This window comes from Streptomyces spinoverrucosus (assembly GCF_006539505.1).
GTDB classification, from domain to species: Bacteria; Actinomycetota; Actinomycetes; order Streptomycetales; family Streptomycetaceae; genus Streptomyces; species Streptomyces spinoverrucosus.
The window spans coordinates 1-54,707 of sequence record NZ_BJND01000005.1 but is presented as its reverse complement, the minus strand read 5'-3'; the positions used below and the strand labels follow the sequence as shown (position 1 = coordinate 54,707).

At 70.9% G+C, this 54,707-nt stretch carries 62 protein-coding genes and 2 pseudogenes (1 of these 64 running past the window's edge); 44 read left to right on the top strand and 20 right to left on the bottom strand.

Annotated features, from left to right (window positions below; translation table 11 throughout):
* From SSP24_RS43825 to SSP24_RS02965, 35 genes are all read left to right on the top strand, one after another.
* On the top strand, positions 1-832 hold the 3' portion of the coding sequence (locus tag SSP24_RS43825) for a hypothetical protein (RefSeq protein WP_229864782.1). 83 nt of this gene lie to the left of the window's left edge; only the last 832 of its 915 coding nucleotides appear in the window; its start codon lies beyond the left edge, outside the window; it ends in the stop codon at positions 830-832.
* A gap of 160 nt (positions 833-992) precedes the next feature.
* Positions 993-1,364, top strand: coding sequence for a hypothetical protein (locus tag SSP24_RS03130; protein WP_141307189.1), 372 nt, complete (start codon positions 993-995; stop codon positions 1,362-1,364).
* 161 nt (positions 1,365-1,525) lie between these two features.
* A complete protein-coding gene (locus tag SSP24_RS03125) occupies positions 1,526-1,912 on the top strand; it encodes a hypothetical protein (RefSeq protein WP_141307188.1) in 387 nt (128 codons plus the stop codon).
* Positions 1,913-2,086: 174 nt separating this feature from the next.
* A complete protein-coding gene (locus SSP24_RS03120) occupies positions 2,087-2,485 on the top strand; it encodes a hypothetical protein (RefSeq protein ID WP_141307187.1) in 399 nt (132 codons plus the stop codon).
* 165 nt (positions 2,486-2,650) lie between these two features.
* Positions 2,651-3,115, top strand: a complete 465-nt coding sequence (locus SSP24_RS03115; protein ID WP_141307186.1) for a hypothetical protein — start codon at positions 2,651-2,653, stop codon at positions 3,113-3,115.
* 200 nt (positions 3,116-3,315) lie between these two features.
* On the top strand, positions 3,316-3,561 hold the full coding sequence (locus tag SSP24_RS03110; RefSeq protein WP_141307185.1) for a MerR family transcriptional regulator: 246 nt from the start codon (positions 3,316-3,318) through the stop codon (positions 3,559-3,561).
* Between the two features lie 100 nt (positions 3,562-3,661).
* Entirely contained in the window at positions 3,662-4,066 is a 405-nt protein-coding gene (locus SSP24_RS03105; protein WP_141307184.1) for a hypothetical protein, read from the top strand.
* Positions 4,067-4,723: 657 nt separating this feature from the next.
* Entirely contained in the window at positions 4,724-5,206 is a 483-nt protein-coding gene (locus SSP24_RS03095) for a phage terminase small subunit P27 family (RefSeq protein ID WP_141307182.1), read from the top strand.
* A gap of 15 nt (positions 5,207-5,221) precedes the next feature.
* A complete protein-coding gene (locus SSP24_RS03090) occupies positions 5,222-7,033 on the top strand; it encodes a terminase large subunit (RefSeq protein ID WP_141307181.1) in 1,812 nt (603 codons plus the stop codon).
* A gap of 19 nt (positions 7,034-7,052) precedes the next feature.
* Positions 7,053-7,244, top strand: coding sequence for a hypothetical protein (locus SSP24_RS42645; protein ID WP_167529493.1), 192 nt, complete (start codon positions 7,053-7,055; stop codon positions 7,242-7,244).
* Entirely contained in the window at positions 7,244-9,304 is a 2,061-nt protein-coding gene (locus SSP24_RS03085; RefSeq protein ID WP_167529492.1) for a phage portal protein, read from the top strand. The genes SSP24_RS42645 and SSP24_RS03085 overlap by 1 nt, the downstream gene beginning before the upstream one ends.
* Positions 9,301-9,486, top strand: coding sequence for a hypothetical protein (locus SSP24_RS03080; RefSeq protein WP_141307179.1), 186 nt, complete (start codon positions 9,301-9,303; stop codon positions 9,484-9,486). Before SSP24_RS03085 ends, SSP24_RS03080 begins: the two co-directional genes overlap by 4 nt.
* Entirely contained in the window at positions 9,483-10,160 is a 678-nt protein-coding gene (locus SSP24_RS03075; protein WP_141307178.1) for an HK97 family phage prohead protease, read from the top strand. Before SSP24_RS03080 ends, SSP24_RS03075 begins: the two co-directional genes overlap by 4 nt.
* Before the next feature lie 54 nt (positions 10,161-10,214).
* A complete protein-coding gene (locus SSP24_RS03070; protein WP_141307177.1) occupies positions 10,215-11,468 on the top strand; it encodes a phage major capsid protein in 1,254 nt (417 codons plus the stop codon).
* Positions 11,469-11,524: 56 nt separating this feature from the next.
* Positions 11,525-11,902 carry a hypothetical protein gene (locus tag SSP24_RS03065; protein WP_141307176.1) on the top strand — a complete coding sequence of 126 codons (378 nt, stop codon included), beginning with the start codon at positions 11,525-11,527 and terminating at the stop codon, positions 11,900-11,902.
* On the top strand, positions 11,902-12,249 hold the full coding sequence (locus SSP24_RS03060) for an SAP domain-containing protein (protein ID WP_141307175.1): 348 nt from the start codon (positions 11,902-11,904) through the stop codon (positions 12,247-12,249). The genes SSP24_RS03065 and SSP24_RS03060 overlap by 1 nt, the downstream gene beginning before the upstream one ends.
* An 18-nt stretch (positions 12,250-12,267) precedes the next feature.
* Positions 12,268-12,867: a hypothetical protein gene (locus SSP24_RS03055; RefSeq protein ID WP_141307174.1), complete on the top strand. Its 600-nt coding sequence runs from the start codon at positions 12,268-12,270 to the stop codon at positions 12,865-12,867.
* On the top strand, positions 12,864-13,211 hold the full coding sequence (locus SSP24_RS03050; protein ID WP_141307173.1) for a phage head completion protein: 348 nt from the start codon (positions 12,864-12,866) through the stop codon (positions 13,209-13,211). Before SSP24_RS03055 ends, SSP24_RS03050 begins: the two co-directional genes overlap by 4 nt.
* On the top strand, positions 13,204-13,545 hold the full coding sequence (locus SSP24_RS03045) for a hypothetical protein (protein ID WP_141307172.1): 342 nt from the start codon (positions 13,204-13,206) through the stop codon (positions 13,543-13,545). The genes SSP24_RS03050 and SSP24_RS03045 overlap by 8 nt, the downstream gene beginning before the upstream one ends.
* Positions 13,545-13,742, top strand: a complete 198-nt coding sequence (locus SSP24_RS03040) for a hypothetical protein (protein WP_141307171.1) — start codon at positions 13,545-13,547, stop codon at positions 13,740-13,742. The genes SSP24_RS03045 and SSP24_RS03040 overlap by 1 nt, the downstream gene beginning before the upstream one ends.
* A 5-nt stretch (positions 13,743-13,747) precedes the next feature.
* Positions 13,748-14,125: an HK97-gp10 family putative phage morphogenesis protein gene (locus SSP24_RS03035; RefSeq protein ID WP_141307170.1), complete on the top strand. Its 378-nt coding sequence runs from the start codon at positions 13,748-13,750 to the stop codon at positions 14,123-14,125.
* The gene (locus tag SSP24_RS03030; protein ID WP_141307169.1) at positions 14,122-14,550 is read left to right on the top strand and encodes a DUF3168 domain-containing protein; all 429 of its coding nucleotides are present in this window, start codon (positions 14,122-14,124) and stop codon (positions 14,548-14,550) included. Before SSP24_RS03035 ends, SSP24_RS03030 begins: the two co-directional genes overlap by 4 nt.
* Positions 14,551-14,569: 19 nt before the next feature.
* Positions 14,570-15,001 (top strand): phage tail tube protein, encoded by a 432-nt coding sequence (locus SSP24_RS03025; protein WP_141307168.1) that lies wholly within the window; start codon positions 14,570-14,572, stop codon positions 14,999-15,001.
* A gap of 20 nt (positions 15,002-15,021) precedes the next feature.
* Positions 15,022-15,429: a hypothetical protein gene (locus SSP24_RS03020; protein ID WP_141307167.1), complete on the top strand. Its 408-nt coding sequence runs from the start codon at positions 15,022-15,024 to the stop codon at positions 15,427-15,429.
* A gap of 50 nt (positions 15,430-15,479) precedes the next feature.
* Complete coding sequence (locus tag SSP24_RS03015; RefSeq protein ID WP_141307166.1) at positions 15,480-15,809, top strand: hypothetical protein; 330 nt, start codon at positions 15,480-15,482, stop codon at positions 15,807-15,809.
* An 18-nt stretch (positions 15,810-15,827) separates the two neighbouring features.
* Positions 15,828-17,879 (top strand): phage tail tape measure protein, encoded by a 2,052-nt coding sequence (locus tag SSP24_RS03010; RefSeq protein ID WP_229864783.1) that lies wholly within the window; start codon positions 15,828-15,830, stop codon positions 17,877-17,879.
* A 16-nt stretch (positions 17,880-17,895) separates the two neighbouring features.
* Complete coding sequence (locus SSP24_RS03005) at positions 17,896-21,798, top strand: hypothetical protein (RefSeq protein WP_141307165.1); 3,903 nt, start codon at positions 17,896-17,898, stop codon at positions 21,796-21,798.
* Between the two features lie 9 nt (positions 21,799-21,807).
* Positions 21,808-22,335, top strand: a complete 528-nt coding sequence (locus tag SSP24_RS03000) for a hypothetical protein (RefSeq protein WP_141307164.1) — start codon at positions 21,808-21,810, stop codon at positions 22,333-22,335.
* A gap of 64 nt (positions 22,336-22,399) precedes the next feature.
* A complete protein-coding gene (locus SSP24_RS02995) occupies positions 22,400-23,308 on the top strand; it encodes an N-acetylmuramoyl-L-alanine amidase (RefSeq protein WP_141307163.1) in 909 nt (302 codons plus the stop codon).
* Positions 23,309-23,310: 2 nt separating this feature from the next.
* On the top strand, positions 23,311-23,667 hold the full coding sequence (locus tag SSP24_RS02990; RefSeq protein ID WP_141307162.1) for a hypothetical protein: 357 nt from the start codon (positions 23,311-23,313) through the stop codon (positions 23,665-23,667).
* Positions 23,664-23,918, top strand: a complete 255-nt coding sequence (locus SSP24_RS02985; RefSeq protein ID WP_141307161.1) for a hypothetical protein — start codon at positions 23,664-23,666, stop codon at positions 23,916-23,918. The genes SSP24_RS02990 and SSP24_RS02985 overlap by 4 nt, the downstream gene beginning before the upstream one ends.
* 115 nt (positions 23,919-24,033) lie before the next feature.
* Complete coding sequence (locus tag SSP24_RS02980) at positions 24,034-25,248, top strand: helix-turn-helix domain-containing protein (RefSeq protein ID WP_141307160.1); 1,215 nt, start codon at positions 24,034-24,036, stop codon at positions 25,246-25,248.
* A gap of 121 nt (positions 25,249-25,369) precedes the next feature.
* On the top strand, positions 25,370-26,026 hold the full coding sequence (locus tag SSP24_RS02975) for a hypothetical protein (RefSeq protein ID WP_174864577.1): 657 nt from the start codon (positions 25,370-25,372) through the stop codon (positions 26,024-26,026).
* A 108-nt stretch (positions 26,027-26,134) separates the two neighbouring features.
* Positions 26,135-26,635 (top strand): glycine-rich domain-containing protein, encoded by a 501-nt coding sequence (locus tag SSP24_RS02970; protein WP_141307159.1) that lies wholly within the window; start codon positions 26,135-26,137, stop codon positions 26,633-26,635.
* 77 nt (positions 26,636-26,712) lie between these two features.
* Complete coding sequence (locus SSP24_RS02965; RefSeq protein WP_141307158.1) at positions 26,713-27,366, top strand: class I SAM-dependent methyltransferase; 654 nt, start codon at positions 26,713-26,715, stop codon at positions 27,364-27,366.
* A 392-nt stretch (positions 27,367-27,758) separates the two neighbouring features.
* Here SSP24_RS02965 and SSP24_RS02960 read toward each other — a convergent pair.
* Both SSP24_RS02960 and rpmF read right to left on the bottom strand, forming a co-directional pair.
* Positions 27,759-28,088: pseudogene (locus tag SSP24_RS02960) on the bottom strand (GTP-binding protein); the annotation flags it as partial.
* 7 nt (positions 28,089-28,095) lie between these two features.
* Entirely contained in the window at positions 28,096-28,266 is a 171-nt protein-coding gene (rpmF, locus tag SSP24_RS02955; protein WP_141307157.1) for a 50S ribosomal protein L32, read from the bottom strand.
* A gap of 193 nt (positions 28,267-28,459) precedes the next feature.
* Between rpmF and SSP24_RS02950 the strand changes: the two genes are divergently transcribed.
* Entirely contained in the window at positions 28,460-28,756 is a 297-nt protein-coding gene (locus SSP24_RS02950; RefSeq protein ID WP_141307156.1) for a hypothetical protein, read from the top strand.
* Between the two features lie 115 nt (positions 28,757-28,871).
* Here SSP24_RS02950 and SSP24_RS02945 read toward each other — a convergent pair whose 3' ends face one another.
* From SSP24_RS02945 to SSP24_RS02930, 4 genes are read right to left on the bottom strand one after another with little or no spacing between them, the layout of a single operon-like run.
* A complete protein-coding gene (locus SSP24_RS02945) occupies positions 28,872-29,399 on the bottom strand; it encodes an NUDIX hydrolase family protein (protein ID WP_167529503.1) in 528 nt (175 codons plus the stop codon).
* Positions 29,400-29,423: 24 nt separating this feature from the next.
* On the bottom strand, positions 29,424-30,617 hold the full coding sequence (locus SSP24_RS02940; RefSeq protein WP_229864784.1) for an amidohydrolase family protein: 1,194 nt from the start codon (positions 30,615-30,617) through the stop codon (positions 29,424-29,426).
* 49 nt (positions 30,618-30,666) lie between these two features.
* Entirely contained in the window at positions 30,667-32,070 is a 1,404-nt protein-coding gene (locus tag SSP24_RS02935; RefSeq protein WP_141307154.1) for a type I glutamate--ammonia ligase, read from the bottom strand.
* Positions 32,071-32,112: 42 nt separating this feature from the next.
* Positions 32,113-32,925 (bottom strand): SAM-dependent methyltransferase, encoded by an 813-nt coding sequence (locus SSP24_RS02930; RefSeq protein ID WP_141307153.1) that lies wholly within the window; start codon positions 32,923-32,925, stop codon positions 32,113-32,115.
* Between the two features lie 212 nt (positions 32,926-33,137).
* Between SSP24_RS02930 and SSP24_RS02925 the strand changes: the two genes are divergently transcribed.
* Positions 33,138-34,016, top strand: coding sequence for a Cof-type HAD-IIB family hydrolase (locus SSP24_RS02925; RefSeq protein WP_141307152.1), 879 nt, complete (start codon positions 33,138-33,140; stop codon positions 34,014-34,016).
* A gap of 39 nt (positions 34,017-34,055) precedes the next feature.
* Here SSP24_RS02925 and SSP24_RS02920 read toward each other — a convergent pair whose 3' ends face one another.
* Positions 34,056-35,678: a VWA domain-containing protein gene (locus SSP24_RS02920; protein ID WP_141307151.1), complete on the bottom strand. Its 1,623-nt coding sequence runs from the start codon at positions 35,676-35,678 to the stop codon at positions 34,056-34,058.
* 45 nt (positions 35,679-35,723) lie between these two features.
* Positions 35,724-36,914 (bottom strand): annotated as a pseudogene (locus SSP24_RS02915) (AAA family ATPase).
* Positions 36,915-37,133: 219 nt separating this feature from the next.
* Here SSP24_RS02915 and SSP24_RS02910 point away from each other — a divergent pair.
* The 3 genes from SSP24_RS02910 (at position 37,134) to SSP24_RS02900 (ending at position 40,440) form a co-directional block, all read left to right on the top strand.
* The gene (locus tag SSP24_RS02910; protein ID WP_141307150.1) at positions 37,134-37,640 is read left to right on the top strand and encodes an NfeD C-terminal domain-containing protein; all 507 of its coding nucleotides are present in this window, start codon (positions 37,134-37,136) and stop codon (positions 37,638-37,640) included.
* A gap of 74 nt (positions 37,641-37,714) precedes the next feature.
* Positions 37,715-39,235 carry an SPFH domain-containing protein gene (locus SSP24_RS02905; protein WP_141307149.1) on the top strand — a complete coding sequence of 507 codons (1,521 nt, stop codon included), beginning with the start codon at positions 37,715-37,717 and terminating at the stop codon, positions 39,233-39,235.
* Positions 39,236-39,504: 269 nt separating this feature from the next.
* On the top strand, positions 39,505-40,440 hold the full coding sequence (locus tag SSP24_RS02900) for a Dyp-type peroxidase (protein WP_141307148.1): 936 nt from the start codon (positions 39,505-39,507) through the stop codon (positions 40,438-40,440).
* Positions 40,441-40,478: 38 nt separating this feature from the next.
* On the opposite strand, the gene SSP24_RS02895 is transcribed toward SSP24_RS02900, so the two are convergent.
* The 5 genes from SSP24_RS02895 to SSP24_RS02875 form a co-directional block, all read right to left on the bottom strand.
* The gene (locus SSP24_RS02895; RefSeq protein ID WP_174864576.1) at positions 40,479-41,759 is read right to left on the bottom strand and encodes a serine/threonine-protein kinase; all 1,281 of its coding nucleotides are present in this window, start codon (positions 41,757-41,759) and stop codon (positions 40,479-40,481) included.
* Positions 41,760-41,903: 144 nt separating this feature from the next.
* The gene (locus SSP24_RS02890) at positions 41,904-42,602 is read right to left on the bottom strand and encodes a response regulator (protein WP_141307146.1); all 699 of its coding nucleotides are present in this window, start codon (positions 42,600-42,602) and stop codon (positions 41,904-41,906) included.
* A 237-nt stretch (positions 42,603-42,839) separates the two neighbouring features.
* A complete protein-coding gene (locus SSP24_RS02885) occupies positions 42,840-44,828 on the bottom strand; it encodes an FtsX-like permease family protein (RefSeq protein ID WP_141307145.1) in 1,989 nt (662 codons plus the stop codon).
* Between the two features lie 214 nt (positions 44,829-45,042).
* Positions 45,043-45,726, bottom strand: a complete 684-nt coding sequence (locus SSP24_RS02880; protein WP_141307144.1) for an ABC transporter ATP-binding protein — start codon at positions 45,724-45,726, stop codon at positions 45,043-45,045.
* 19 nt (positions 45,727-45,745) lie between these two features.
* A complete protein-coding gene (locus SSP24_RS02875; RefSeq protein WP_141307143.1) occupies positions 45,746-46,114 on the bottom strand; it encodes a DUF4333 domain-containing protein in 369 nt (122 codons plus the stop codon).
* Positions 46,115-46,264: 150 nt separating this feature from the next.
* Between SSP24_RS02875 and SSP24_RS02870 the strand changes: the two genes are divergently transcribed.
* Together SSP24_RS02870 and SSP24_RS02865 are read left to right on the top strand one after the other, a co-directional pair.
* Positions 46,265-47,431 carry a sensor histidine kinase gene (locus SSP24_RS02870; RefSeq protein ID WP_141307142.1) on the top strand — a complete coding sequence of 389 codons (1,167 nt, stop codon included), beginning with the start codon at positions 46,265-46,267 and terminating at the stop codon, positions 47,429-47,431.
* An 81-nt stretch (positions 47,432-47,512) separates the two neighbouring features.
* Positions 47,513-48,022 (top strand): hypothetical protein, encoded by a 510-nt coding sequence (locus tag SSP24_RS02865; RefSeq protein WP_141307141.1) that lies wholly within the window; start codon positions 47,513-47,515, stop codon positions 48,020-48,022.
* 60 nt (positions 48,023-48,082) lie between these two features.
* Here SSP24_RS02865 and SSP24_RS02860 read toward each other — a convergent pair whose 3' ends face one another.
* Positions 48,083-48,985 carry a nitroreductase/quinone reductase family protein gene (locus SSP24_RS02860; RefSeq protein ID WP_167529491.1) on the bottom strand — a complete coding sequence of 301 codons (903 nt, stop codon included), beginning with the start codon at positions 48,983-48,985 and terminating at the stop codon, positions 48,083-48,085.
* Positions 48,986-49,194: 209 nt separating this feature from the next.
* Here SSP24_RS02860 and SSP24_RS02855 point away from each other — a divergent pair, with 209 nt between their 5' ends.
* Together SSP24_RS02855 and SSP24_RS02850 are read left to right on the top strand one after the other, a co-directional pair.
* Positions 49,195-49,593, top strand: a complete 399-nt coding sequence (locus tag SSP24_RS02855) for a MarR family transcriptional regulator (RefSeq protein ID WP_141307367.1) — start codon at positions 49,195-49,197, stop codon at positions 49,591-49,593.
* Positions 49,594-49,696: 103 nt separating this feature from the next.
* Positions 49,697-50,938, top strand: a complete 1,242-nt coding sequence (locus SSP24_RS02850) for an amidohydrolase (protein ID WP_141307140.1) — start codon at positions 49,697-49,699, stop codon at positions 50,936-50,938.
* Here SSP24_RS02850 and SSP24_RS02845 read toward each other — a convergent pair.
* The 6 genes from SSP24_RS02845 to SSP24_RS02820 form a co-directional block, all read right to left on the bottom strand.
* Positions 50,931-51,749, bottom strand: coding sequence for an SAM-dependent methyltransferase (locus SSP24_RS02845; protein WP_141307139.1), 819 nt, complete (start codon positions 51,747-51,749; stop codon positions 50,931-50,933). The genes SSP24_RS02850 and SSP24_RS02845 overlap by 8 nt on opposite strands.
* 66 nt (positions 51,750-51,815) lie before the next feature.
* Positions 51,816-52,466, bottom strand: a complete 651-nt coding sequence (locus tag SSP24_RS02840; RefSeq protein WP_141307138.1) for an HhH-GDP family DNA glycosylase — start codon at positions 52,464-52,466, stop codon at positions 51,816-51,818.
* A complete protein-coding gene (locus SSP24_RS02835; protein WP_141307137.1) occupies positions 52,463-52,795 on the bottom strand; it encodes a DUF3140 domain-containing protein in 333 nt (110 codons plus the stop codon). Before SSP24_RS02835 ends, SSP24_RS02840 begins: the two co-directional genes overlap by 4 nt.
* A 136-nt stretch (positions 52,796-52,931) precedes the next feature.
* Positions 52,932-53,411, bottom strand: a complete 480-nt coding sequence (locus tag SSP24_RS02830) for a Dps family protein (protein ID WP_141307136.1) — start codon at positions 53,409-53,411, stop codon at positions 52,932-52,934.
* A gap of 16 nt (positions 53,412-53,427) precedes the next feature.
* Positions 53,428-53,682 carry a WhiB family transcriptional regulator gene (locus SSP24_RS02825; protein WP_141307366.1) on the bottom strand — a complete coding sequence of 85 codons (255 nt, stop codon included), beginning with the start codon at positions 53,680-53,682 and terminating at the stop codon, positions 53,428-53,430.
* Between the two features lie 43 nt (positions 53,683-53,725).
* Positions 53,726-54,535: an alpha/beta hydrolase gene (locus SSP24_RS02820; RefSeq protein ID WP_141307135.1), complete on the bottom strand. Its 810-nt coding sequence runs from the start codon at positions 54,533-54,535 to the stop codon at positions 53,726-53,728.
* Between the last annotated feature and the right edge of the window lie 172 nt (positions 54,536-54,707).

Sequence of the window (54,707 nt, the reverse complement as noted above, 5' to 3'; positions counted from 1 at the left end):
CCGGATCCGCGCGTGGCTACGCGAGCTCACCTACCAACTGCCCCTGCTGGAGGCCTCCCTGCAGCATGACCGCACACCCACCCAGGGCAGCGTCCACGGCGGCCGCGCCCACTCGCCGCTGCCCGTACGCCTCGATGTCCTCAACCTGCTCGGCCCCGCCGCGCCCGGCACCGTCCGCGACCATCCCAGCGACCAGACCGGTCCCACACCCGTGCCCGCCGTCCTCCACTCCTGGGCCCAGCTCCTCGCCGACGACCTCGGCAAGCCCCTGCCCCGGCTCCACCCCGTACGCGGCTACACCGGCTACCTCGCCGCCCACCTGCCGTACGCCCTCACCCGGGACTGGGTCGGCGACTTCCACCAGGAGCTCGCCGAGCTGATCGGCCGCGTACGGGCCATCACCCGCACCGAGCCGCAGCGCCACCGGCAAGACGCCCCCTGCCCCTCGTGCCAGGGGTTCGGGCTCGTCGAGGAGGACTGGCAGCCCTACATCGAGTGCACGCTGTGCGGACTGCTCCTCACCCCCGCCGAGTACACCGACCACGCCAAGCGGGTCATGCCCCGCCTGTACCGCACCGCCCTGCTGATCGCTACACACGAGAGGATGACCCACATGTCCACCGAACGCGTCACTGTCCGAGTCCTGCTGCTCTTCGGCGACCAGGCCGAGATCGTCGCCGACGTCCCGCCCGAGGAGCGCGCCGAGCCGCAGCGCTACCCAGCCGCCGAGATCGCCGCGGCGGTCGGAGTCCCCGTCGACCAGCTGGCCGGGAAGCGGCTGACGGCCGCCGTCGGCGACGACGACCGCCTGTCCGGCTGGCAGCTGGCCTGACCGAGCCCACGGCCCCGGCCCGTGGCGGGCCGGGGCCTTTTCCTCACCCCAGGATGTTGCAATCTTAGAAGTGAGTGCTGTAAAGTTAGAAGCGTCAGGGCGGGGGGTGAGAGTCCCGTACCAGACAAGCCAGTTGAAAACTCCACAGAGAGGAAAGCCAATGGCTGACCGTGACGACGAGATCATGTCGGCGCTCGCCCACTCGATCTCCGTGACGTACTCGCTGCTGGTCGACGTGTGCCAGGCACTGCCCGTGCCCGTCAGCATGCCGACCGACCGGCGCATCCCCACATCGGCCGCAGTCCCCGCCATCCGGCGGGCTGCCGCACTGGCCGGGGAGCAGCCGATGGGCGAGGACCAGGAGGCGCACCTGTTCACCGGCTGCATCCACCTCCTGGCCGCCATCGACCTCTACGCGCTCTGCGCCACGAGGTACGACCAGACCCGGGCAGAAGGGGTCGGCGTCAACCTGCTCCACGCAGATGACGCACTGAGGACCCTGCTGGTCTGGCTCCTGGCCAACGCTGGCTGACCCACCCCAGCCCCCCGGCATCCAGCCGGGGGGCTCTCTCAATTCACCACCCAAGAGGTGTTGTAATTCTAGAAGCGAGTGCTGTAAAGTTAGACATGTCAGGGCGGGGGGTGAGAGCCCCGGACCTGACAGCCAGTTGAAAATTCCAGAGAGGAGAAGCCATGGCAGACCATGGCGACAGGGAGCGGTTCCTCGATCTCGGGGAGACCGTCCTGGGGATGCTGGGGTACCTGCGGGAACTCCTGCTTGACCTCCCCATCCCGGTCAGCCTCCCCGACTTCGTCGGGGAGGACGGGCCCAACCACGAAGCGGTGATCGCGCTCGACAGGGCGCGCCACCTCATCGAGGAAGAGCCCATACCCGAGATGCGCCAGACCGCCTACGGACACCTCATCCTCGAGTGGCTCACCGCCTACGAGATGCTCGTCCTGCGACAGCTGGCCGGACCCGCTCCCTGGCGGCTCGACGCGGCACAGTTCGCAATCGCCCGATTCACGACCATCGCCGAGATGATCGAGAACGGCGAGCTGGACGACGACGAGTCGTAGCCGCACCGCCCGCCCCGCGCAGCCAGCCCGGGGCGGGCCCTCCTCCCGGAAGCCTCAACCCCGCCCCACCCGCTCTCACGCACAGCAAAAGGGGCCGACGCTGCCCCGGTCGCCCGGGGGTGAGAGTGCGTCGGCCCCGCCAGTTGAAAACTCCGCAAAGGAGAAATCACCACCATGGTAGACCGGCCCCGCCTGATCACCCCCGAAATCGCCGATACGTACGGCGTGAGCCAGCACACCGTCACCAAGACCTGGGCCCAACACCCCCAATGGCCCGACCCGGTCGGCAAACGTGGCCGCTACAAGGAGTACGACGCCCAGAACATCGCCGACTTCGTACGCGACCACGTCGAGCGCCAGGCCGTCCAGCTCGAGGCCCGCCGCCTCTACACCGCCCAGGACCTCGAGGCCGCCGGCATCGGCATCAAAGCGGCCACCATCCGCGCCGACCTCACCCGCGGCCGCTGGCCCAAGCCCGACGACACCACCAGCGGCGTGAACCGCTGGACGGGCCTCACCGTGACCAAAACCCTCGAGGGCCGCCGCGGATACCGACGCGGCCACACCGACTGACTGCCCAGTCTCGATTGGACCTCCAGCGGTAGGTGGCCAGTGGCATTGGGAAGTCCGCTGGTGAGCAGCTCGTGGTCAACGGTGGTTGGCCATTTTCCTCAGAGTCAGCTGGCCAGTCAGCAAGTACGGCGTACTGCTAACCTCCTTGGCGCCTACGGTCATCGGATGACGTGGTTACCTCTGTTAGGAACTCTTCTCGGAGCGGTCATCGCTCTCGGCTCGGCCCTTCTCGTTGAGGGACGCCGAGAGCGCCGGGAGGACCGCATTGAGCGCCGCAAGGCGAAGCAAGAGGTGTATGCACGCTACCTCGCTGCCCATGCCGAGATGCGCACCCAACTCCGTGTCCTCTCCGTCGCCTCGGGCCTGACGGACGAGGAGCGTGGGTACCGGGCATTCACCGCATACGCAGCCTGCTACGCCCCACGCTACGAGCTTGCAGTGTTGGCCCCTGAGCCCGTGTTGTCGCTGGCACGGGACTTTGACCGGTGCGCGCGGGACCTGCGGGACCTGATCATTGAAGGCGCCAATGTCCAGACCCACGGCGGGGAGCACATGCGGAAGTACCTCGACGCCCTGCAGCTCGTACACATGGCGATGCGAGAGGACCTGAATGCGAACGTGGAGGGTTGACGACCCGCACCGCACACCCGTTCGAGGCTGGCCGTGCCATTCGCTGGACAAGATCGGCACTTAGCGTGAACATGGTGCCAGCACCACACGTGTGCCCAGACCTCAGATTTAACCGTGCCGGCATCGCGTCCCGGCGCCCACACCGCAGCCCCGGACCACCCAGGACCGGGGCTGCGGCACATCCCGGGGAGGTGCCGCACATGCCCGGCGAGCTCTACACCGGCGCCCAGGCCGCCGCCCTCGCCACCCAATGGCGCCGCACCGTCAGCGCCACCGCAGCCGCCGTCACCCGCTCCGCCATCTGCAACTGGGTCACCCGCGGCCACCTCCAGCCCGCCGGCCTCGACGAACACGGCCGCCCCCTCTACGCCATCCCAGACCTCGCGCACGCCGAACTCGCAACCCGCCAGCGAGCCCTACGCCTCGTCGGCATCAGCGCACAGTAAGCCTGAACACTCCGTCACAGTCCCGTCACAGCAGCAACACGCGATCCCCACGCATCGCATGATGGCGCCTCAGCCTCAACTGCTCCCTGGGGGGACGACCATGCGCATCCGCATCACCGCGGCCGCCGCAACCGCATTGCTCGCTGCAGCCCTCGTCGGCTGCAGCAGCGACACAGACGACGCCTCGGGCAACGCCGCGACACCCAAGACCGAGGTGCCGGCCTACAGCGTCATCAAGAACACCGACCGCGCCGTCGAACTGCTCGTCGAGAACGCCACCGCGAACAGCGCCACCGCCGCCATCCAGGACTGGATCGGCTCCAACGCTGGCGACCGCAAGGCCCTCAGCGTCCAGGTCGTCCGGACCAAGGACGCCGGAACCATCGTCTGCCGCGCCGAGTACTACGCCGACGAGGCCACCGCCAACGTCCAGACCGGCGGCCGTATCACCGCCGACGAGTGGCCCCACACCGAGATCGACTGCCCCGACCCCGGCGGCTCCTGACTACCGCCTTGGCGCTCAGCGCCCACCACGCGGCCTCGTACCCACCAGGTACGGGGCCGCACCCATCCCCGCCACGCGTGGAGGTGACCCCGTGCCCTCCCGCGCGCAACGCCCCTGCACCACACCAGGCTGTGCAGGTAAGCCCGTCAAGGGCAGCGCCAAGTGCGTAGAGTGCCTGGGCCGCTCACGCCGCCCACGCCCCTCGGCCTCAGCCCAGGGCTACGACGCCGAGCACCGCGACCGCTTCCGCGCCGGCGTCCTCGCCCGCAACCCGACCTGCATGTGCACAAACACCGAGCACGGGCACGGCTCACCGTGTGGCGCGCGCAGCGAGCATGCCGACCACTACCCGCTGTCCAAGCGCGAGTTGCGGGCCCGCGGCCTGGATGAGCACCACCCGAACTACGGCCGAGGCCTCTGCCCTCCGTGCCACTCGAAGGAGACCGGCCGGCATCAGCCCGGGGGGTGGGCCGCCGCGCCGCGGGACGATCCTCCGTTCTGACGGAGTGTGACAGGACCCGGAGGGGAGGGGGCCTCGGATCTCTGGGGCCGGGGGACGTCGGAACGCGGGGGGGAGCCCCCTCCCGCGCTGACAGGTAACGGGAACCGCCGTACCAGGGCGGCCGACCGTAACTGTGCGTGACCGTGGAGGTGGTCATGGGGCAGCGTGGACCCGCCGGGAAGCCGACCGCCCTGCGCGTGCTGCACGGCGACCGCAAGGACCGGATCAACACCGACGAGCCGCAGCCCGACGTCGGCGAGGTCCTGCCGCCGGACTGGCTGAGTGACGCAGCCCTCGAGGTGTGGGAGCAGTTCGCCGGCGACCTTGAGGCCAAGCGCGTGCTGACGCCGTGGGACACCGAGGCCTTCGCCAACTGGTGCGACGCGGTGGCCCGCCGGCGGGACGCCGCCGAGCACGTCGAGGAGGAGGGCGCCGTCGTCGAGCTGCCGGTGTTCAACAAGAACGGCGACCTGGTCGGCCACCGCCGCGGCAAGAACCCCTGGCTGATGGCGCTGGACGCGGCCGACGCCCAGGTGCAGCGCTACGGCGCCCGCTTCGGCCTGACCCCCAGCGACCGCGCCCAGCTGAAGATCCCCAACCAGGGGGACGGGAAGAGCGCGGAGCGGCTGCTGTCCTGACGCAGGGAGGGCGCCATGGCTGCCGCGCGCACCACCACCCGGCCCGCCCGTAGCAAGGCCGCAACGCGCCCGGCGCGGCGGCGCCGTACGGTCCGAGTCGACCACCACAAGCGGTGGCGGCCGAACAGCCGGCGCGGCCCGGTGTGCGGGTACACGCTCGACGGCAAGACCTGCGGTCGCCGCGGCGCGCACTACTGCGAGCCGCGCGCGGACAAGGTCGTCAAGTTCTTCGCCGAGCTGCTCATCCATCCTGCCGGCGCGCTGGCCAACACCCGCTTCGAGCTCGCGTCGTGGCAGGAGCACGAGATCATCCGGCCGCTGTTCGGCGAGGTGATCTGGTCCGAGCAGTGGGGCCGCTACGTCCGCCGCTACACCCGCGCAACCGTGGTCATGGCGCGCAAGAACGGCAAGAGTGCCCTGCTGTCGGGGATCGCGCTGTACATGCTGTGCGCGGACGGCGAGGAGTCCGCCGAGGTCTATTGCGCGGCCGCGAACACCCGCCAGGCGGGCAAGGTGTTCGAGCCCGCCACCAAGATGGTGAAGAAGTCGCCGATCCTGAACGAGCGGCTGACGCACATCAAGAACGTCCGCCGCCTGGTCGACGAGAAGACCGGCAGCCACTACGAGGCCATCCCGTCCGACGCGGACAATGAACTTGGCCACAGCCCGCACTGCTTCATCCTCGACGAGGTCCTGTCGCAGCCGGATGACAAGCTGTGGAAGGCCATGCGTACGGGCGCCGGCGCGCGCGTACAGCCGCTGATGCTGGCCATTACCACCGAGACCACCGACGGCGCCTCGTTCGGTGCGGACTTCATCGACGAGGCCGACCGGGTTATGGAGGACCCGGCCCGGGCACCGCACCACTTCGTGTTCGTGCGGAAGATGCCACGCACGGTCGACGAGCTCGAGCGGCTATGGCGGCTGTTCCCCGCCCGCCCCGAGCTGCCCGTTTCACTGGACCCGTGGGACGAGCGGAACTGGGCCTGGCCCAACCCTGCGCTCGGCAGCTTCCTGTCCATCTCGGCGCTCCGCGAGGAGGCCGAGGAGGCCCGCAAGGACATCAAGGCCGAGAACGGGTTCCGCCAGTTCCGCCTGAACCAGCGCGTGAGCCAGGTGACGCGGTGGATCTCCATGGACCTGTGGAACGCGTGCACCCGGGAAATCGCCCCCACGCCGGACTGGGTGCGGGAGCGGCTGAAGGGCGAGCGCTGCTGGGGCGGACTCGACCTGTCCAGCAAGCTCGACCTGACCGCGTTCACGCTGCTGTTCCCCGACGGCTCGGCGCTGTGGCGGTTCTGGGTGCCGGAGTCCATCACCCCGGTCCTCAGCGACTACACCAACGGCAAGTTCGAGGAGTGGGTGCGGGACGGCTGGGTCACCGAGACCGAGGGCGACACGATCGACTACGACCGGATCTACGACGACATCGAAGCCGATCACAAGCACTTCAAGATCGTCAACGTCACGTACGACAAGTGGTCGGGTGAGCCCGTACGGCAGGCGATCACGAAACGTACGCGGCTGAAGATGATCGAGTCGGACACGACGTACCTGCGCATGACCGCGCCCATGAGCGAGCTCATGCGCCGCCTGAAGGCCTCCGAGCTTGCGCACTTCGGCAACCCCGTCGCCCGGTGGATGGCTGACACCGTCGAGAAGAAGTCGCCGCGTGACGATCCGGACAGGTTGCGCCCGGTAAAGCCCGACCGCGACAAGACCGGCAAGCGCATCGACGGCATCCCCTCGCTGCTGTTCGCCGTCGACGGCGCGATGCGCGGCATGCCCAAGCCGTCCGTCTACGAGAGCCAGGGCATGGCCCTGTGACCCCAACAGGAGGTGACAGGTGGACCGCTGGGACGTCCTCGCGCTGCTCGGGATCGTGCTCCTCGGCACCGGCCTGTGGCTGATCGCACCATGGCTGGGCCTGACCGTCGGCGGCGCCGTCCTCCTCGGCGTCGGCCTGTGCGGCTCCGTCCTCGCCGAGCGGGCCGCCGTACGCCAGGAGCTCATCGACGCGACGAAGGGCGGTGCGTGATGGGGCTGCTGCGTTCCGCGGTCCGGACAGTGGCCCGAGCCTCGGCCGGTCCGCTGTCCTCGCTCGCCACCCCCGAGAAGTGGGTCATCGACTGGTTCCGCGGCGACATGGCCAACTCCGCCGGCGTCCGCGTCGACTACGACACGGCGATGATGTACGCGCCGTTTTTCGCCGGCGTCCGCGTCATCGCCGAGGACCTCGGCCTGCTGCCGCTGTTCCTGTACGAGCGGATCCGCCGGGGCAAGCGGCGGGCGACGTCGCACCCGCTGTACCCGCTGCTGCACGACGCGCCCAACGACATGATGGGCGCGATGGCCTTCAAGGAGGCCCTGCAGGGCCACGCCATCACCTGGGGCCGCGGCGTCGCGTACGTGGTCACGCACGAACGCACGGGTGTGATCGAGGAGTTGTGGCCGCTGCGCCCCGACCGGGTGCGCATCAAGGTCCGGCAGCTGGGCAAGGGCCGCGTCGAGCGGTGGGTGCAATACCGCGACGACGTCAACGGCATCTACGCCAACCTCGCCCCGGGCGAGTTCCTGTGCATCAACGGGCTCGGCGACGACGGCGTGACCGGCTACTCCGTCGTCGAGCTCGCCGCGAACTCCATCGGCCTCGGGCTGGCCACCGAGCACTACGGCGCCAAGACGTTCTCCAACGGGGCCGCGCCGGCGGGCGCCCTGTCGCACCCGGAGAACCTCTCACCCGAGGCCCGCAAGCGGATGGCCGACGACTGGGAGAACATCCACCGCGGCATCGACCGGGCACACCGCGTGGCGATCCTCGAGGAAGGGGTGACCTGGCAACAGGTCGGCCTACCCAACGACGCCAACCAGTTCCTCGAGACCCGCAAGCTGCAGGTCACCGACATGGCGCGGTGGCTGCGCCTGCCCCCGCACAAGGTCGGCGACCTCGAGCGCGCCACCTTCAGCAACATCGAAGAACAGCAGATCGATTACGTCAGCAGCGCGCTGAGCGCGTGGCTGACCCGCTGGGAGCAGGCCATCCTCACCCAGCTGCTGCTGCCCGAGGAACGCGTCAGGTTCTTCCCCGAGCACCTGGTCGACGCTCTGCTGCGCGGCAACACCATGGCCCGCTACCAGGCGTACGCCGTCGGCCGCCAGTGGGGCTGGCTGAGCGCGAACGACGTCCGCGAGCGGGAGAACATGAACCCCGTCGACGGCGGCGACGCCTACCTGGTCCCGCTCAACATGGTCCCCGCCGGCGAGACCGCCCCGGCGCCCGCCGACGTCGACGACAGCGAGGACGTCGACGACGCGCGGGCGAGCGTGCGCCGGTACGCGCGCCTGCTGCACGGCCGCGGCATCGCCGCCCGCGAACGGATCGCCGACGCCTGGGCACCCAAGATCCAGGAGGCCGACCAGGAGATCGCCGACCTTGAGCGGGAGAAGGTCGGCGCCCTGGTCGACGAGCACCTGGTGCCCGGCGGCCGCGGCGCCCGGTCGACGTCCGCGTTCCTCGCCGCGCTGTCCGTCCTGTACGGCAAGGACGGCCCGATCGCCGAGGCGATGACCGCGCTGTGGCTGCCGATCATCACCGCGTTCGCCGCCGACGTCGCCGAGGACGCCGCCGAGGAGGTCGGCCACGAGGACGACGTGGACCTGTCCACCTGGGCGCACGCGTACACCCTCGCGCACGTCGCCTACCGCCTGTCCTCGTCGTTCGGACAGCTACGCAAGAAGACGGACGCCGCGGACACCCAGGAGGACGCGGCCGAGGCGATCGTCGAGCGGCTCATCAAATGGCAGGAGGAGCGGCCCGCACAGACCGCGCGGTGGGAGTCCAGCCAGCTGCCCAACGCAGCCGCCAGGGAGACGTGGAAGGACGCCGGCGTCCGTGAGCTGAAGTGGGTCACGCAGGGCTCGCAGCACTGCCCGTACTGCACCAAGCTCGACGGCCGCACGATCGCCATCGAGGAGCCGTTCATCGCCAAGGGCGACGAGGTCGAGGGCGAGGACGGCGAGGCGCTGAAGGCCAAGCGGAACACCTTCCATCCGCCCGTTCACGCCGGCTGCAGATGCCAGGTGGTGCCCGTCGTATGAGGAACCTCATCGAGCCGGGCCGCTGCACGGCCTGCCTCGCCCCCGCAGAGCGCGGCCCTTCCCGCGCCTGGTGGCACGAACGGGGCGCCTCCTGCGGCCGCAATGACGTCCGCTTCGAGGCCGTACGCCAGCAACCCCCGCCGCGCAACCGGCAGATCAACCACCCCGGGAGGGACCGATGAAGGGCCAGCGCCACTACATGCGCGGCTTCGTGCTGCGCGCCGACAACGACGACGTCGGCGACGACGCGGGGGGCAAGCCGCTGACGATCGTCGCAGCGACCGAGGGCCGCAAGGGCGACGGCCTCAACCTCACCATGAAGGGCGCCGAGCTCGGCCGCTTCCAGGCCAACCCCGTTGTCGGCTACGGGCATTCGTACTGGGGACGCGACGGCCTGCCGATCGGCCGCTCGGACAAAACGTGGATCGACGGCGACGCCCTGAAGATGGACATCGTCTTCGACCAGGACGACGACTTCGCCCGCCGTGTCGAGCGCAAGTACCGCAAGCGGATGATGAACGCGTTCTCGATCGGCTTCGACGTCTGGAACATCGACGACAGCGGCACCCCGGAAGGCTGGGAGCTGTTCGAGGTCTCCGCCGTCCCGCTGCCCATGGACCCCAACGCGATTGTCGAATCCGGCCGCGCCGACGAACTCGCGCTGGCCCGTGCACTCACCGACGTACGCGCGGGCGCGGTCCTGTCCAAGGCGAACAAGACCCTCGTCCAGAACGCGCTGCGCGCCCTGCAGGAGCTGCTCGACGCGGCCGGCGGCGCGGACGACGACGAGGACGACGAGGCGCGCGCCCGCCGCGAGCAGCGACTGCTGCGCCTGGCGGGCCTGCGCACCCACTGACTTCCGCCCCCGCACCGCGGGCGGCACCACCCACACCCAGAAGGGGACGGAGACATGACCACCCTGAAGATCCGCGAGCTGAAGAACAAGCGCAGCTCGCTCGGCCACGAGGCCACGGCGATCATGCAGGCTGCACAGGATGGCAACCGGGCCATGACGCCGGACGAGGAGACCAAGTTCGACGCGCTCATGGACGAGCGCGACCAGGTCGACCGCACCATCGAGCGGATGGAACGGCTCCTGGAGCAGGACCGCCAGGGGATCGACGATATCCCCGACGACGGCCGCCCGGGCAACCGCGGCGGCGCCGAGGCCGCCCGCATGGACGCCTGGAACGCCTACCTGCGCGACGGCCGCCCCGGCCTGACCGCCGACCACGTGCGCGCGCTCAACGCCGGCAACGACCCCGAAGGCGGGTTCCTCGTCGCGCCCGAGGAATTCGTCAACCGGCTCCTGGCCAACGTCGACGACCAGCTGCCGCTGCGCGGCCTGGCCACCGTCATGCGCCTGACGACCGCCGAATCCCTCGGCGTCCCAACCCGCGACGCCGACCTGGCCGACGCCACCTGGACGAGCGAGGTCGGCACCGGCAGCCAGGACGACGGCCTGCGCTTCGGCAAGCGCGAGCTGCGCCCGCACCCGCTCGCCAAGCGCGTCAAGGTCTCCCGCACGCTGCTGCGCAGGGCCTCGATGGACCCCGAGCAGATCGTCCGCGAGCGCATGGCCTACCGGCACGCCACCGCGCAGGAGAACGCGTTCATGACCGGCGACGGCAACCAGAAGCCGCTGGGCCTGTTCACCGTCGGCAACGCCGACCTCGGCGGCATCACCACCAGCCGGGACCGGCAGGTGCCGACCGACGGCACGCGATTCGTGAACGACGCCACCAACGGCTACGCGGCGGACGCGCTGATCGACGCCAAGTACGCGCTCAAGCCGCAGTACCACGCACGGGCGCGGTGGCTGTTCCACCGCCTGGTCCTGGCCGAGGTCCGCAAGATCAAGGACGCCAACGACCAGTACATCTGGAAGGCCGGCCTCGGCGACGCCCCGGACACCATCCTCGAGATCCCCCACGTCCTGTCCGAGTTCGCGCCGTCGACCCTGGCGGACAACGACTACATCGGGATGCTCGGCGACTTCTCCTTCTACTGGATCGTCGACGCCCTGCAGTTCGAGATCCAGCGCCTGGTCGAGCTGTACGCCGAGGCCAACCAGATCGGCTTCATCGGCCGCATGGAATCCGACGCCATGCCCGTGTTGGAGGAGCCGTTCATCCGGCTGCAGTCCAACGACACCGTCGCCTGACCCCGGCCGCCTGACCCACCACCCAGGCCCCCCGGCCAGGAAGGAAGCGTCCCGTCATGAGGACCGACATCAAGAACCACATCTCGGTGGCCCAGACCATCGCGCCCGCCGCGCACACCGCGACCGCCACCGGGACCGGTGTGGACCTGGCCGGCTTCGACGCGGCCGCCGTTCAGATCACCGTCGGCGCTGTCGCGAACAACGCGTTCTCCGTGGAGATCCAGGAGTCCGACCAGCAGTCCACCGGCTACACCGCGGTGGCCAACGCCGACCTCGACGGCACCGAGCCCGCCACGCTGACCGCGTCGACCACCACCCTGATCGGCTACCACGGCATCAAGCGGTACATCCGCGCCGTGGCCACCGACGCCGGCACCGGCGACGCCGTGTTCGGTGTCTCCGTCATCCGCGGCAACGGGCGGGTGAAGCCCTGATGCGCGTCCAGTTCACCCGGCCCGTGGCCAGCCCCGGCCTGTCCGCCAGCGCAGGGCAGATCCTCGACGTCCCCGAAGACGACGCCCTGGCGCGTATCGAGCTCGGCCACTGCGTGGCCGTCGACCCGGCGCCCAAGCCGCGCCTGCGTGACCGGCTGCCCGGCCGCCGCAAGAGCGAACCCAAGCCCAAGGCGGCCGAGGACAAGCCGCTCGACAAGCTCACCGTCGAGCAGCTCAAGGCGTACGCCGAAGAGCAGGACATCTCGATCCCCGAGGACGGCAAGAAGGCCGACATCCTCGCGGCCATCACCGAGGCCCTCGCCCAGCGCGCGGCCCCCCAGGAGTGAGCCAGGAGGTGGGGTGCCGTGACCTACGCCAACGCCAATGAGCTGCGGCTCTTCCTGCGGCACCCCGGCCCGTTCACGCCGGATGAGACCGCGCAGGCCGAGCTGCTGCTCGAGCTCGCCGAGGGCGAGATCGACGACGTCACCGGGCAGTCCCTCACACGGTCCACGGACACCGTCATCCTCGACTCGCCCACCCGACAGGACCCATGGCCCAACGCCCCGGGCACCGGCTCCTTCAAGCTGGTCCTGCCACGGTGGCCGGTGACCGCCGTCGAGTCGGTGAAGATCCTCAACGACACCGAGCCCGACGAGGTCCTCGTCCACGGCGCGGACCACGACTACACGTGGTCCGCGTCCGGCACGCTCACCCGCGTCAGCGGCTGGTGGCCCACGCGGGACCGGTCCGTGGAGGTCGTCTACACCGCTGGCCACGACCCCGTCCCCGCCGGCGCGAAACGCATCGAGCTGCGGATGGCGGCCGCCGCCTGGGGCAACCCGATGCTGCTGGCCTCGGAGTCCCTCGGCGACCACAGCCGCTCGTTCTCCGCCGAGGCCCTGGGCATGTCGCTGTCGGAGAAGGACCGCAAGCTCCTCGGCCTGTACCGGGCGCGGACATGATCGGGCACTGGCTCAACCGGCAGCTGCAGGTATGGCGACCCGAGGGCGAGCCGGACGGCCACGGCGGGGAGCGCATCACGTACGTACGTCAACCCGATGACGTACGCGCCAAGGTCGACCAGCCCAGCGCGAGCGAGCGGCTGCTGGCCGCGCAGACCGACTCCGAACACACCCACAGCGTCTACCTGCTGCCGACCGCCGACGTACGCCGAGGCGACGAGCTGCGCGACCCGGGCACCGGGGAGAGCTGGCGGGTGCTGTCGGTCGTCGGCCCGTCGACGGCCCGGTACCGCAAGGCCGAAGCGCAGCTGATCCAAGGAGAAGGAGAACCCGACGATGGCTAACCTCAACCTCGTCCCGGTGCCGGTCGCCACCGGCATCGCCGACGTCGCCGCTCAGGCTGTCGCCGCATCCGGCGGCGGCGATGCGGCCCCTGTCGGCCCCGGCCGCTTCCTGTACGTGGCGAACGGTGACGCCGCCTCGAAGACGGTCACGATCGCTACCCCCGGCACCGTCTCCGGTCTCGCGGTCGCCGACGCCTCACTGGTCGTCGCGGCCGGCGACCACGGCATCATCCCGCTGGCCAACGTCTACCGCGGCGCCAACGGTCGCGCCGCGATCACCTACAGCGCCGTCACGGGTGTGACTGTCGCGGCGTTCGAGCTGGGCAGCAGCTGATGGCCGAGCACGACCGCTCCGACGCACCGCGGCGGCCGCACGTCGCACTCGAGGCCCACGAGTGCAAGCAGCGCGCCGAGAATCCCGAACTGCCAACCACCGAGCGGCTGGTGTGGGCCATGCTCGCGGTCGCCGCCGAGCTGCACATCATCCGCAAGGAAATCCGAAAGGGTCAACGACCTGGACGAGGGGGGTGACGGCGATGGCACGCAGGGGACGGGTGACGGTGCGTGTCTCCGGACGTGACCGGCTGCGGCGCCGGCTGGAGGACCTCCCCGAGGACATCGGTCAGGCCCTGCGCAAGGGCGTGCGGGAGTCGGCGGAGGCCGTGCGCGACGACACGAAGCGGGGCGTGCGTGTCGACACCGGCAACCTGCGGGACAACGTCGGTATCGAGTACGAGGAGGACGGCCTGGTCGCCACTGTCGGGTGGCATGAAGATTCCGAGTACTACGCCGTCTTCCACGAGCGTGGCACTCGCAGTATCCCCGCCCAGCCCGCGCTCGGCCCGGCGCTGGAGCGCGAGCGGGCGCGGTACCGAGCGCGGCTGACGGCCGAGGTGCGGGCGGTGCTGCGGTGAGCCTTCCGGTACCGGGCCTGGCCGCGCTGCCCACCCGGGACGCCGTACGGGCGGCGCTGCTCGCCGACGCCGCGCTGATGGACATGGTCAAGGGTGTCCTGGACTGGGTGCCGGAGAAGCAGGCCTACCCGTACATCCACGTCGGCGAGTCCACCGAGACGCCGGCCAACGCCCACGACCGGCACGGCTCGGAGGTCCTGCAGACCCTGCACATCTGGTCGCAGTACCGCGGCTACGCCGAGGCGCTGACGATCGCCACCCGGGTCCTGCAGGCACTGGACCACCGGCCGTTGACGATCCTCGGGCACCGCTGGACCTGGACGCGGTTCGTGTCCCTGCAGACGCTGACCGACCCCGAGCCCCCGGGCAACATCCGGCACGTGCCGATGGACTTCCGGATCGGCTCCGAGGTCGATTCCACGTAACGATCAAGAGGAGGACGGCATGGCCGGCCTTGATGCTTTCGGCACCCAGTTCAAGCGCGACTCGACAGGCGCCGGCGCCTTTGTCGCGATCGCCAACGTCTCCGACATCTCCGGGCCCGAGCGCTCCCGGGAGGCCATCGAGGTCACCGCGCACGACAGCCCGGACGAGTACCGGGAGTTCGTGAAGGGCCTCAAGGACGGCGGCGAGGTCACGATCACGATCAACTACGACCCGGGCGACACCTCGCACTCGGCCCTCGACGGCGACTTCGAGGAGAAGGACCTGCGCGCCTACCAGGTGGTGATCCTGCCGGGCGATCCGGACGAGCACACCTGGGACTTCACCGCCCTGATCACCGACCTCGGCGACGCGTTCCCCATCGACGACAAGATGGAACGCGAGGCCACGTTCAAGATCAGCGGCAAGCCCACCCTGAACCCCACCGGCTGACACACACCAGGAGCTGAGACATGGGCAGCCTGAAAGAGCTGATCCGCCAGGCGCAGGACATCAAGACCCAGCGCGACGTCGAGATCCCCGAGTGGGGTATCACCGTCGACGTGCATGGCCTGCCGTCCGGGGACTGGGAGGCCTACCAGAACAAGCTCAACAAGCTGCGCTTTCAGGAAGGGCGCAGCGGCGCGGAAATGAACGTCCGCTCCAACCGGGCTGAGATCGTCGCCAAGTGCCTGTATGAGCCGGGCACCGACCAGCGCGTCTTCCCCGACGTGACCGAGGGCATCGCGATCCTGTCGAAGAAATCTCAGGGCATTGTGGACGGGCTGTTCACCCTCTGCCGTCACCTCAGCGGCGAGGAGCGCGACTTCAAGCAGAAGGTGAAGGACGCGGAGGGAAACTCCGACGGCGACCAGAGCTGAGACTCCTCTACGACCTGTCCGTCGCCTACCAGATTCCGCCGGGCGAGGTGATGGAACGGTTCACCGAAGAGGACATGGTGCACCTGGTCGCGTACCAGAACCTTTACGGGGTCATCACCCCCAACCGGCTGGACCTCGTCATCGCCCGCCTCGGCATGGACGTGGCCGCCCCTCACATGAAGAAGGGCAAGCGGCCCAGGCTGCGCGATCACCTCTTCGTATGGTCCCGCGCCAGCAGGCCGCGCCGCACCGGGCGGGACCTCCTGGAGGCGGTGCGGGGCATCCAGGCCGTCTACGACCGGCAGGCCGCCGACCAGCAGGCGGACCGCCGCCGGCGCCGCCGCAGGGCCGTACCGAGCGAACCGCCGCACAGCGGCTGACCAACCAGGGGGTGTGCGGTGGCGATCCTGGAAGAGCTCCTGGTCCGCCTGGGCGTGGACTTGTCGGGCACCGAGGGGGAGATCGACTCCAGCGCGGACCGGATCGACCAGGCGCTGGACGAGATCGAGGACTCGGCGCGATCCCTGGGCAACAGCGTGGCCGACGCTGCCGACGACACGGCGGCCGCGCTGGACGACGTGGCCGCATCTGCCGACGGCGTCGCGGGGGAGGCTGAGCAGGCGGCCGCGGGCGTCGAGGGCGCGCTGACCGGGATAGCCGCCGGGGCCGCGGGCGCCGCGGTGGGCGCGCTGTTCATGGAGGGCCTGAACACCGCTCTGGATATGACCACCGCGACCAGCACCCTGCAGGCCGGCTTCGGCCTGACCCAGGAGGAGGCCGCGCGCGCCGGCGACATCGCCGGCGAGGTGTTCGCCGCAGGATTCAGCGACTCCATCAGCGGTGCCGCCGACGCGGTGGGCAACGTGATCGGAGCCGTCGGCAATATGGGCGACTTCACCGACGCCGAGCTCAAGCAGATGACCCAGAGCGCGATCGTGCTGGGGGACGTCTTCGGGATGGACATCCCCGAAGCTGCGAACGCCGCGGGCGCGCTCATCAAGCAGGGCCTGGTCCAGGACGGCCAGGAGGCTTTCGACGTCCTCACCAAGGCCGCGCAGACGCTGCCCGCGTCGATGGCCGCGGACATCCCCGCCGTGGTCACCGAGTACGGCACGCACTTCAAGCGGATCGGTCTGGACGCACAGACCGCGTTCGGCCTCATGAGCCAGTTCGTCCAGGCCGGCGGCCGCGACATCGACCAGGCCGCCGACGTGCTGCACGAGTTTGCCCGCATCACCTCGGAGGAAACCGACCGCGCAGCCGAGGGGTTCAGGGCCCTGGGACTGGACGCGGACAAGATGCTCAGCGACATCGGCAAGGGAGGCAAGCCCGCAGCCGACGCGCTCAACCTGACCCTGGAAGCTCTGCGCGGGGTCAAGGACCCCGCGCAGCAAGCCCAGCTCGGCGTCGCGCTGTTCGGTGACATGGCCGGCGAGGCGGCCGGCGCACTGCTGGCCATGAACCCCGCAACCGCGGCCGCCGCCAGCGGCATGGACCAGGCGGCCGGCGCCGCCTCCCGCGTCACCCAGGGCATGGCCGCCAGCCCGGCCCAGCAATTCGATGCGATCATGCGCACGCTGTCGATAACGCTCGGCGAGTTCCTCGCGCCAATCCTGTCCGCAGTGGCCGGCTTCCTCGCCCAGCACTCCGGGCTCATCCAGGTCCTCGTCCCGATCATCCTCGCCCTCGCCGTGGGACTGGGGATCGCCGCGGTGGCACAGTGGGCCATGAACAGCGCCATGCTCGCGTGGCCCGGCACCTGGATCATCGCGGCCGTCCTCGCGGTAATCGCGATCATCGTGCTGCTGTGGAACCAGAGCGAGCGCTTCCGCGACATCGTGCTCGGCGTCTGGCGCGCCGTACGGTCCGGGATCGAAACAGCAGTGCTCGCCGTGATCCTCGCAGTCGGCTGGCTGTCCAAGCTCCCGGGAAGGGTGGCGGGCTGGTTCGGACAGATGAAGGACTGGGCGATCCGTAAGGCACTGGAGCTCGTCTCCTGGCTGCGCGGACTGCCCGGCCGGGTAAGCGCTGCGGTCCGCGGCCTGTTCAACGGGATCCCCGCAGCGTTCCGCGGCGCAATCAACTCCGTGATCGGCTCGTGGAACCGTCTCAGCTTCACGATCGGCGGCGGTTCGATCATGGGCGTCGACATCCCGTCCGTCACGCTGTCAACGCCGAACATTCCCTACCTGGCCGAGGGCGCAATCGCCACCGGGCCCACCCTCGCCATGGTCGGTGAGGGACGCGAGGACGAGGCAATCCTGCCGCTGTCCCGCCTGGACCAGATGCTCAGCAACAACGCAGCGGCCCCGTCTGTTCGCAAAGTTCAGCCGCAGCGCATGGACATCAGGTTCGTCAACGGCTCTGGTGACGCGTTCATGGACTGGCTGCAGAGCCGGATCCGGATCGACTTCGGCGGCGACGTCACCAACCTGAACACGACACGATGAGCAGGAGGAGGGGAACGTGGTCGCGTGGCCGTTCACCCTGACCGGGGAGATCCTCGTCGACGGCGCCTGGCAGCCGGTGAAGATGCGGCAGGACCCCACCGTCACCGTCTACCGCGGCCTGACGGCCGAGTCCAGCCAGGCCCAGCCGACCCGCGCCGAGGTCACCCTCGACAACGACTCGGGGGCCTACTCGCTGCGCAACCCGAACAGCCCCCTGTTCGGCAAGATCGGCCCCTACACCCCGTTCCGGCTGCGTGTCGCAGACCTCCCGCCGGACCCCGCACCGGTGATGGTCGACGAGTTCGACCGCACGGTGAGCGACGGCTGGGGCACGTCCACCTCGGGCAACACCTGGGTGATCCACGGCTCCACGCCGGCGTCGAACTACTCCGTCGCCGACGGCACCGGCCGCATCAACCTCGTGATGGACAGCGTCCCCTACATCCGCACCCAGGACGTCTCCCTGACCGACGTGGACGCCACCTTCACCGTGGCCACCGATCAGCGGGCACAGGACGGCAACGCCGAGAACGCCATCTTCGTGGCGTTCCTGACGCGCTTTGACCCGGTCCGCGGCGACGTCTACAGCTTCAACATCGGTTTCCGCGCGGACACGGGCCTGCCCGGGGATCAGGGCCTCAGGCTCGCGGTGAACGTTGTCAAGTTCATCGAAGGCGCCGGCAGCGTGGTGAACAACCAGACGTCTCCGCGGAACCTGACGTACATACCCGGCATCCCGGTGCGGGTGCGGGTGCAGTGCGTGGGCCCCAACCTGCGGATGCGGGTGTGGGCCGACGGGCAGCCGGAGCCCGAGGTGTGGCACTCCCAGGGCTGGGACGACACCATCACCGGCCCCGGGCAGATCGGCTTCCGCGCCTTCCTCAGCGCCGCCGACACCACCGCCCCGTTCCTGGTGCACGTAGGTGACCTGTCCGTCGCCGAGCCCGCCACCGACCCAGGGGTGACGCGGCTCTCCGGAGAAGTCACCTCCTGGAAGCCGCAGCGCGACCGCAGCGGCAACAACAAGACCACGGCCATCGAACCCGCCGGACTGCTCAGGCGGCTGAGCACCGGCCAGCCCGTGCTGAAGTCCCTGCTGCGGCGCCGGATTCCGACCCTGTACCCGCTCGCCTACTGGCCGTTCGAGGAAGGCGTGCAAGGCGACACACAGGTCGCCGACGCCACCCTGAACAGCAACGCCGGCGTCCTCACCGTGCGGGGGCTGGACTTCGGCCAGGAAGACACCCTGCTCGGCTCGGACCCGCTGCCGCTGCTCACCGACAACGCCGGCATGTCCTCCCCGGCCATCCCCGGGGAAGCAACCGGCTACTGGTCCGTCAGCATGCTGGTGAGGATCAACTCCGACGACTTCCCCACCGACAGCAGCGAGCACCGCATCCTGCGGTTCCTGACTACCGGCAGCAACGCCACGATCTGGGCGCTGTCGGTGCAGCTGGACGCCGGCAGCCACCGCATGCGGCTGCGGGCCTACGACAGTGACGGCGTCGAGCTGGGCAGCGTCACCACCACCCACGAAGCCGCCACAGCCAGCACGGACCCGGACGCGGTCGGGTTCCTCGACGGCTGGCGGCACATCCGCGTCCGCGTCGCCGAGAACGGCTCCAGCCTGAACTACGCCTTCGAGTGGCGGGACGACACCGACCGCAACTGGGGCAACAGCGCCACCCTCGCCTCCACCAGCGCGGGCCACGTGAACCGCATCGTCACCACCTTCGGCGCGGGCGTGAAGGGCATGGCCATCGGTCACCTGACGGTGTGGGGTGTGCAGTTCACCAGCGCCTACTACCACTCCGGAACCGCCTCCTTCGGCGGAGCGTCGTCCATGGCCGGGCAGCCCGGCCTGACCGCCCGCGCCTTCCTCGACCGCCTCGCCGGGCAGGAGAGCGTGGCCCTGCAGATCAACGGGGAGGGCTCCGAGCGGCTCGGCCCGTACCCGGCCGGCACCGCTCTGGAACTCGTGCAGGCCGCAGCGGACACCGAGATGGGGCTGCTCACCGACGCCCGCGACAAGCTGCAGCTGACCTACCAAACCCGCGACAGCCTCTACAACCGGCCCCCCGACCTGGTGCTGAACTTCGCCGACGGGCAGGTCTTCGACCCGTTCCACCCCACCGACGACGACAAGGACGCCCGCAACCAGTTCACCGTCAAGCGGCGGGAAGGCTCGGAGTACACCGCCGAACTCACCTCCGGACGGCTGTCCGTGCAGCCACCCCCGGACGGCATGGGCCCGGTACCCACCTCGCTCGAAACCATCGTGCACACCGACGACCAGCTGCCCGGACAGGCCGCGTGGCGGCTGCACGTGGCGACGATCGACCGCATGCGGGTCACCCAGCTGACGCTGGAAATGGCCAACGAGCGCATGCGCCCCCTCATCGACCAGGTCCTGCGCCTGGACGTGGGATCGCGCATCCAGATCACCGACACCCCCCACGAGTACACCCCGGACGGCTTCGACCTCCTCGTCCTCGGCTACAAGGAGACCTTCCAGACCGGCCGCTGGAGCATCACCTTCAACTGCCTGCCCTACGACCCGTGGACCGTCGGCGCGGTCGTGCTGTCTGAGGACTTCAGCGATACCGACTACGCGTTCTCGATCACCTTCGGCGGGAACGCCCCGTGGTTCCGGTCGCAGGCGCACTACAACTCCCCGTCGTGGTCGCTGCGGTCGGGCGCGATCGGCAACAACCAGACGTCGGACGCCGTGGTGGCGATCCCGCCCGGGGCGACGGAGCTTACGTTCTGGTACTGGACGAGCAGCGAGGCGGCCGGGCCCGGCTTCGAGGGGGACCGGCTGCTCGTCCTGGTCGACGGCGTGCAGGTGCTGCGCGCGCAGGGCACCACGCCGTGGACGCAGACCACGATCGATGTCACCGGCAAGAGCGTGGTGACCTTCCGGTACGCCAAGGACAACTCGGCGGCGGCCGGTGAGGACGCGGTGTACATCGACGACCTCACGTTCACGATGCCGGCGCCGATGAGGGTGGACGCCAACCCGGGCGGGACCACGCTCGCCCTGGCGTCGACGGCCACGGCCACGCAGCTGCTCGTGCACACGCCCGCCCCTACCGCGCTCGGCCCCACCCCGTGGATCACCTCCGAAGGGCCAGACCCGAACTACCCGGAGGACTTCCCGCTCGACATCCGCTTCGGCGGGGAGGTCGCACGCCTGCAGAAGTGTGTGCCGGCCGCGTGGGACACCTTCACCCGCACCGTGGCCAACTCGTGGGGCGCCGCCGACTCGGGGCTCCCCTGGGTGGACGCGGGCGGCGTCGCCTCGGACCGCTCCGTCAACGGTACGGCGGCGGTACTCACGCTGGCCGCGAATCGGGATGTCGTCCGCTTCCAGCGGATCGTCGCCAACATCGCCGACTGCGAGGTCCTGACGAGGGTCAGCGTCGACCAGATCGCCACCGGCGCCGCCCTGCTCCCGGCGATCCTGCTGCGCTACACCGACACCGCGACCTACTACCGGGCCCGGCTGCACTTCGGCACGGCCGGGACCATGGCCGTGTCGATCACCCGAGGCACCACCACCATCGGCACCACCCCCGCCCTGACCTACACCTACACCGCCGGTCAGTGGTTCTGGCTGCGGGCCCGGCTGACCGGGCACCGTGTCCAGGTGCGGGCGTGGCCCGACGGGCAGGTTGAGCCCGGTGTGTGGCACGCCGACCAGACCATCACCACCGACCCCATCAACTCGGGCCAGGTGGGGCTCGCTGGCAGTGCGTTCGCCAACAACACGAACGTCAACCCGCAGCTGCGGTTCGACGACTTCCGGATCCCGACGCCGCAGGTGATGACCGTGCAGCGCTCCCTCAACGGCGCCGTCAAGGCCCACACCGTCGGGACTGAGGTACGTCTTGCCCGGCCCGCCGTCATCGCCCTGTAGGAGGACCGCGTGACGTTCATCCCGTTCGCGGGCTGGCAGCCCGGCATGATCATCACCGAGGAGCGGGCCAACTCCTCAGCGCTGATCGGCCGGGTCGTGTTCAGCGCGATCAAGACCACCTCCCAGGCCATCACCAGCAACGGCAACCCAGTGGTCGCCAACGCCCTGAACTGGGACAACATCGTGACCGACCTGCTGGGCGGGTGGTCAGCCGCCCAGCCGTCACGCTGGACGCCTCCCATGCCCGGCTTGTACCAGCTGGACGGCTGCATCACCTTCAGCGGCCCAGCAGGAGCCGCCGGCGCCGTCCGTAACGCCGCCTGGTTCGTCAACGGCGCACTCGTCCTCGGCGGCAACAACAGAACCCCAAGCCCCGGAGCCACCGTGTCAGCGTGCGACGCCCGCTCCACACCAGTGCTCCTGAACGCCGGGGACTACGTCCAGCTAGTCCCCAGCCAGGACACCGGAGCGGACCTCGGCACCGCCACCGGGTCCTACATGCCGACCATGATCGTCACCTACAAGGGACCCGCATAGCCCCACCATCACCCCGCACGCCCCGAGCCGTCCGGCCGGGGCTTTCTGCATGTCTGGAGCACTCATGGCCACACCGCCCAGCGCAGCCAAGTTCGCCGAACTGCTGCGCGCCGAGGGGCTCACGGTCGTCGAGGTTGGCGACTGGGAGGACCACAACCGCAACCACGTGGGCCCGTGGGGGCCCGTGCACGGCGTGATGATCCACCACACCGTCACCCGCGGCAGCGCCACCACGGTCGACATCTGCCGCCACGGGTACGCCGAGCTGCCCGGCCCGCTCTGCCACGGCGTCATCACCAAGGACGGCCGAGTCCACCTCGTCGGCTACGGCCGGGCCAACCACGCCGGGTTGGGCGACGACGACGTCCTCCAGGCGGTCATCGCCGAACGTGCCCTTCCCGCCGACGACGAGGCGAACACCGACGGGAACCGGCACTTCTACGGGTTCGAGTGCGAGAACCTCGGCGACGGCGAAGACCCCTGGCCGGGGGTGCAGAAGGAGGCCATCGAGAAGGTGGCGGCGGCGATCTGCCGGCACCACGGGTGGGGTGCCGAGTCGGCGATCAGGCATCTGGACTGGCAGCCGGGCAAGGTCGACCCACGCGGGATCGACTGGGTGGCGATGCGCGCCCGGATCGCGAAGCGGCTCGGCAGCGCGCCGCCGAAGTCGACACCGCCGCCCGCGACGACGGTCGTCAGCCTGAAGCGGCTGCTCGCGGCCGCCCGCAGCAACCCGAGCCAGCCGGGCACGCCGGTGTCGTACAAGGGCGTGGCCACCGTGGAGGCCGCGCTGGTCGACGAGGGGCTGCTCGAGCGGCCGTACAGCGATGGTCACTGGGGGACCAAGACGACGCCGGCGTACGCGGCGTGGCAGCGCCGCTGCGGGTACCGCGGTGACGACGCGGACGGCATACCCGGCCCGGACAGCCTGCGCCGCCTGGGCCTGAAGCACGGATTCAAGACGGAGGACTGACCATGCAGAACCTCTTCATCAGCTTCTTGCGCACCGTGGTGCCGTACGGCGTGGCTCTGGTCCTCACCGCTACGGGCTGGCTGGGCATCCCTGTCGACAGCGAGGCCGCGGCCAGTGCCGTCGCCCTCGGCCTGGGCGCGGCGTACTACGCGGTGTTCCGCGGGCTCGAGGCCCTCGCCGAGCGGATGGCGTGGCGGCCGCTGCAGCTGGCCGCCGGGCTGCTGCTGGGGTGGGCGCGTCCGCCCCAGTACGAGAAGCCGGCCGTGCTGCCACTGCGGTTCCAGCTGGACATGGATGCGATGCAGAAGGACCTTGCTGCGATGCGGCGTGTCCTCGGCGTCGATGAGGACCGCCGATGACGGCGCCGCCGGAGCCTCCGAACGGTGTGGTCATCCGGTCGAGGGAGGTGTGGGACAAGCTGTGCGCGGTCGAGAACGCTGTCAACGAGATCCGCTCGGAGCTGAAGACGACCGTGAAGGACCACGGCAAGCAGCTCGATGACCTCACGCAGAGGGTCCGAGCCCTTGAGGAGGCGCGCTGGCGCGCGACCGGTGCCGGCGCCGTCCTGGGTGCTGCGGCCAGCCTCGCCGTCCAGTTCCTCGCCCGCTGAACCACGAAGCCCCCTGCACTGCCCTCTCGCAGGCTGTGCAGGGGGCGCTTCGTCATGCCCGGACCAACTTTTTGGCGCACGCTCTCGCGCTGCTCCGGCGGCGTACCGTGACAACGTGGCAAATGAAGACCTCGGGCGCACCCTCCGTCGCCTGCGCCGGCTGGCCTCCCTGACCCAAGAAGAACTGGCCGCCCGCTCAGGCGTATCTGTCGACGTGATCCGCCAGCTTGAGCAACGCCGCAAGCACTCAGCGCGGCTGCCCACGCTGCACGCCTTGGCCAACGGACTGGGAGTGGAACTGACCACGCTCCTGGGCGATCCACCCGCAGTCTCCTCAACTGGCGAGAACGATGGACCACGGTTTGTGGCCGTGCGCCGGGCCATCATGCCAGTGCTCTGGGGGCCGGAACCGGAGCCACCAGGGTCAGACTTCACCCTGGACAACCTTCGAGGGCAGATCGCAGACGGCTGGACGCAGTACCACGCCGCCGAGTTCGACACAGTGATGAAGGCCCTCCCAGACTTGATCTCTGACGCGCGCAGCGCCACAGCGTGGGGCGAAGACCACGAGCGCAGAGCGGGTTTCGCAGCCCTGGGCAAAGCACTTCAGCTCGCCGGACACGTCGCGGTGCGTATGGGGAAGACGGACCTTGCGCTGACGAGCCTGGAACGGGCCATAGATGCCGCTGGGCAGTCGTCTGACCCCCTGCTGCTGCCGATGATCGTCAACTCCACGGCATGGGCCTACCAGCGACAAGGTCGCCTGGAGGACGCATTGAGCATCGCTCTCCGCGCCGCCGCCGACATGGTTGCCGCTGGTCATGACGGAACCGCCGACGGGCTGAAGGTCTGGGGTGCGCTCACCATGAGTGCCGCCACGTCGGCAGCACGGAGCGGCGACTACGACCGAGCAGCGGCGATGATGGAGACAGCGGAGAAGGAGGCCGCTCGCCTCTCGAAGCTTCCCGAGGGCAGCGACAACCGCATGGTCAGCGTGTTCAGCCCTTCGTCGGTCCGTATCGAACGCGTCCGGCTCGCTGTCCAATACGGGCACCCGCACGACGCGCTGGCGCTCGCCAAGGGGATGCGACTCAGTAAGGACACCCCTCCGTCCTGGCGGACGTGGCTGCTGCTGGATGTCGCCCGCGCCCACACGGACATCGGGGACGCGGCCGGGGCGGTGAAGACCCTGGAATCCCTGCGCCGGGTGGCACCAACCTGGATGCAGCACCACACATTGGCCGTAGCGATCGTGCGTGATCTATGGGCGCTGCCCAACCACCCCCCCGGGCTCGGGGCGTTGGCGCAGTTCCTGGGGATCAACGAATAGCGTCGAAAAACTGGGACGCAACGTCCCTGTCACTCTGTGTAGCTCGGCGATTCCATAGCCGGACAGCGCCCCGGCGACCGCGAGAACGGCCCCGGGGCTTGGCCGACTGGTTGGAGTCGACATGGCGCACGGTACCGCCCCCGCCCGCAAACTGTCCGCAGTGCAACCGCTGGAGCCTGAGCCCGGCGTACTCGTACACCCCGCTTCTGACCGGCGACTGGCCGTCGAGCACTGGTTGCTGTCGACGGAGCCTCGCGAGCGTCACAGCCAGATCCGCGCCGAGTGGAATGAGTACGGCGTAGCCCTGCTTCCCCTCGGCACCCTGTTCTCTGCAGTCCGTCTCCCGGGCGCCCTCATCCAGGCACTGGCCCCGAGCCGCGAGCCGCAGGACATCGACCCGTTCCTCGAGGAGTCCCTCCAGGGCCCGGTCATCTGCGACCCTCGCGGCTCCCGCTACTACGCCCTGGTACCGGCCAGCGTGCCCCGGACGTGGCGGCAGGCCGTCGACGACTGGCGCACCCATGACGTGGACTGCCTGGGCCGTGACGCTTACCTGGGTGTCCCGCGAGTGGATGCCGTCGAGCCGCGGCCCAACGAGTCCTACTGGTCCGTGCCGATGCCGTCCGCCGCGATGCTGTGCCAACCGCTTCAGGTCGCCCGGCTGATCGCCGCTGGAGCCCACCGTCTGGCCGAGATCGCAGAACAGGCCGACGACATGCACGCGCGGCTGCGGTCCGCCGGCGTGCTTCTGGACCCCCCGCCCCGGCCCGAGCGCTGACCGCGCCGGTGGCGGGATGCCCGCCCGCCCCGTACCCCGTGAGCACCAGGGGCGGGCGAGTCTCATCGCCTCCGACCGGAGGCGGCCATCCACACCAGGAGGATTGACGTGACCGTAGCGTTAGAACGACCCGCCGTCCCCCGCACCCGGGATCCGCAGGAGCTGCTCAACGCAGTCGCCCCGCACATCACGGAACTCACCGTCAACATCTTCGACTCGGGCATGAGCCTGTGGGACCGCGAGATCGCACTCCTGCTGCGCGACCACACCATGGTCCGCGACATGGCGGAGCGGATCCTCGGCAACGCCGTCATGTACGTCATGGGCTCCATCGAGAACCCGGACGTACACCTCGGCGTCGGCAAGCTCGTCGACATCGGCGTCCACCAGCTCATCCTCGACACACCCGTCTGGTGGGGCATCTGCCGCCTGTACAACGGCGGCCGGTTCAAGCACCACGCCCCGTTCATCGAGCGCCGTAGCGACGGCCTGTGCCTGCGCACCGGCGAGTTCCTGAAGAGCCAGGGCTGGGCGATCGACGAGGAGCTGTGGGCCATCGACGGGGCGGAATGCTCCCCGTGCGACGACAAGGTCCCCGACAGCCACTGAGCCCGCTACAGTCGCCCCTGCCCTCACGCACCCCGGAGGGCGGGGGCTCCCTCGCACCGACGACTAGAGGATCAGCAGTGCCTGTACCGCACGACATCCCCGCCGAGACCGAACTCTGGGACATCTACGCCAAGAGCGCGTTCGACGCCGAGGCAGAGCCCTCGTTTTGCTGGACGCAGTACGCCGGCCATGGGCCGGGGCAGGAACTCCTGGGCTCGCCCGAGTCCGTGCTGGAGATCGGCTGCGGTACCGGCCGCGCCCTGGCCCACCTTGCGCAGCAGGGCGTGAAGGCCACCGGCGTGGATCTCTCGCCCCGCATGGTGCAGCTGGCCGGTGAGCGGTGGTCGCCGCTCGGCGTCCGGATCGAGCAGGCGGAAGTCCTCGACTGGCTCGCCGCCGACCAGGCCCGCTACGACGCCGTGTATTCCATCTTCGGCGCGGCGTGGTTCACCGACCCGTCCCGCCTCTTCCCCCTCGTGCGTGCGCGCCTGACCCCGGGCGGCGTGTTCGTGTTCTCCCAGCCACCGGCGATCCCCGGCGCATACGGGCCGCAGGGCATGTACAAGGGCGGCTTCGCGGGCAAGGCGATGTTCACCTACCGGTACAGCTACAAGCCCGCGGTGTGGGAGCGGCACCTGCACCGGGCCGGGTTCGCAACCACCGAGGCTCGCATCATCGATGCTCCGAAGGCTGGGCACATCGGCACGCTGATCGTGCGCGCCGAAGCCTGACCCCTGAAACCGGCCCCGCTCGTCTGCTTCCCCCGTGGCAGATGGGCGGGGCCCTCGCTCTCCGGCCCGGCTCCGGCCCCGATGGCCGCTCGGCGGAAGAGGTCGGCGAGCCTGACGGCGGCGGCCGATCACCGGTTCGTCGGGCGCGGTGGGACGTGACATCTGTCCACCATCTCGACGCAATGATCAGTTGTGATTCGGGTCAACTCTAATTTGTGTGATCTTGAAGTGGGTGGGTGCCACATCGGAACCCCCTCCGTAGACGGCCCGCTCCAGGTCCAGCTGCCACGCGGAAGGGGCAGGGTCGCGGCACCCTCGGCCTCCGGGCCGGGGGTGCTGTCGTACGTGCTGGGCGGCCGATGCCCCTCAGGAGTGAATTGCGGGCCTCAGTGCGGTATCTGCTCGGAAATGCCGGACGACTCGATCAGGAGGTGGTCGAAGCGGCCCTCACGGGCCAGCCGGTCGACCTCCTCCAGCAGGTCGTCGCGCAGGGTGCAGCAGATGCAGCCGTTGGTCATCTCGACCAGCCGCTCCTCCGTCCGGGACAGCGCGGCCTCGCCGCCGCGCACCAGCGCCGCGTCGATGTTGATCTCGCTCATGTCGTTGACGATCACGGCGACGCGCAGCCCCTCGCGGTTGGCGAGGACGTGGTTGAGCAGCGTGGTCTTGCCCGCCCCGAGGAATCCGGACAGGACGGTGACGGGCAGTCGGTCGTACGGCATCCGCTGCTCAGCCCTCGGGGCGCAGCAGCCCGCGCTCGTACGCCTTGACCAGGTGCTGCGGCACAAGGTGGCGGACGCCCTCGATCGTGACCGGTACCAGCTGCGGGGTGCTCGCCTTCCACTGGGCGCGGCGGTGGCGGGTGTTGCTGCGGGACATCTTCCGCTTGGGGACAGCCATGGAACGTCCTTCCTCGGTGCGTTTGCACCGCGACGCTACATGAAAATGGATCCCATTACTAAATGCTGGCTCGTGCGGGTTGAGGAACCCTTGGCCTGGACGTGGGTGTGCGATGGGTCGCGCGAGGAGCAGGATTGGGCCAGTGGCGCAAAACGTCCAACGCGGCCGACGGATTCGGCGGAAAGAGGCATCCATGACTACCGCGCACGCAACCCACTCCGATCACACCCACGAGCACGGCGAGGGCTGCGGCCATGTTGCGGTCCCGCACGCCGACCACGTGGACTACGCGCACGACGGCCATCTGCACCGCCTGCACGACGACCACGTCGACGAGTGCGAGCCCGCGGGGCACGCCCGCCACGGGGACCACTCCCACGAGCACGGCGAGGGCTGCGGCCATGTGGCCGTGCCGCACGGCGACCACGTCGACTACGTGCACGACGGCCACCGGCACGCCACCCACGACGGCCACTGGGACGACCACTGATCCGTCCCGACCCCGCCGCCGGTCTCACCGGCGTGCGCGGGCCCGTCTCTCACACGGTGGGCCGATGAACCGCGGCTGAAGCGTCACCGGCGGCGCGCCGCGCCGGAACGCACCCTCAGAGCGCCAGCCCCACATGAGCCAGCGCCTGCCTCAGCAGCACCCCGTGCCCGCCCGGCATCTCGCTCTGCACCGCCTCCGACGCGGCCTCCTGCGGGCTGAACCACACCAGGTCCAGCGCGTCCTGCCGGGGCCGGCAGTCGCCGGTCACCGGCACGACGTAGGCGAGGGACACCGCGTGCTGACGCGGGTCGTGGTACGGCGTGATGCCGTGGGTCGGGAAGTACTCGGCGACCGTGAAGGGCTGGAGGGAGGCCGGGATCCGGGGGAGTGCCACGGGGCCGAGGTCCTTCTCCAGGTGCCGCAGCAGGGCGTCCCGGACCCGCTCGTGATGCAGGACGCGGCCGGAGACCAGGGTGCGGCTGACCGTCCCGTCCGGTCCGATGCGCAGCAGCAGCCCGATGCTGGTGACTTCACCACTGTCGTCGACGCGCACCGGCACCGCCTCGACGTACAGGATCGGCATGCGGGCGCGCGCCATCTCCAGCTCGTCGGGGCTCAGCCAACCGGGCGTGGTCTCGGTCATGTCAGACATTGCTTGATCATACTTTCAGGTGTCGTCGGAAAACCGGTAGACCCGGCGGGCGTTGTCCCGCCCCGCCCATCGCACGATCCGCAGCGCGTCGGGCAGGCTCAGCTCGTCGGTGTCGACCCGCTCCTGGAGCAGCCCGGCCAGCCCCCGCCGGAAGGCCAGGGCACCCAGCAGGTGGAACTCGGCAACACCGTAGGCGTCGGAGCTGTACAGCAGCTTGCGGAACGGCGTGATCTCCGTCGCTTCGGCCAGCACCGCCCGGGCCCGGCTCGGCCCGACGTGGTGCAGGGCGAGGCCGACGTCGAGGTACACCTGCTCGAACACGGCTGCGAGATAGGCGGCCTGGCGCTGGTACGGCCAGCAGTGCAGCAGCATGACCGGGATCGTGCCGGACGTCAGGTGCAGCCAGTCGGTCAGGTGGGTGGGGTCCGAGCGGTGCAGCCGGATGTCGTTGTCGCCGAAGCCGGTGTGCAGCTGCAGGGGGAGCCCGAGGCCTACGGCCGTCCACAGCAGGTGCCGTACGAGAACCGGGTCGGCCAGCCGGCCGCCGCCGCGGGCCAGCCAGCGCCGGGCGGCCTCGGTGACCTCGCCCTCCGTGGGGCGGGCCGGGTCCAGGTCGAAGCCCGTGCGATAGGCGGCCACCGACTTCACCGCCACCACACCCGGCTGCCGTACCGCCTCCCACGCGGCCGCCTCGAACGTCCGCGCGTACTCGCCCGGTTCAACCTCCGCCGCCGCCACCGCCTCGGCGACACTTTCCAGCCGTACGACTTCATACGCGACAGCACCGGCACCGGCGGCCTCGGCCAGCTGCTCCGGGGTGGTGAGGCCCTCCGGGGTGTACCCGGTGTCGACGCAGAACACCTCGGTACCGGCGGCGGACAGGAACCGCCGGTTCACCTCGTCCGCGCCCAGCTCGGCGCGGCGGGCCACGTACTCGTCGGCCGGGGCGTGGCGGGGCAGGTCCAGTACGGGCGCGCAGTGGCGGCGGACGGCGATGCCGACGGGGCTGTCGAAGGGCGAGATGCCGGGCCACGGCTCACCCTCGGTGAGCAGCGACTCGAAGCCCGGCAGGTCGAGGTCGGCGGTGACGACGCCGTGGCAGTGGTGGTCCACGAGGGGCAGCGCGGCGAGCGCCTCCGCGACCGGGCCGGTGGTGGGCGGGGCGGGACGTCCGGTGGTGCCCATCTCCGTACGTCCGGTGGTGCTCATCTCCGTACGTCCGGTGGCGCTCAATTCAGTACGTCCGATGGCGCTCATCTCAGTACGCCCAGCGGTACGCCGCCGCCACCCGCGCGTCGTCCAGTCCGGCCACGGCGTCGATCTCCCCGAGCCGTACGGCGATCACCGCGTCGGCCAGCACCGGTCCCAGCGCGGCCCGCACCTGTTCGTCGCGGCGGAACTCGGTGACGGCCTCCTCCAGCGATACCGGCAACCGGCGCACGCCCCGGGCCGCCGCCTCCTCGGCGCCCAGCCGCGCCGGGTCGCCGGTGGTCTCCTCTGGCAGCGGTGTTGCCGTCGCCAGGCCGTCCAGTCCGGCGGAGATGACAGAGCCGAGGGCGAGATACGGGTTGGCGGCCAGGTCGACGGGCTTGACCTCCAGGTTGGCGGCCTGGTCGCGCAGACCGGCGGTGCCGGTGATGACCCGTACGGCGGTCTCCCGGGTCTCCAGGCCCCATGCCGTGAACACGCCGGCCCACTGCGCCGGTCTGAGCCGCAGATAGCTGGCCGGGCTCGGCGCGGTCACCGCCATCAGGCCCGGCAGGTGGGTGAGGATCCCGGCCGCGAAGGACTCGGCGTCGGCCGTCATGCCGTGGCGGTGGGTGCCGCCGGAGTGCAGGTTGACGCCGTCGCGCCAGGCGGAGAGGTGCAGATGGCCGCCGTTGCCGACGCCCTCGCCGGACACGGCGGGCGAGAAGGAGACCTTCAGGCCGTGCCGCTGGGCCACCGCGCGGATGGTCTGCCGCAGCAGCACGCTCCGGTCGGCCGCCGCCACCGGGTCGAGTGCGCCCACGGAGATCTCGAACTGCCCGGCCGCGTACTCGGGATGGACCTGATCGACGTCCACCCCCTGCGCCGCGCATGCCGCCAGCAGCTCCGCCGTGCAGTCGCTCAGCTCCACCTGCCGGGTGGCGCCGTACGCGGGTCCGGACACCGCCGGTACGAACTCGCCGCCGGGCGCCGACCCCAGCCCGACCGCCCACTCGATCTCGACGGCCGCCCGGAAGGTGACCCCGTGCTGCCGGGCCGCCTGCTCGACTACCCGGCGCAGAAAGGTGCGGGCGCAGGCCGGGTGCGGCTCGCCGTCCTGCGTGATCCGGTCCACCGGCGCCCACGCCCAGCCGGGCTGTGCGCTGAGCGCGGTCAAATGGTCCAGGTCGGGGTAGAGCCGCAGATCGCCGTCCGGCGAGCCGAGCACGTCCGTGCTGACGATGGAGTCGTTCGCCAGGAACGTGTCGAACACCGGTGACATCCCGACGCCCCAGGCCGCGGCCGCGGGCAGCCTCGCCGTGGGGATGGTCTTCACCCGGCCGATGCCCGCCGTGTCGACGTACGACAGGACGATCCCGTGCACTCCCCGCGCCGACAGCTCGCCGCTCAGCGCGGATGCCCGTTCCACATCGCCGGGGCGGCCGCCGGGGACGGGGTCGGCAAGGGTCGTCATACGGTCTCCTCGACGGGCTCGGTGGCCGGGTCGGTGCCGGTGTCAGGGTTTCACGGCCACCGCGCCGTACTGCGGTACCACCACGGGAGCGTGCAGCTCGGCGCGCCAGGCGGAACACGACACCAGGCCCGGTTCCAGCATGTCCAGACCGTCGAAGAATGATGCGATCTCGGCGCCGCTGCGGGCGGTGACGGGCGGGGTGGCGTTCTCGTTCCAGAATTTCATGGCCGGGATCTGGCCCTCGCCGCCCAGCTCGGCGTCGTGCGTGGGGTGCGTCATGGCCAGGAAGCTGCCCGAGGGAACGGCGGCCATGACCCGGCGCACGATGTCGCGGGCCTCGTCCGTGTCCAGCACGAAGTTGAGGATGCCCAGCATCATCACCGCGACGGGACGGGTGAAGTCCAGGGTGCGGCGGGCGCGTTCGAGGATGGCGTCCGGGTCGCGCACGTCGGCGTCGATGTAGTCGGTGACGCCCTCGGGGCTGCCGGTCAGCAGGGTCCGGGCGTGGATCAGCACGATCGGGTCGTTGTCGACGTACACGATCCGCGACTCGGGCGCGAAGCGCTGTGCGATCTCGTGGGTGTTGTCCGCCGTCGGCAGCCCGGTGCCGATGTCCAGGAACTGCCGCACCCCGCGCTCACGGGCCAGGAACGACACCGCCCGCCCCAGGAACTCGCGGTCCGCCCGGGCGATGTCCCGGATGAGCGGGAACATCGAGGCGACGTGGTCGCCGACCCGGTGGTCGACCTCGTAGTTGTCCTTGCCGCCGATCCAGTAGTTCCAGACCCGTGCGTTGTGCGCCACACCGGTGTTCAGGCGTGCCGTACCCTCCGCCGGGGTGGGAGCCTCGCTCACGTCTCTTCCTCTCCTCGCCCGTACCGCAGTCGCGGCCATTCTGCCGGGTTCAAGATCAGCGCGTGGCAGGAATGGGGGGACTGGGCCGAGGCCTGGGGCCGGGGCTGGGGTCTCACTCGTACGGGGGAGTGTGCCCGGTAGGGTTGACGGCCGCATCCGGAACGACAAGCGGCGCGGCGAGCGCCCCAGGTAAACAGTCCCAGGAACAGGACATGCCCTACTCTCACGCGCCCCTGCCCACCACCCACGACTCCTCGGCGCATGGCTCCGCCTCCGCCGACATCCGGCTCGTCGTCACCGACATGGACGGCACGCTGCTGGACGACGACAAGCGGGCCCCGGCCGGGCTGTGGGAGGTGCTGGAGCAGCTGCGGGAGCGCGGGGTGCTGTTCAGCCCGGCGAGCGGCCGCCAGTACGCCACGCTCGCACGGGAGTTCGCCCGGGCCGCCGAGGGCATGGTGTTCATCGCGGAGAACGGCACGTACGTCGTCCGGGACGGCGTGGAACTGAGCTCCGACCCGCTGGACCCGGCCGTCGTCACGGAGGTCGTCGAGGCGGTACGGCGGCTCGCGGCCGGCGGCGTCGACGTGGGCGCCGTCGTCTGCGGCAAGCGGTCCGCGTACGTCGAGCGCACTGACGAGCCGTTCCTGGCCGAGGTGCGCAAGTACTACGTCGAGCACCGCATGGTCGAGGACGTCACCGCGGTCGGCGACGACATCCTCAAGGTCGCCCTGTACGACTTCGGCCCCGCCGAACGGACCACCGCCCCGGCCCTCGCCCGTTTCGGTGCCACCCACCAGGTCGTCGTCTCCGGCGAGCACTGGGTCGACCTCATGAACCGCACCGCCAACAAGGGCGCCGCCATCCGCCGCCTCCAGCGCGAGCTCGGCATCACGCCCGCGCAGACGATGGTGTTCGGCGACTACCTCAACGACCTGGAGATGCTCGACACCGCGGAGTGGTCCTTCGCGATGGCTAACGCCCACCCGGAGGTCATTCGCCGCGCCCGCCATGTGGCTCCGGCCAACACGGAGAACGGTGTGCTTCGCACGATCACGAGGGTGCTGGGTCTGCCCGCTGCGGGGCGCTGACGGGCAACGGGGTGCTCCGCACGGTCGCGGGCGGCGGCGTCAGATCACGCGGAAGAGGTCGGCGGCGGCGTGGACGTCGGTGAGGTCCTCGATGGAGCGGAGGTTGTCGCACAGGGCGTCCAGGACCGAGTCGGCTTCGGCGACGCGCGGATCGCCGATGGCCACGCCGAAGACGCGGAAGCCCAGCCGCTGCTTGGCGTCGTTCCAGCCGCGCATCCATTCCTCGGTGACGCCGCAGTCGTCGTCGGTGAGCATCACGATGTCGCCGCGCGAGCGGGCGGCGTCGTTGAACTCCTCCTCCAGCAGTTCGCGGGCCGCTGTCAGCGGCCTCTGATAGCTGGTGCCACCGCCGAGGAAGGTCTCCGCGAAGTCGAGGATCTGCGCGATTTCGGCGGGCTCGCCTGCCGGGAAGCGGAAGACCTGAAGCTTGTCGGCGGCGGAGAAAAGAATGCCGACGAAGTCACGCCCCGCATGGCGGGCCTGATCCAGCAGCGCCAGGGCGCAGGCCTTGGCCCACGCTTCCCGGGTGACTCCGCCGGGCCCTGCCTCGTACATGGAGTGCGAGGTGTCCACGCACGCGATGACGGCGCCCTTGCCGGTGGCCTGCTCGCCCTGGCTGTCGTAGAGCATCAGCTCCCCGGCGGCGTAGCGCGCGGCGAACACCGCACGCAGCTCAGGCAGGCCGAGGCTCGCCAGCTCGGAGGGGATGACGCGGGAGAGCTCGTTGCCGAGCGTGACGCCGACCAGTTCCCCGGTGGCGTTCTCCACCTTGCGGGCGCGCTCACCGCCGGCCATCTGCCGGAAACGACCGATCAGCTCGGCCCACTGGGCGAGACGGCCGGTGCGCAGCCGCTCGGCGAGCCGGGCACGCTGGTCGAACGGCATCCGCTCCAGCTCGCCGGGACCGACGCCCCATGCCCGCATCAGCGCGGCCTCCTTCCGCACGGCCTGGGCGGCCTTCGCCGCGGCGCTCCGCGCGGCGGCACGGATACCGGGAGCCGTCGCCGCGAGGGCCTGCACGGCGGCCTGGGCGGCCTGCCGCGCGGCGGCCTCGGCGGCTTCGGCGGTCTCGATCGCCTGTCGTACGGCGTCGGCGGCCGGGGGCGGCACGGTGCCGTCCTCGTCCGCCTCGTCGGCGGCCTGCTGGAGCGCCTCGCCCACGGTGGTCGCCGCGTCTTCGGCGTCCTGGTGGGCCTTCTTCGCCCGCTCGGCGTGTGCCTGGCCATCTCGGGAGCGCTCCAGCATCCGGCGCAGGGCGGCGGCCTGGGCGAGCACCGCCATGGCGGCGGCGTAGGGGTCGTCGGCCGTCTCCCGGTGCAGTTCGGCGAACTCCGTTGACTCCACCAGTGAGGTGATGACCTGGTGGTTGACCAGCCGGGAGGGATCCATCTCGGCGCGCTCGCGCAACCGCGGGCCGATCTTGTAGGCGGCCAGGAACGCGTCGGTCAGGAGGTCGGTGGTGTGGTGGCCGTAGCGCCGACTCAGCTCCTCGGCGAGATCGCGCAGTCCGGCCGACTGCTCGTAGGTGTCTCGCCATGTGATCCGGTCGAACCGGTCCGCGACCACGGACGCGGTGTGGTGCCCGGGGGTGGCGGCGGACAGGCTCAGCCACTTTGCGGCCCGGCTCGCCAGCTCGTTGAGCTTGCTCGGTGTCTTGCCCATGGTCTTGTCCCGTCGGTGTTGGGAGCCAGTGTTGAGAGCCGGTGCTCAGAGCTGGGCCTGCACCATGCTCGCGTCCACGCCGAGGGCCTCGGTGAGAACGCGGGCGCGGACCGCGCGCTGGCGGCCGGTGACCCGGTCGATGGCGGCGGTGGAGCGGCCGGCGGTCGCGGCCTCCTGGCGCAGCTTCTCCAGCCGCTTCCCCGCCATGGCGAGCTGGTTGTGGGCCTTCTTGATGACCCACTCGCTCAGCGCCTCGCGGGACTGCCCGGCCATGGCGTCGAGCTGGGCCTCCAGCTCATCCATGGCGTCGGCCAGGTCGAGCGCCTCCTTGGCGTCGGGGTTGACCAGGTTCAGCACCTCGCGCTCGACGGTCGGGCGTTCGGCCGGGGAGTCCCACAGCACGTGCGTCAGCATCGACAGGTCGGTCTCGGCGACCGCCGGGCGGCCGTCGAGGTACGCGGACGCCTGGAGCAGGCCCACCGCCTGCCGCCAGCGGCGGTCGGAGGCGACGAGTTCCTTGCGGCGCAGGGCGGCCCGCAGCGTGCACACCGCGTCCACGATCGCGTCGGGGACGGCCACGGCCGGGACGGCTTCGGTCACGGCGTGCTGCAACGCGGCCAGCTCGACCGTGGTCCGTGTCGGTGCCACCGGGCGGCTGACGGCGGAGCGGACCAGCGCGGCGAAGTTCGAGGGGTCTTCCAGGTAGCCGACCTCGATCCGCACCAGCAGCCGGTCGTAGATCGCGGCCGAATCCTCGCCGCCGGGCAGTTCGTTGCTCGCCGTGATGGCCCCGATCAGAGGGCAGCGGATCGGCTCGCCGCCGTTCTCGGGGTGGTAGATCCGTTCGTTGAGGTAGCCCAGAGTCTCGTTCAGCGCCGCCGTGGAGCACTTGAAGATCTCGTCGATGAACGCGATGTGGGCGGTCGTGGCGCGGCCTTCGTACACCTGGCGGTACTCACCCCGGGCCAGCGCGGCGACGTCGATGGGACCGAACATCCTCGTCGGGGCGGTGAACTTCGACAGGAGGATCTCCTAGTAGGACGCCCCCTCGATCCTGCCGGTGAGTTCCCGGGCCATCTCGGACTTCGCCGTTCCGGGCGGGCCGAGCACCAAGGAGTGCTGCCCGGCCAGCAGTGTCACCACCAGCGTCCGCACCACGTCGGCCCGCTCGTAGAAGCGGTCGGACAGCTCGTCGCTGATCGCCCGCAGCCTCTTGGCCGTGTCCTGCGCACTCATGGTCAACTCCTTGCCTGTGACGCCCGGTTGGGCCGACGAGACGGCTCCCCGAAACTACGACGATGTGACCCAGGGCGTGGGCTCGACCGGCAGGGTCCGGAGGTCGGCATCAAAAAGGCGTAAAGATTGCCGGAACACGGCAATGAAACCCCGCAACCCCGCGTGTGAGGATTCCGTCAACGGGGGAGACCGGCGACGGGCGAGAGGGGGACGGCACGCATGGCCTGGTTTCTGGGACTCGGCATCACGGGGGTCGTGCTGCTCGCCCTGGCGCTGGTCCTCGACGGGGTGCTGGACGGAGCGCTCGACGGCGCACTGGACGGCGTCCTCGACGGGTGGCTGTCGTTGCCGGTCGTCGCCGGGTTCCTGGCGATGACCGGCTTCGGCGGGGCCGTCGCCCTGGGCGCGGCGGGGGCCGGCCCGGTGCTCGCCACCGGATGCGGTGCCGTCTGCGGCGTGGGCACGGCCTGGCTGACGTACCGCCTCAGTCGTGCCCTGATGCGCGATCAGACCGCTGTCACACCGCGCGGCGAGGACCTCGTGGGCACCTCGGGCAGCGTCGTGACCGCCATCCCGGCCGATGGTTTCGGCGAGGTGCTGCTGCGACTCGCCGGTCAGCCGGTGAAGTTCGCGGCGCGCTGTGCGGTGCCGGTGGCCAGGGGTGCCGAGGTGTGGGTCGAGGCGGCACCGTCCGCGACCTCCGTCGTCGTACGCCCGGTGAACTGACCGCCGAGCCCGTCTCTCTCTTCAACTCCCAGCTCTTCCTTGAATTTCCCAGCTCTTGAATCGGGGGCATTGTCATGAGTCCTGTCGTCATCGCCGTGGTGGGAGTCGTCGTACTCCTGGTGCTGCTGGCCCTGGTGGTGGTCAGCCGGTACAAGGTGGCCGGTCCGAGCGAGGCGTTCATCGTCACCGGGCGGCGCGGCAAGCAGGCCACCGATCCGGAGACCGGCCGGGTGTTCACCGACAACAGTGGGCAGAAAGTCGTGGTCGGCGGCGGTGTGTTCGTCGTGCCGTTCGTGCAGCAGCGGTTCACGCTCGACCTGTCCTCGCGGCACATCCCGGTGGCGGTGCGCGGCGCGGTCACCCTGCGCGGGATCAAGGCCCACCTCGAAGGGGTCGCCATCGTGAAGGTGGGCGGCACCGAGGACTCGATCCGGGCGGCGGCGCAGCGGTTCCTGATGCAGCAGGACGGGATCGTCGGCTTCACCCAGGAGGTGCTGTCCGGCGCCCTGCGGGCCATCGTCGGGCGGATGTCGGTGGAGGACATCATCCGCGACCGGGCCGCCTTCGCCGGGCAGGTCGCCGAGGAGGCCGAGGCCAGTCTGTCCGGGCAGGGACTGGTGCTGGACGCCTTCCAGATCCAGGACATCACCACCGAGGGCTCCTACCTGGAGGACCTCGGCCGTCCCGAGGCGGCCCGCGCCAAGCAGGAGGCCGACATCGCCGAGGCCGAGGCCCGCCGGGCCGCGGAGCAGGCCCGGTTGAAGGCCGAGGAGGAGATCGCCGTCGCCCAGCGGACGTTCGCGCTGCGGCAGGCCGAGATCAAGGCCGAGACGGACGCCGCGGCCGCGCAGGCCAATGCCGCCGGACCGCTCGCGGAGGCGGCACGGCAGCAGGAGATCCTCACCCAGCAGGAGAAGGTCGCCGAACGGCAGGCCGCGCTGAAGGACCGCCAGCTCGACACCGAGGTGCGCAAGCCCGCCGACGCCCAGCGGTACGCCGCCGAGCAGGAGGCCGAGGCCAGGCGGGTGGCGCGGGTCAAGCAGGCCGAGGCCGAGCGGCTGGCCGGTATCGCGGCGGCGCAGGCGGAGGCCGAGCGGTCCCGGCTCACCGGTGAGGGCGAGAAGCAGCGGCGCAGCGCGCTGGCCGAGGCGGAGGCGATCGAGGGCCTCAAGCAGGGTGAGGCCGAGCGGGCCCGGCGGGCGGCGATCGCGGAGGCGGTCCGGCTGGAGGGCGAGGCCGACGCGGCGGCGATTGGCGCGAAGGGCGCGGCCGAGGCGGAGGCCATGCGGCAGAAGGCCGACGCCTTCGGGCGGTACGGCGACGCGGCCGTGCTGCAGATGCTGGTCGAGGTGCTGCCGCAGGTCGTCGCCAAGGCGTCCGAACCGCTCGCCGCGGTGGACAAGATGACCGTGATCTCCACCGACGGGGCCGGCCGGATTCCGCGAGCCGTCGCCGACAACGTCGCACAGGGCCTCGAACTCCTCGGCTCCACCACGGGCATCGACCTCGCCGAGCTGCTGAAGGGCATCACCCGGCGGGACACGTCGGCTGAGGCGCCGGGGGCGGCGAACGGGAAGGTGGAGATCACCGGCTGAACGCTCGGAAGGTCCGGGGCGGCCCTGGAGCGGCATCCGGAGCTTCGTCATCGTTGCCGGAACACGGCAATGCGGGCTGCCCCTCGGCCAGGCCGTCATGCCGGTGGGGAGCCGCGGGGCTCCGGTGCCGCACACCGCGATGGGCGGGGGCGCCGGGCCCCGCACGGTGCCGAACGGACTCCCACGGTGTCGTGGCGTGTTCGAATGGGCAGGGTCACAGTGCCCATCGGCCACCTGGCGGTGGCGCACGTCGATGAGTGGGGGGAGCCATGTCGTCGGTACCGTCTGCCCCTGGCCGGCCGCAGCCGGTGCTGAGCCCGTTGCCGAGCGCGGCGGTCTTTCTGGTGGTCACCGTCGATCCGGGCGGGGAGGCCGTGGCGCGGGACGTGCTGGCGGGACTCGCCGGTTGGGAGCGGGCCGTCGCCTTTCCGTATCCCGACGGCGGTCTGTCCTGCGTGGCCGGGGTGGGGGCCGACGCGTGGGACCGGCTGTTCGGCGCGCCCCGTCCGGCCGCGCTGTACCCGTTCCGCGAGCTGACGGGGGCCCGGCACCAGGCCGTGGCCACGCCAGGCGATCTGCTCTTCCACATCCGCGCGACCCGGCTCGACCTGTGCATCGCGCTGACCGCGGAGATCATGAAAGGGCTGCGCGACGCTGCCACCGTCCAGGACGAGGTGCACGCCTTCGCCTACTACGAATCGCGCAACCTCCTCGGCTTCGTCGACGGCACCGAGAACCCGGTCGGGTCCGATGCCGTCGACGCGGCACTCGTGGGTGACGAGGACCCCGGCTTCCGCGGCGGCTCCTACGCGGTCGTGCAGAAGTACCTGCACGACATGGACGCCTGGGAGCGGCTGCCGGCCGAGACCCAGGAGAAGATCATCGGCCGCACCAAGGCGACCAACGTCGAACTGGACGCGCCCGGTTCACACAAGGACGTCAACAGCATCACGGCTCCCGACGGGACCGAACTGCGCATCCTGCGCGCCGCGATGCCGTTCGGCAGGCCCGGGCACGGCGAGTTCGGCACGTACTTCATCGCGTACGCCCGCGATCCCCAGGTGACCGAGACCATGCTGGAGCGCATGTTCCTCGGCACCCAGACCTCGGGGCCCGATCCCCTGCTGGACTACTCGCGGGCCGTCACCGGCACCCGGTTCTTCGTTCCCTCGGCCGACTTCCTGCGGTCCATCCCGAGGGGCTGAAGCGACACGATCGGCTGGAGCCCCCCGAGGGGCAGGAGTCAGTCGTCCCCGTCGTTCCCGTCATCGTCGTCGTCCGCGTCACGCCGCCGCTCCCGCTTCTCGTCCTTGGCCTTCTCACTCGTCTTCGCGGCCACGGGGGTCGGGGACGTCCCGGCAGCCGGGGTGGCGGACGCGTCGGACGGAGACGGGGTGGGCGTGCTGCCGACCGTGGGAGTGCTGCTGGGGGAGTCCTTGGAGCCCTCCGCCGCCGTGTTGTCGGGCGAGAACCACAGCATGCCGACGATCATCGCCGCCACGAACAGCGCCACCGCGGCGGCGGTCCCCACCACGCGCGGCCGCATGAGCACGTCCCGCGCCCCCGGCCGGCTGCGGCGCCGGGCCGCGGTCCTCGGGGAGGACGGCAGCATGTACGTCGTCGCCGGACCGGTCTCCCCGAGCCGGGGCGGCTGCGGGGCCGCGGGCGTCGGCGCGGCGGGCGTCGGTGCGGTGGCGGGCAGCGGCTCGGGGCGGCCCTGCCAGGCGCCGGCCGCGAACCAGTCGGCGACCTGCGCGGCACTGGGCCGGTGCTCGGGCTGCTTGGCCAGCAGACCCAGCAGGTAACTCTCGAAGGCGGGCGGGAGTTCGGCGCCGAGCTGCCGGGGCGGTACCGGAGTGGCGTCGAGATGCTGGTGGAGGATGGCGATCGGGGTGTCGGCCTGGAACGGCGGGCGCCCGGTGAGGAGTTGGTACAGCACACAGCCCAGCGAGTACACGTCACTGGCCGGACCCGCGGCCTGACCCAGCGCGCGTTCCGGGGCGAGATAGAGGCTGGTGCCGACGATCTGGCCAGTGGCGGTGAGCGCGGCGGCCGGGTCGTCGAGGAAGCGGGCGATGCCGAAGTCGCCGATCTTCAGGGTGCCGTCGGCGTCCAGCAGCAGGTTGGCCGGCTTGATGTCGCGGTGCACGATGCCCTGCTGGTGCGCGGCGGCCAGCCCGGCGGCCGCCTGCGAGGCGATCCGCGCCACGCGCTCGGCGGGCTGCGGACCCGCTTCGGCGAGCACACGGGCCAGGCTGTCGCCGTCGACCAGCTCCATCACCAGGAACAGCCGGTCCTCCTGCGCACCGAAGTCCAGCACGCCCACCACGTACGGGTGATGCAGCCGCCCGGCGGTCTGCGCCTCCAGCCGGAAGCGTGACGCGGCCGTCGGGTCGGAGTCCTGGGGCAGCAGCAGCTTGACGGCGACCGGTCTGCCGAGCGTCTCGTCGTACGCCCGCCAGACCTCTCCCATCGCGCCCCGCCCGATCGGATCCTGCAGCTGGTACCGGCCCGCTATGAGCACCTGTGATTCATCCTCATGGTGTGTGACGTTTCGGCGCCGCAGGCCGCAACTCACCACGGGTGCGGGTGAGGTGGGGGGATTGCCGCAGCTGCCACAGCGTACCGGCCGAGGGCCGGTGCTCATGATCACCCATATGGATGGCTCTCACGAACGTGTCTGCGCGTACCCGTTCTGCCAGGCCCACGCCGCGATCTCCACTCGGTTCCGGGCGGCCAGCTTGAGCTGGACGCTGGACAGGTGCGTCTTGACCGTGGAGAGCGAGACATAGAGCTCGGCGGCGATCTCGGCGTTCGTACGGCCCAGGGCGACCAGGCGGACGACGTCGAGCTCGCGCTCGGTGAGCGGTTCCGGCAGGGGCGCGGGGCGCGGGGGCTCCGGCTGCTGCTGGGCGGTGGCGGTGACGTGCTTGAGCAGGCGGACGGTGACCGAGGGGGAGACCAGGGAGTCACCGGCCGCGGCGGCCCGGACGGCCTCCGCGAGAAGGGTCGGCCCGGAGTCCTTGAGCAGGAACCCGCAGGCACCGCCGCGCAGCGCCCCGTACACGTACTCGTCGAGGTCGAACGTCGTCACCACGACCACCCGCAACGGATCCGCGACCCCCGGCCCCGCGAGCAGCCGCGTGGCCTCCAGCCCGTCCAGCTTCGGCATCCGGATGTCCAGCAGACACACATCGGGCCGCTCCCGCCGCGCCAGCGCGACGGCCTCCTCCCCGTCGGCGGCTTCGGCGACCACGGTGATGTCGGGCTGCGCGTCGAGGAAGAACCGGAAGCCGGTACGGACCATGTCCTGGTCGTCGGCGATCAGCACCCGGATGGGTTTGCTGGGCGGGGCGGAGGTGGTCATGGGTCGATGATGCCTCACCCGCGGTAAACGGCGGGCCGCCTGTCGACGGCCCCGGTCGAGGGTCCGCCGTGATCGTCGTCTCTCGCTTCGCTCGGCGGTCCGCCTCACTGCCGCCATCCTGGGTCCGCCAACCGCCCTTGCTCGGCTGTCCGCCGCCACTGCCTTCTCCCTCTGCTCGGCTGTTCGCCTCACTGCCGCCTCCCCTTCGCTCCGCCGTCCGCCCTCACTGCCGCCCCTTCACTCCGCCGACCGTGCCGGATCCCCCGTCACCGTCCGCAGCAGCGGTCGGCTCCCGGCGATCGCCACGAACATGGCCAGCGTGCCCACTGCCAGGCAGGCCGCCAGCTGTATCGCGCCCGACGTGCTGATCGTGCTCTCCGCTGCCTTGTTCAGTTGGTACGCGGCGTACACGCCCGTCGACGTCGTGCCGCCCGCGAGGACGAGGAGGGGGAGGGCAGTCTCCCGGACCCTGGCGCGGTCCAGCACCTTCAGAGGGGTGCCGGACAGCCGCAGCAGCCCGTACACCCGACGTCGGTCGAGGACGTTCGCGGCTGCGGTGAGACCTGCGGAGGCGGTGGCCACGAGGAAGCTGACGGCCAGCGTGGCGGTGCCGATGTCGGACAGCAGGTCGCCGGCCACCCGGTCCGGTGCGCTGCCGTAGTCCGCGCCGTAGGGAAGCCGGCCACCGGCGAGAGGTTGCAGGGCGGTGAGAGCGGCGTCGATCTTCTCGACTCCGCCGGGGACGGCGACTGTCACCCCGTCGTTGCCGGCCAGCAGGAAATCGTCCTCGCCCGCGCTCACCGTCGCCGTGATCCCGGCCTCCCGCAGCAGTGTGCGAGCCTCGGTGACGGCCGTCGCGCCGTTCGCCGTGGGCACGGCCACCCGGTCCCCGAAGTCGATGCCGCCGAGGGCCAGATGGCCGACCGTGAAGAAACCGGCCACGAAGCCCGCGAGCACCAGACCGCTGACTGTGCGCCAGGCGCCACGCGGGTCGTCGCTGAGCCGGCGGGCGGCCAGCAGGGTCGCCGGGCGGCGGGCGAAGCGGCCCGCGATCCGGCCCAACCGGTCCACCACCCACGGCCCGAACAACCAGAAGGCGCCGTAGAACAGCATGACAAGAGCGACCAACTGCCCTGTCTTCAGGTCGCCGCCGCTCGCCGACTGGCGGATGTAGACCAGGATCCCTACGAAGAGCAGCAGTCGGATCAGCCGCGTGCGGCGCGGGTTGGCCTGCTGGGCCACGCCGAGCGGGGCGGAGGCCACCTGACGCAGTGTCGACACCGCGCTCACCGCGATCAGCGCGGCCACTCCCGCCACCACGGCCAGCAGCCAGGGCAGCCCCACCCACAGCTCTCCGGTGTACCAGGTGCCGATGCCGTACGGGATCCGGGCCAGCGCGGGCAGCAGCGCGCAGTACGCCAGCGCTCCCACCGCGGCACCGGCCGCACCGACCGCCGCCGACTCGGCGGCGGTCATCGCGAGGATCTGCCGCGGCGTCGCCCCGGCCAGCCGCAGCGCGGCGAGCCGCTGCTCGCGCCGGGCTGCCCCCAGCCGCCCGGCCGCCGAGGCGAGCACGATGACGGGGACGACCAGCAGCCCCACGCCGAGGAGCACCATTTGCTGGTCACTGCGGGTGAACACGCTGGGCTTCCCGCCGGAGAACCCGGACACCACCGCCCGTGCCGTCAGTCCGTCGTCCCACAGCCCGCTCCCGTCGGCCGCCTCGGAGACGGCGGGATCGGTCGGCGCCCGCCCGACCACGGCGACCAGTTCGTCCGGCGAGGCGAGACCGGCGGCGTCAATCGTGCCGTACGACGCCACTTTCGGGAGCCGGTCGGCCAGTTGGTTCGCGGGCAGTTTCCGCAGCAGCTCGGCCAGCGCGGGGGAGACGTACACCTCGCCCTGCCGGGGGAAGGCGGACAGTCCCGGCGGGGCCGGGGTGGGCCGGCGGTCGGGCAGTTGGGCCAGCGAGACGACGGTGACCGGTTCGTGGCGGACGAATGTGGTGGCGAGTGCCTGTACGGCCGTGCCGTGCCGGTCGGGTTCCGGGGTGCGCCAGGCGGTGCGGTCGGCGCGGACGCCGGAGCCGAGGTACGCGGCGAGCAGCATCAGCAGGACGAGCGCGCCGACGGCGGCGGCCCCGGCCGCGAGCAATTGGCTCTGCAGGCCACGACGGCCGGAGGACCGGGCGAGGTGCCAGGTCAGGGGGAGGACGGGGGAGCGCATGGGGTCTCCGGGTTCTTCCGGGCGGAGGGCGGGACAGGGGTCTGTCGGGTGGACGGTGGGTCGGCGGCCTTCCGGGCGGAAGGCGAGTCACCGGGGTTACCGGCGGAGGGTCTTCCAGGACGACCGTCGTCAGGGGGCATCCAGGCGGACGATGGCTCAGCCGGAGTCTCCGAGTGCGCCTCGGACAGGGGGCTTCTCGCCGGTGAAAGGCGGGTCAGGCGACGGTGAACTGGTCGTAGGTGCCGATCCGGCCGTCGCTGACCTGGAGTATTCGGTCGCAGTGGGCGGCCATGTCGGCGTCGTGAGTGACCATCACCAGGGCGGCGCCCTGCTCGCGCGTCACCGAGGTCAGCAGCCGGATCACCTCGTGGCTCGTGGCCTGGTCCAGGGCGCCGGTCGGCTCGTCGGCGAACACCACGTCCGGGGCGACGACCAGCGCCCGGGCGATGGCCACCCGCTGGGCCTGCCCGCCCGACAGCTGGCCGGGGCGGCGCCGCTCCAGGCCGTCGAGCCCCAGCGGCGCGAACCAGCGCCGCGCCCGCTCGACAGCCTGCTTGCGCGGGACGCCTTCCAGCATCAGCGGCAGGGCGACGTTTTCCTCGGCGGGCAGCTCGGGCAGCAGCTGGCCGGACTGGAATACGAACCCGAAGCGGCTCCGGCGCAGCGCGCTGAGGCGGTTCTCGCCGAGTCTGTCGATGCGCTCGCCGCCCAGCAGGACCTGTCCGCCGTCGGGGCGGATGATCCCGGCCAGGGTGTGCAGCAGGGTCGACTTGCCGGAGCCCGACGGCCCCATGATCGCCAGCGAGTCGCGCTCGCCGACCTCGATGTCCACACCGGCCAGCGCGGTGGTGGAGCCGTACTTCTTGGTGAGGCCGTAACCGGCCAGGACGATGCTCATGGTGTGTCGCGGCCCCTTCTCAGCGCTGGAACTTCCAGGTGACGGAGTCCCCGTCGGCCTTGACCACGCTGACGGGTATCGAGACGTCCTTGCCGTCGCCCGTCCTGCCCGTGCACGTGAGGGTGGCGCCGGCCACGGCCTTCAGGCCGGTCGGGCAGGTCACGTCGGTGACCTTGGTGCCGACCCAGGGCAGCGGGTGGAACTTGCTCTCGGCGCGGCCCGCGATGATCCGGCCGGAAAGGGCCTTGTGGCCGTCCACCGACACCGTGCTGGCGTCGTCGAGCCGGGTGGTCGACTCCGTGCCGGCCAGGATGTAGGTGCCGACTGCGCCGAGGGCGACCACGGCGGTCGCGCCGCCGACCAGGCCGACGAGGAACTTGCTCTGCATGATGTGCTCCGAAGATCGCGAGGAACGATGTGGCTTCAGCCTCGCCCGCGAGCACGCCCGCCCGCCTCGGCCGTCCGGCCAGGGTTCACGGCCTGCCCCTCGGCCGTTCGGCCGATCCCGCCGCGGGCCCGCTCGCCTACCGTGATCCGCATGAGAACCGTTTCCGGCCGGGGCTGCGCCCGAGGCTTCGCCGTCGGCCTCCTGCTCATGGCGTGCGTCGCCGACGTGCTGAACACGTCCGCGGCGGGCCTCTCGCCCTGGCCGATCGCCGTCGTGCTGCTGCTCGGCCTCGGCGCCCTGCTCTGGCCGATCGAACGGCGGCCGCGGTGGTTCACACCGCAGCTGCGTACGGCCGTTCCCGCGCTCGTCTCCCTCGCTTGTACGGCGGCGCTGCTGGTGGTGTCCGGTGGCGAGGCGTTGTTCGGCCCTGGCGAGACGACGATCCTGCTCTGTCTGCTGTTCCTGGCTGTGCGGCACTGCCCGCACCCCTGGGCCCTGATATGCGGCGTCCTGGACGGCGCCGCCGTGCTGGCCCTGCCCGTGCGCTCCTACCAGATGCTGGAAGGCCTTGTGCCGGTGTACGTGGCGCTGGGCGTGGTCCTCGTCGGCCTCATCGCCGGACTCGCCGGATATCTGCGCACGCTGGACTACCGGCGTGCGGTCGCCGTCGGCGAGACCCGACGCAGTGAGCGCCTCGCCATCGCCGCCGACCTGCACGACTTCGTCGCCCACCACGTCACCGGGATCCTTGTGCAGACCCAGATGGCCCGCATGATGGCGGCCGACCGCCCGGACGAGCTGGACCCCGTCCTGGCGGGCATAGAACGCGCGGCCACGGAGGCGCTGGCCTCCATGCGCCGTACGGTCGGTGTGCTGCGCGACACCGATGACGGCCCCGGTGACCGCCGTCCCGTCGGGGACCTCGCGGCCATCGGCGAACTCACCCGCCGCTTCGCGGGCCCCGGCGCCCAGCGGGTCAACCTGCACCGCGACACCGCCGTCTCGGACGATCTGCCGCACGAGGTGCAGGCGGCGGCCTTCCGGGTGGTGCAGGAGGCGCTGACAAACGTACGGCGGCACGCGGGCGACGCAACGGAGATCGCCGTCGGGCTGCGGCGGGACGGCGACGGGCTGGAGGTGTCGGTCGTGGACGACGGGCGCGGCGGCAGCCGCCTCCCGGATGCCGCGCGCGGCGGTGGGTTCGGCCTGGTCGGCCTGAAGGAGAGGGTCACCGCGCTGGGCGGCGAACTGCACGCGGGGCCGCGCGACGGCGACGGTTGGGAGGTGCGGGCGGCCTTTCCGTTGGGCAAGGCGTAGGGTCTGTCGTTTGGGTCACCGTGGCGGAGGGAGCCGAGAAGGCTGCCGATGGGCCAGTGGTTGATCAGGGTGTGGGCTGCCGTGGAACAATCCGTGGGAGGAACGCGTGTGGGGGGCGTGATGCGGCGGGGACATCGGGCGTTGCTTTGTACGCTCGTGGTGGTTTGTGCGTCCACCGTGACTGGGTGCTTCGCTCGTTACGAGGCGTGTCCCGGGGAGGGCGACCGGCCCGATGACCTGGAGGTTGACAACCTGGTCGGCACCTACCGGAACCCGTCGGGAAGCTCTGTAACCCTGCGGGGCGATGGCACCTTCACGACGGTGGCGTGGCCTGCCGGCCTCGACGAGGCAACGGGAACCGTGGACCGGAGAAGAGGCAGTGGGCGGTGGGAACTCAGCGACGGCAGTCGCAATGATTTCGACGTTAGGCTTTCCTTCCACGAGATCAACGACTATGAGGTCGGCCCGGGCAGTTACGGATCCGGGTTCGACATCAGCGGCAACCGTGAGGATCTACGCCTGTATGCGTGGGTCGGTGACCCTGACGACTGCGCCAACATGAGCACCTTCAGCAGTGAGCCGCCCGCTTGATCCTACTGATCAGTCAGCTCCCCGCCGGGCGGACAGAGGAGTACGCCTTGTCGGTACTGCCTAGTCGGCCCTGCCGAGCAGCGCCGGGAGCAGCCGCTTCTCCTCGTACGCGAAGTGGGCTTCCAGATCCGCTGCCAGGGAGCCGAGTTCGATCCGCAGTTTCTCCACGTCCCCGGTGGCGGCCGGTGCGGTGAGTTTGCGGACGAGGGACTCGATGCCGGTGACGGTGCGGGCGACGGCCGTGTGCTCGCGGCGCAGATGGGCTATCGCGGGGGCGAGTTCGGGAAAGCGCCGCTCGAAGTCGGTGAAGGCGCCGTCCTCGTTGGTGTGGTGGCCGTGCAGGGCGGTGCAGAAGCTGAGGCAGTGCGTGGCCAGGCGCGAGCCGAGGACCGGGGCGGCCCTTCCCGGGGCGGCACGCCCCGGACCTGCGCTTCCCGGCGCCGCCACATGGGCGTCGACCTCCTCCAGGAGCGTGGCGAGTTCCTGCCGTAGCTCGCCGTGCACGCGCAGCAGGAACTCACCGATCGCCTTGGTGCGTTCCGGGTCGGTCAGATCGGGGCGGTGCAGCGCGACGACCGGGATGATCCGGGTGGTGCCCGCCTGGTAGGCGGCGAAGGCCGGGTCGCGTGCGCACTGCTCCGCGTAGTGGCGGTCGCGTTCGGGCCCGTGCAGCGGCCGGGCCGTGACCGCGTACCGCTCGACCCGGCCGTCGTCCGTGCCGATCTCCACGGTGAGGCGGGGGTCGGCGAGGAGATTGTGGTACCAGCCGGGGTGGCGGGGGCCGCCCGCGTTGGAGGCGAAGACCACAAGCCGGTCGCCGTCGCGGGCATACACCGCCGGGTTGGTGCGGAGGCGTCCGGTGCGGGCGCCGGTGGTGGTCAGCAGGACGAGGGGCACGCCCTCGAACATGCCGCCGACCCGGCCGCCGTTCGCCCGGAATTCATCGATGACCTGCTGGTTCATTTCAGCCGGTGACGGTCATTGTTCAGGCATGGCTCAGGACCCTCCGATAGCATGGGGGCGGCAACCTGTTTTGCTTCGAAAGCAAATAAACTTTGTCATCAAAAGTATTGAGGGGTGGTTGGCCCGTGTCAACCGAGCCCGCGGACTCAGGAGTTCGCGACGGCACCGGCCCGGACGTCGACGAGGCGGTCCGTGCGCTGCTTCTGCTGATGCCGCGCATGGTCGGCCGGGCGAAACGGATGCCGGTCCCGCGCGAGTTCCAGTCGCTGTCCCTCGCCCCGCGCCACCTCTCCCTGCTCGCCTACCTCCTCTTCGACGGCCCGATGAGTGTCAACGAACTGGCCGCCCGCCTGGAGGTTGCCCCGACGACGGTGAGCCTGATGGTGGGCGAGCTGAGCCGGAAGGGCATCCTGCAGCGGCGCGAGGACGACGAGGACCGCCGCCGCAAGATCGTCAGCATCGCCGACCCGCACCGCGACGCGATCAACGACTGGCTGGGCCGGGGCGCCGGCGCCTGGCGCAAGGCCCTCGCCCCACTCACGGCCGAGCAGCGCCGCGTGTTCATCGACACCCTGGCCGCCTACGAGGCCGCCCTCGGGGAGGACTGACCGGGCCGCGCGAGCACGCGGCAGGTTGACACCGCAGGCCCCAACACCCCCGCACGCGACGCTCGTTGGGGACGCGTGCCACGTCGGAGGAGAAGGAAGCAGCATGAGCGAACCGGCCGCCGCAGCACGCCTCACCCTCGAACTCACCGACGGCCTCAAGCCCGACGGCCTGGAGGACCTCTACCGCGACCTGCACCGCCACCCCGAACTCGCCTTCCAGGAACACCGCACCGCCGACCGGCTAGCCGCACGCCTGCGCGCGGCGGGATACGAGGTGACGGCAGGCGTCGGCCGTACCGGCTTCGTCGGCGTGCTCGCCAACGGGGACGGGCCGGTCGTCTGGCTGCGCGGCGATATGGACGCGCTGCCCGTGCGGGAGGCGACGGGCCTGCCCTACGCCTCCACCGTCGACGGCGTGATGCACGCCTGCGGACACGATCTGCACATCACCTGGCTGATCGGCGCCGCCGAGGCGCTCGCGGCCGGCCGGGAGACCTGGTCGGGCACGCTCGTGGTGGTCGGGCAGCCCGCGGAGGAGTCCGGCGGGGGAGCGGCCGCGATGGTCGCGGACGGGCTGCACGAGCGTTTCCCGCGCCCCGACGTGCTGTTCGGCCAGCATGCCGCGCCCGGCCTCGCCGGGTTCTACCCGCACACCCCAGGCCTGATCATGTCAGCCTCCGACGACATCGACGTCGTCGTGCACGGCCTCGGCGGGCACGGCTCACGCCCCGAGTCGACGGTCGATCCGGTGGTGACCGGCGCGTACATCGTCACGCGGTTGCAGTCGGTGGTCTCCCGCGAGGTCGCGGCGGCGCAGTCGGCGGTGCTGACCGTGGGGCAGTTCCACGCCGGTACGCAGGCCAACATCATCCCCGCCGAGGCCCGGCTCGCGCTGAATCTGCGTACCCAGGACCCGGAGGTGCGCGAGCGCGTCCTGGCCGCCGTGCGCCGCATCGTCACCGGCGAGTGCCAGGCCGCCGGCTGCCCGCGGCCGCCCGAGATCACCGTCCACCCCGGCTATCCGAACACCGTCAACGACGCCTCCCTCGACGAGGAGATCGCGTCCGTGCACCGCGAACTGTTCGGCGCCCACGCGGTGTTCGATTTCGGCCCCGCGATGGGCAGCGAGGACTTCTCCCTGCTGGCGCCCGCGGGAGTGCCGTACGACTATTGGTACGTCACGACGACACCGGTCGATGTGTGGGAGGCCGCGCCGGGCGAAGGCCTGCTGGAGCGGCTTGGCAACGTCCCCAGCAACCACAGCCCGCTCTTCGCGCCGGACCTCTCGGTGCTCGTGCCGGGCGTGCAGACGCTGGTGTCGGCGGCGTTGAGCAAGCTCAGCTAGCCCGCTTCCGGCCGACCCCGCCGTACAGCGACACCGGCCCCGGGCCGATGTCCGACTCGCCCTCGGCCAGTTCGGGACGCCAGTCCGCCACGGACACGATCCCGGGGTCGACAAGCTCCAACCCCTCGAAAAAGCGGCCCATCTCGGCGTGGGAGCGGGCCACCAGCGTCACCCCGCCCTCGGCGTAGGCGGCGATGCCCCGGCGGACGTTCTCCGGCTCGAAGTCGGCGGTCATCGCCGACAGGACCAGACAACTGCCGGGCGCCAGCGCGTCGACGAGGGTGGCCACCAGGTCGTGGGCGCCGTCCTCGTCGGCGATGAAGTGCAGCAGCGCGATGAGGGACAGGGCGACGGGCCGGTCGAAGTCGAGGACCCGGCCCGCCTGTTCGAGGATGGCGTGCGGCTCACGGGCGTCGGCCTGCACATAGTCCGTGGCGCCCTCCGGGGTGCCGCGCAGCAGGGCGGCGGCGTGGGCGAGGACGATCGGGTCGTGGTCGACGTAGACGACACGCGCGTCCGGCACGGTGGCCTGGGCGATCTGGTGCAGGTTGGGCTCGGTCGGGATGCCGGAGCCGATGTCCAGGAACTGGCGGATTCCCGACTCGCGGACGAGCAGCCGCGTGGCCCGCTGCATGAACCAGCGGTTGCTGCGGGCCGCCCGCGGGGCGCCGCCGTCGATCGCCATGATGCGGTGGCCGAGCTGTTCGTCGACCGGGTAGTTGTCCTTGCCGCCCAGGAACCAGTCGTACACCCGGGCCGGGTGCGGCTTGGTCGTGTCGATCCGCCGGCCTGCCGACTCGGTCCCGGTCACACGCTGCTCCTCCGCTCGGCGGCCCGGGCGTGATCCCGGGCAGGACGAGCAGCAAGTCTGGCACGATCATGCGGCGCGGCGGAGGCTGTCTTCGGCCACCTCCTTGTCCAGCGCGGCCCGCACCAACGCGGCGGCGAGCACGGCCGGTTCGGCGTCACCGGCCAGCTTCAGCAGGCGGTCCGGATCCTTCGGCAGGCCGAGCCGCTCCGCCCCGGACAGCGCCTTGGCGTCCACGTACGGAGCGGCTTCGGGCCAAACGCGCTGGGCCTCGCGCAGGAAGATGTCGGCGCCCGTGGGCCCCACGCCGGGGATCTCCTGGAGCAGCCGGCGCAGCGCGGGGACCTCGCCGCCGGCCTCCTCGCGCAGCCGCCGCAGATCGCCGCGCCACCGCTCGATCAACAGCTCGGCGCCGTCGCCGAGTTGGGTGGCGGTCCGCTCGTCGTAGCGCCGGTAGCCGCCCCGGCCCAGGGCGTCCACCCGGTCCTGCCAGTCGGCCTCGGCCATCCGCCGCGGGTCGCGCAGCCCCGCCTCGTACAGGGCATGCGCGGCCGCGACGGCGACCGAGGCGCGGATCCTCGCACTGAGCAGCAGCGACAGCACCTGGAGCCGGTACAGCGGCTGCGGCGTGTCCCGCAGTCGGATGCCCGCCTCCTCGGCATACGTCTGTCCGTGCGCGTTCAGCAGTTCGCGTACGACGCGCTGCTCATGGCCGCTCATGGCTTCAGCGGGTCGTGGCCCAGCGTCATCAGCTGGTGCCGGTGGCGGGTCTGTTCGGGCTCGGGCTCGTTCTCCAGGTCCGCCTGGGCGCTGACCGTGTCCACCACGTCGTACATCACCTGGATGTCGTCGTCGGTGAGATCGGTGCGCCGTTTCTGCAGGATCGCGAGCACATGCTGCCCGGTGGGTGTGCCGGCCTGGTCCGGCAGCGGCTCCGCGTCCTCGTCGGCGTCGCGGACCCGCAGCCAGGCGGCCAGCTCCTGCGAGGTCATGTTCACCACGCGGTGGAAGTCCTCCCACAGCGCGTCGAGTTCGAGGGCGTCAGTCATCTGGGCCCTCCCTTCGTACATCGGGGCCCTCGCTTCGTACGAGGGTGCTGCGCGGCGGTCGTACGAGGGTGCTGCGCGGCGGTGGCGGTCGTACGAGGGTGCTGCGCGGCGGTCGTGCGAGGGTGCTGCGCGGTGGTCAGTCGCGCGGGAAGTTCTCCGCCTCGAACATCCACCGCTGCTTCTCCAGCTCCGCGGTGATGGAGATGAGCAGGTCCTGCGTGACCGGATCCGGCTTCTCGGTCGCCTCGATCCGCGACCGCAGCCCGCCGATCGCCGCCTCCAGCGCCTCCGCCATCACCTGGACGACCTCCGTGTCGCGCACCCAGCCGTCCTTGGGGCTGGGCAGCGAAAAGCGGGCGGCGATGGTTTCGGGACGGCCGTCCGGCGGGGTGCCCAGCGCCGCGGCGCGCTCGGCCACCGTGTCGGCGAAGCCGCGGGCGGCCGAGACCACCTCATCCAGCTGGAGGTGGATCGAGCGGAACCGGGGCCCCACGATGTTCCAGTGCGCCTGCTTCCCGGTGAGTGACAGCCCGAGCAGGTCCACCAGAGTCTCCTGGAGCGCGTCACAGGCAACCCGGCGGGCGTCGTCGGGCAGAGTGCTGCTCACAACGGACATGGTGCGTCTCTCCCTCTCATGTCGTCCCTCGTCCTTGATGCGTCCTTGCGGTACGGAGCAGCGCGGCGCGTTCGTGCTCGCCGGTCCCGCCCCACACGCCCGAGGTCTGCCCGCTGCTCAGCGCGTAGCGCAGACACTGGGTGATCACCGAGCACCGGGCGCAGACGCGCTTGGCGGCCGCGATGTCCCGGAGCGCCGGTCCCGTAGTGCCCACGGGGAAGAACAACTCGGGGTCCTCACCCACGCAGGCGGCTCGCCGCAACCACTCCATGCGGGCGCGGGTGCCCCGGGCGAACCGGTGCAAACGGCGTGTCTCAGCGTGCGAGCACCTTGTCCAGGAATCGGGTCACGTCCGTGAAGACCTCGGCCTTGTTCGTCTCGTGGAAGACCTCGTGCCGTGCGCCGGGATAGATCCGTTCGGTCAGCGTGTCCGCGCTCAGCCGTTCCACACCGACCCGGCTTCCCGCGAGCGGCACCAGCCGGTCGTCGTCGCCGTGCAGCCACAGCACCGGCAGCGCGCCCAGCTCCCCGCCCTCGGCCACGTCGCGCAGGGTCCGGGCGAACGCCTCCAGCGTCGGCCGCTTCATCGGTCCGTGCCACACCAGCGGGTCGGCGGCGTAGGCGGCCCCGACGGCCGGATCGCGGGACAATGCGGCCGGGTTGATCGGGATCTCGGGGATCTTCTCGTGGGCGAGCAGTCGGCCGGGCGTCTCCCAGGTGCCGATCACGGGCCCGGAGAGAACGAGCGCGGCCAGTTCGGCACCGTGGTGCTGCGCGTAGCGGGCCGCGATCAGGCCGCCCATGGAGTGCCCGACCAGGACGAGGGGCAGGTCCGGGTACGCCGACCTGGCCCGCTCAGCGACCGTGTGCAGGTCGGTGACGACGTCCTCGAAGTCGTCGATCACCACGCGCTCGCCCGCCGACCTGCCGTGCCCCATGTGATCCGGGCCGAATACGGCGGCCCCGTGCGCCAGGAGCACCCCGGCCACGCCCTCGTACCGGCCGATGTGCTCGCCGTAGCCGTGCGAGACGAGGGCCAGGAAGGCCGGATCCGGGTGCGGCCACTCGCGGGCGGTGATCGTACCCCGGGTTCCGGCGAGGACGTGCTCGCGGGCGTCGGCCATGGTTCCTCCAGCGGCGTCGGTGAAGGCTTCCGGGAAGATTTCCGCTTGCGGGGTCTTCCCGCTTCCGGGGTATCCCGTCCCGGGCTATCCCGGTCCCTGGGATCTTCCCGGTCCCAGGGATCCACCCGCTCCCCGGGACCCTCCGGTTCCCGGGATCCACTCGCTCCCTAGG

Bases quoted from the DNA above. Each gene is read 5' to 3' on its own strand.
- SSP24_RS03130 (WP_141307189.1), top strand. From the start codon at position 993: ATGGCTGACCGTGACGACGAGATCATGTCGGCGCTCGCCCACTCGATC.
- SSP24_RS03125 (WP_141307188.1), top strand. From the start codon at position 1,526: ATGGCAGACCATGGCGACAGGGAGCGGTTCCTCGATCTCGGGGAGACC.
- SSP24_RS03120 (WP_141307187.1), top strand. From the start codon at position 2,087: ATGGTAGACCGGCCCCGCCTGATCACCCCCGAAATCGCCGATACGTAC.
- SSP24_RS03115 (WP_141307186.1), top strand. From the start codon at position 2,651: ATGACGTGGTTACCTCTGTTAGGAACTCTTCTCGGAGCGGTCATCGCT.
- SSP24_RS03110 (WP_141307185.1), top strand. From the start codon at position 3,316: ATGCCCGGCGAGCTCTACACCGGCGCCCAGGCCGCCGCCCTCGCCACC.
- SSP24_RS03105 (WP_141307184.1), top strand. From the start codon at position 3,662: ATGCGCATCCGCATCACCGCGGCCGCCGCAACCGCATTGCTCGCTGCA.
- SSP24_RS03095 (WP_141307182.1), top strand. From the start codon at position 4,724: ATGGGGCAGCGTGGACCCGCCGGGAAGCCGACCGCCCTGCGCGTGCTG.
- SSP24_RS03090 (WP_141307181.1), top strand. From the start codon at position 5,222: ATGGCTGCCGCGCGCACCACCACCCGGCCCGCCCGTAGCAAGGCCGCA.
- SSP24_RS03085 (WP_167529492.1), top strand. From the start codon at position 7,244: ATGGGGCTGCTGCGTTCCGCGGTCCGGACAGTGGCCCGAGCCTCGGCC.
- SSP24_RS03080 (WP_141307179.1), top strand. From the start codon at position 9,301: ATGAGGAACCTCATCGAGCCGGGCCGCTGCACGGCCTGCCTCGCCCCC.
- SSP24_RS03075 (WP_141307178.1), top strand. From the start codon at position 9,483: ATGAAGGGCCAGCGCCACTACATGCGCGGCTTCGTGCTGCGCGCCGAC.
- SSP24_RS03070 (WP_141307177.1), top strand. From the start codon at position 10,215: ATGACCACCCTGAAGATCCGCGAGCTGAAGAACAAGCGCAGCTCGCTC.
- SSP24_RS03065 (WP_141307176.1), top strand. From the start codon at position 11,525: ATGAGGACCGACATCAAGAACCACATCTCGGTGGCCCAGACCATCGCG.
- SSP24_RS03060 (WP_141307175.1), top strand. From the start codon at position 11,902: ATGCGCGTCCAGTTCACCCGGCCCGTGGCCAGCCCCGGCCTGTCCGCC.
- SSP24_RS03050 (WP_141307173.1), top strand. From the start codon at position 12,864: ATGATCGGGCACTGGCTCAACCGGCAGCTGCAGGTATGGCGACCCGAG.
- SSP24_RS03045 (WP_141307172.1), top strand. From the start codon at position 13,204: ATGGCTAACCTCAACCTCGTCCCGGTGCCGGTCGCCACCGGCATCGCC.
- SSP24_RS03040 (WP_141307171.1), top strand. From the start codon at position 13,545: ATGGCCGAGCACGACCGCTCCGACGCACCGCGGCGGCCGCACGTCGCA.
- SSP24_RS03035 (WP_141307170.1), top strand. From the start codon at position 13,748: ATGGCACGCAGGGGACGGGTGACGGTGCGTGTCTCCGGACGTGACCGG.
- SSP24_RS03025 (WP_141307168.1), top strand. From the start codon at position 14,570: ATGGCCGGCCTTGATGCTTTCGGCACCCAGTTCAAGCGCGACTCGACA.
- SSP24_RS03020 (WP_141307167.1), top strand. From the start codon at position 15,022: ATGGGCAGCCTGAAAGAGCTGATCCGCCAGGCGCAGGACATCAAGACC.
- SSP24_RS03015 (WP_141307166.1), top strand. From the start codon at position 15,480: ATGGAACGGTTCACCGAAGAGGACATGGTGCACCTGGTCGCGTACCAG.
- SSP24_RS02995 (WP_141307163.1), top strand. From the start codon at position 22,400: ATGGCCACACCGCCCAGCGCAGCCAAGTTCGCCGAACTGCTGCGCGCC.
- SSP24_RS02990 (WP_141307162.1), top strand. From the start codon at position 23,311: ATGCAGAACCTCTTCATCAGCTTCTTGCGCACCGTGGTGCCGTACGGC.
- SSP24_RS02985 (WP_141307161.1), top strand. From the start codon at position 23,664: ATGACGGCGCCGCCGGAGCCTCCGAACGGTGTGGTCATCCGGTCGAGG.
- SSP24_RS02975 (WP_174864577.1), top strand. From the start codon at position 25,370: ATGGCGCACGGTACCGCCCCCGCCCGCAAACTGTCCGCAGTGCAACCG.
- rpmF (WP_141307157.1), bottom strand. From the start codon at position 28,266: ATGGCTGTCCCCAAGCGGAAGATGTCCCGCAGCAACACCCGCCACCGC.
- SSP24_RS02950 (WP_141307156.1), top strand. From the start codon at position 28,460: ATGACTACCGCGCACGCAACCCACTCCGATCACACCCACGAGCACGGC.
- SSP24_RS02945 (WP_167529503.1), bottom strand. From the start codon at position 29,399: ATGACCGAGACCACGCCCGGTTGGCTGAGCCCCGACGAGCTGGAGATG.
- SSP24_RS02940 (WP_229864784.1), bottom strand. From the start codon at position 30,617: ATGAGCACCACCGGACGTACGGAGATGGGCACCACCGGACGTCCCGCC.
- SSP24_RS02935 (WP_141307154.1), bottom strand. From the start codon at position 32,070: ATGACGACCCTTGCCGACCCCGTCCCCGGCGGCCGCCCCGGCGATGTG.
- SSP24_RS02925 (WP_141307152.1), top strand. From the start codon at position 33,138: ATGCCCTACTCTCACGCGCCCCTGCCCACCACCCACGACTCCTCGGCG.
- SSP24_RS02920 (WP_141307151.1), bottom strand. From the start codon at position 35,678: ATGGGCAAGACACCGAGCAAGCTCAACGAGCTGGCGAGCCGGGCCGCA.
- SSP24_RS02910 (WP_141307150.1), top strand. From the start codon at position 37,134: ATGGCCTGGTTTCTGGGACTCGGCATCACGGGGGTCGTGCTGCTCGCC.
- SSP24_RS02905 (WP_141307149.1), top strand. From the start codon at position 37,715: ATGAGTCCTGTCGTCATCGCCGTGGTGGGAGTCGTCGTACTCCTGGTG.
- SSP24_RS02900 (WP_141307148.1), top strand. From the start codon at position 39,505: ATGTCGTCGGTACCGTCTGCCCCTGGCCGGCCGCAGCCGGTGCTGAGC.
- SSP24_RS02890 (WP_141307146.1), bottom strand. From the start codon at position 42,602: ATGACCACCTCCGCCCCGCCCAGCAAACCCATCCGGGTGCTGATCGCC.
- SSP24_RS02885 (WP_141307145.1), bottom strand. From the start codon at position 44,828: ATGCGCTCCCCCGTCCTCCCCCTGACCTGGCACCTCGCCCGGTCCTCC.
- SSP24_RS02880 (WP_141307144.1), bottom strand. From the start codon at position 45,726: ATGAGCATCGTCCTGGCCGGTTACGGCCTCACCAAGAAGTACGGCTCC.
- SSP24_RS02875 (WP_141307143.1), bottom strand. From the start codon at position 46,114: ATGCAGAGCAAGTTCCTCGTCGGCCTGGTCGGCGGCGCGACCGCCGTG.
- SSP24_RS02870 (WP_141307142.1), top strand. From the start codon at position 46,265: ATGAGAACCGTTTCCGGCCGGGGCTGCGCCCGAGGCTTCGCCGTCGGC.
- SSP24_RS02860 (WP_167529491.1), bottom strand. From the start codon at position 48,985: ATGAACCAGCAGGTCATCGATGAATTCCGGGCGAACGGCGGCCGGGTC.
- SSP24_RS02855 (WP_141307367.1), top strand. From the start codon at position 49,195: ATGCCGCGCATGGTCGGCCGGGCGAAACGGATGCCGGTCCCGCGCGAG.
- SSP24_RS02850 (WP_141307140.1), top strand. From the start codon at position 49,697: ATGAGCGAACCGGCCGCCGCAGCACGCCTCACCCTCGAACTCACCGAC.
- SSP24_RS02840 (WP_141307138.1), bottom strand. From the start codon at position 52,466: ATGAGCGGCCATGAGCAGCGCGTCGTACGCGAACTGCTGAACGCGCAC.
- SSP24_RS02835 (WP_141307137.1), bottom strand. From the start codon at position 52,795: ATGACTGACGCCCTCGAACTCGACGCGCTGTGGGAGGACTTCCACCGC.
- SSP24_RS02830 (WP_141307136.1), bottom strand. From the start codon at position 53,411: ATGTCCGTTGTGAGCAGCACTCTGCCCGACGACGCCCGCCGGGTTGCC.
- SSP24_RS02825 (WP_141307366.1), bottom strand. From the start codon at position 53,682: ATGGAGTGGTTGCGGCGAGCCGCCTGCGTGGGTGAGGACCCCGAGTTG.
- SSP24_RS02820 (WP_141307135.1), bottom strand. From the start codon at position 54,535: ATGGCCGACGCCCGCGAGCACGTCCTCGCCGGAACCCGGGGTACGATC.